Genomic DNA, 57,671 nt, shown 5'->3' with positions numbered 1-57,671 from the left:
TTTCCTTAGCTCGAGCCTCTAGCCAACGATTGAAGATTGCAAGGACACAACCAACAATGATAGGAGCAAGGATTGTTATGATGATAAACATAATGACACCCCCCCTCCCCAGAAGTAATACTCGTCTCTGGAGGTAGACGGCATATTAAGCATAGCACAAATCGATCCCTGTTTTTCCTACGTTGAACACAAATTAAAAATCCCGGAAAAACAAAATTGTGTGCACCCAATCGAAGTTAAATTTTGAGAATACGAGCAATCATGGTAATATAAGTCATGTATTGGTTTATCAAAAATAATACTTAAATAAAGAGGGGAAACACGTCGATGAAAAATAAAATAGCGTTATTTCTAATGGCAGTCTTGGTTGTCCTATCACCAGTTTCAGCGGGAGTTACAGGCGTTTCGAGCATCCAAGCAGAAGCGGCAGTTAAAAACCCAGTCAAAGTATCACTAAGCACAACGACACCAAAACAACGCACCAATGTTACGCTGAATGTAGCAGGTGTACCTAAAAATACAGCGTACACAGGAACTATCTTCTACAAATCTAAAAAAACATACATCTCTGGAAAAGTTGGCACACCTAAGAAATTCAACATTAGCACAGCAACAAAAGGCTACAAAGTAAAAATCGAAATCGTCGTGAAATACAACAAACAAACATACAAATCATACGCATACTTCACTCCGAAATGATTGGATCGATAAACCAATATGGCAAAGCATCACTTGTTGCATTCATCTAGCATGAAGCCACAGGAGGTGCTTTTTGCATAGATAAAAACAGCATAGAAAAATGTTAGAATAGATTATTGATGCAAATAAAATGAAAAGGAATTGGATAGTGTGGGGGTTATCAACTCAAATGTAGGTTCAGTTATAGATATGATATTTTTCTTTGGTTGCTTTTTGTATGTAGCATTCACGACTGGATACCCATTCCCGATGCTAATGTCGTTGATGACAACAGCTGTATTTGCGCTCTTGACTCTGATTTAATACTATCGTTACCAGAAGCTGAGACAAAAGTTCCTCAGAAGTAAAAAATACGTATCAAAAATCTGATATTAGATTTTTGATACGTATTTTTCGATGTAAGCACGCGTGTAGTAACAGCTTTCTCATATTTTTAACTGTGAAGAGAGACGTAATAGAAGCTTTTTTGTTTACTCAGATAAACTAGCGCGTACGTATAAAGATCCTGCTATCATTTACTGGACGCATTCTTTTGGAAAATAACTTTCACGGATTTTAGAAGCTTATTTAGCAAATGATCAGATACTGTTTCTACATAATTATATTTGCGAGCATTATAATCAATGGTGACCAGCTGATCTAGCAATACTTTTCCTGTTGTCTCCGTATCAATTAAGGGTACATAAAGAGGATATGATCGTGGGGTATTACTTATGGGAGCAAAGATGGCGATATTTGCATGTTCGCTTACTAGGCGATGACTAAGACAAATGTAGGGGCGATAACCTTGCTGTTCATGCCCTTGCTTAGGGTTTAGGTTGATCTTGATGATATCGCCTTGCCTCACCATTTTTCGTCACCGATTGGTTCAAAGTCTTGTAGTTCAGATTGAAAAGGCTCACCTTGGTAATTGGCGAATAAATCTTCGATAGTCAAATCAGCAACTGTTTTGGTAAGGATTATTTTATTGTCAACAACTTCAACAGAAAGGTCATCATTCTCGTGAATATTTAGCGCGTTTAAAATATTATTTGGAAGGCGAACAGCTTTACTGTTTCCCCACTTTTTAATACTAACTGTGGTCATAGCAATTACCTCCTTCATTGATAATCTCATTATAACACAGAGTATATACATTGTATATACTCTGTCTACGGAAGTTTTTTTGTTCCAAAGCCTTTAAATTGAAACATAGGTCATTTCAACAAACTCAGCAACACAACCCCAACCATAATCAACCCAATCCCCGAAAGTATAAACGTCCACTCGAGTGGGCTCTTTTTTTGCTTGAAAATCAGAATTCCGCCAATCGTCGCCACAATCACACACGCTTGTGAAATCGAGAAACTCGTTGCTACGCCAAGCACAGCGGTTGCGAGGAACATGCCAAGGTTCGCGATCGACCACGATAGTCCCGTCAGCAAGTTGAATGTCACATTTTTGCGGGAAATGGCAGATTTTTTCGCTAAATTAATGCCAATGGCGCATGTCAGCATCCCGACGGCTTGTGGTAAGATGATAGCGAAACCAGTCACGTGAAATAGCTGGTTTGTCACGACGTAAAGCGTTAAAAAGAAGGAAGATAGAATAACGATAGCGTAGACATGAATGGAAACCGACTCCTTGATTTGATTCCCCTGTTTTTGAAAACCGGTCATGACCACTCCAACCAAAATGACAAGCACTGCAAAAATACCAATTACAACCGCGCTCGCCGTCTGCCATTCCTGAAAAATGAGGACGGCAAATAGTGTAGCGCCAACGAGTTGTGTCCCATTGGAAATCGGCATCGCCTTGGCGACACTAGACGTGGCGATTCCTTTAAATTGCAGTAGTTGGCCAAAACTCCAAAAAATACCCGACACGAAACTGACGATAAATGAACTAATCGTGATTTCGGGCGATACAATCCAAAATAGAATACATGCGAACAGAAGCGCGCTAATCGACGTCCCGAGTAATTGTTCCTCCGGGGTGCTTTTTCGTAAGTTCGCAATGATGGGCATAAAACCCCAACCAAGAACCGGTAATAAGGCAACGAAATAAATCAACATAATAAGCTTCCTCTCATCTTTAATAATGCCACTTAAACTTATCACGCGCACGATGACTCGGCAATATCCCAAAATTACGGTATTCAATGCGGTAATTTTCGTAGTTTTCGGTAAGGAAGCTTTGTAATAGAATAAGGTCAGGGAAAGGAAATATGAAATGAAAGCGGTAACTAAAATGATTGCAAATCGCGAAAAGAATATCATTCAGTTTTTAATGAAAGCAGGCCAGACACGTGTGGGAGACATTGCGGATCACTTAAGTCTCTCCGAAAAAACAGTATCCAATTCCTTGAAAGAAATCGATCAGTTCCTAAAAGAATTCGGCATGACGGTCGTTCGTAAACCGAAAGTCGGCGTCTATATTGACGGGAATAGCGAGGACTTGGCGCAAGTCACCCGTTTCCTAGGCAACCAAGTGAGCCTCGTTCCTTCCACAAAAGAAGAGCGCGTGATTTACATTTTCAGTACGTTACTAAAAGCAAGCGATTACGTGACGATTCAGGAGCTTTCCGAAGCGCTCTACATCAGCCGCGGAACGATTGAAAAAGACATGATCGAAGTGACGAAAATACTTGCAAAAGAAGGCGTGACGCTCTATAAAAAGCCGAGTAAGGGTATGAAACTCCGCATCAACGAACAAGAAAAGCGCGCCTTGACGTCGAAGTTTATCCACAATTTTTGGGGCAACAACTGGTATTTGAAACAAGAAGGCGAGAAGGTGCTCCAAGCTTTCGATACGATTCAAGCGGATGTGACCGGAATTTTTCCAGAAGAGGGTTTAAAAGAGATTATCTCGATTGTGCGCGAGTTCAGTGAGACGTATGATTTCGCGTTTACCGACTATGCTTTCCAATCGATTGTGATTCACCTAGCCATTGCGGTAGAACGGATTCGCAAAAAAGAGTACGTTGGAAATCAGGTGAACAGTCTGATGAAAGATGCGCTGGATTCCCAACAACAAAACACGGAAACGCTTGTCGAGATGCTTGAAACGCGACTGGATATCACGATTCCTGATTTTGAAATTGGCTATATTCAGATTCACCTCGCAGCGGCTTACAATCAACGAAATAACAGGTTTCTCAGCAACCAAGTGCAAGATGATGTATCGGAATTTGTGACGGCATGTTTGGCGGAAACGGAATATGATCAAGAGTTGCTAGAAGGCTTGGCGACACACGTGAAGTCGGCGATTAATCGATTGAAGCTCGGCATGAATTTTAAAAATCCGTACCTCAGTAAAATTAAGCAAAACTTCCCGCGAGCGTTTGAGGAAGCGCTGTATTTGAAAACGGAGGTGGAGGCGAAATACGAGGTGCAAGTGAATGAAGATGAAACGGCTTATATCGCGCTTCATTTCGAGGCGTATCACGAGCGAATGCGTTCCTTCCCTGATCTAATTCGGGTGGTGCTTGTGTGCAGTACTGGCCTGGGTTCATCGAGATTGCTTGCCGCCAGAATTAAGAAATATTTCCCGATGATTCAGATTGAAAAAATCCTATCCGTGCAAGCGATGATGGAGTCGGACGTTGATGTGGATCTCGTTATTAGCACGATTTATCTCGAACTGGAAACGGTGCCAAGTATTGTCGTGAGCCCGATGATGAACAAGGAGGACTTGCAACAAGTGGAGCGGCATATGGACAAGGTGAAGCGCCGAAAGAAGAATGTGAGTCAGCCGTTTTTAGATTTAATCCAGCCCGAACATATTTTAGCGGGGTTGGAGGTTACGACGATGGAAGCGGCGATTACCGAGATTGGCGAGATGCTGATTGCGCGTGATATCGCGAAGCCGGGCATTGTGAAGAGCGCCCTTTTGCGGGAGGAATTGTCGTTCACATCGTTTGATGACATGGCGACGCCGCACGCGGATCCAGCGCTGATTAAGAAGTCGGCGATCGTCATTGCGACACTCAAGAAACCAGTGAAATGGGGACTGGTGGACGTTGATAAAATATTTTTCATCGCGCTGACCGAGAATAATGGTTTAAATTTAGACGCGGTATACGAGCAATTTTACAATTATATTGATAATAAAAAGTGGCTGGAAAAGCTGATGACGCTTGAGACGGCTGAGGAAATATATGAGCATTTAATAAAGGATGGGATGTAATGGAAGTAAAGGATATCTTGACAAAAGAACTCGTCGTTTTTGATTTAGAAGCGACAACGAAGGAAGCGGCGATTCGGGAAATGGCGGTGATTCTGGATTCGAAGGACATTTTGGCGGACAAAGAGGTCTACATCCAAGCTGTTTTGGATCGGGAAACGCATGCGACGACAGGGATTGGGAATAATATCGCGATTCCGCACGGTAAAAGTGGTAGCGTGAAACATTCGGCGATTGCTTTTGCCCGCACGAAGCACCTGATTGAGTGGGAATCGCTTGATGACGAGCCGGTAAACATGATTTTCCTACTTGCCATCAGCGACTCCGACAAAACCGACGCCCATTTAAAAATTCTAGCTGAAATCGCGACCAAGCTCATGGATGACGATATCGTCGCAGGCTTGAAAGAAACGCGAGACAAAGAGGAAGTTATCCGTATTTTAAACGAAGGAGTGGTAGAAGTATGAAACGAAAAATAATCGCAGTAACCGCATGTGCAACGGGAGTGGCCCACACATATATGGCAGCGCAAGCACTGAAAAAAGGCGCGAAAAAGATGGGCGACTTGATTAAGGTGGAAACCCAAGGCGCGACTGGAATCGAGAATGAATTGACGGAAAAAGACGTGAACATTGGTGAAGTTGTGATTTTTGCAGTGGATACGAAAGTGCGAAATAGTGAGCGCTTTGCTGGGAAAACGATTCTTGAGGTTCCTGTCAGCGCGCCGATTAAAGATGCCGAAAAGGTGATTAACGAAGCACTGAAACTAATCGATGAGAAATAGGGGGAAACGAATATGTTTAGAAAAATTGGGAGCGAGCTTAAAAAACATGTTTTAACAGGTATTTCATATATGATTCCACTCGTTATTGCGGGTGCGGTGATCATGGCGATTGCGCGTGTTGGTGGTTCTTTTTACGGGATTACGAATATTTGGGACGCGAAATATGCGGATAGTGCGAACGGTATTATTTCGCTACTGCATAGTTTAGATGGCTTCGGTGGCTTGGCGCTCGGCATGATGTTCCCTGTCATTGCAGCGTTTATCGCCTATTCGATTTCGGATAAACTGGGAATTGCACCAGGACTTGTCGGCGGTTTGCTGGCTCGCGATATTGGTGCTGGGTTCCTCGGCGCGCTTGCGGCAGGTTTGATCGCAGGTTACGCATGTCTTTTGATTAAAAAATATGTCAAATTACCAAAATCGGCAGCATCGATTGTGCCCGTCTTTTTAGTGCCAGTATTCGGAACATTGATTACTGTACTCATTATAAATTATGTTGTCGGAATTCCGTTTGCTGACTTGAATAAAGCGCTTGAATCTTGGTTGAACGGCATGTCAGGAACGAACCAAATTTTGATGGCGGCAATTATTGGGGCGATGGTTGGATTTGACTTAGGTGGACCGGTAAATAAGGCCGCAGTTACGACCGCGATGGCCCTGTTGACGAGTGGCATTTACGCTCCGAACACAGCCGCGCAAGTCGCGATCATCATTCCACCACTAGGCTTAGGACTTGCAACATTGATCGCAAAACGAAAATACAACACCGAAATGCGTGAAGCTGGGAAATCCTCGCTGATTATGGGACTCGTTGGTATCAGCGAAGGCGCGATTCCGTTCGCCGTAGAATCTCCGCTAAAAGTCATTCCGGCAACTGTGCTTGGTTCGGCAATTGGAGGCGCGCTCGCAGTAGGACTTGGCGCGATTAACCAAGCACCAATCAGCGGTTTTTATGGCTGGTTCACCGTGCAAAATTGGTGGTTTTACATTTTAGCCATCGCAGTTGGAACGCTTGTCGTAGCAGGGATGTCGGTCGCTTTGCGGAAAGATAGCGCAGGTCAGGAAGAATCGTATACCGTCGAAGAAGATGATTTTGATGAAGCAGAATGGGAAGCTTAAAAAACGGAGGTAATTATGGTTAAAGCACACATTGTGAATCACACGCATTGGGATCGGGAATGGTATTTCACGTCCGCCGATGCGTTAGTGTTAAGCGAACAACTTTTTACAGAGGTTATCGAGGAACTACAGGCGCATCCAGAGGCAAATTTCGTGTTGGACGGACAATTATCGATTTTGGACGATTATGTCGCGTTATATCCTGAAAAAATGGACGACATAAAAAAATTGATCGCGGATAAACAGTTATTTATTGGACCGTGGTTCACACAAACAGACGCGTTTTTCGCGCACGGCGAATCGATTTTGAGGAACGCGATGATTGGAATTTTTGATAGTAAAAAGTACGGCGATTACATGGAAATTGGGTATTTGCCGGATACATTTGGCTTTAACGCGCAGATGCCGACGCTACTTAGTCAGGCTGGATTTGATAATATCATTTTTTGGCGCGGGATTCATCTCGGCGAACACGTTCAGTCCACCTATTTTAAATGGAGCGGATTGGGCGATGCGGCGCAGATTTACGCGATTAATATGCCGCAAGGATATGGAACTGGGATGTTGCTCGAGCCGACGACGGCGTATGTGGATGGGCGTCTCGATCCGGCGATTGATTTTATCGCGAAATACAGCGCCACGCAAGAAGTTCTGATTCCATCGGGAAATGACCAGCTGAACATCATTACAAATTTTGCGGAGAAACTGGCGGAGATAAACAAGATGGGGCGCCATTCCTACGAGTTGAGCACGTATCAAGATTTCATCGCGTACGCCAAAACGTTGCCAGATTTGGAGGAATATCGTGGCGAATTCAGAAGCCCGGTTTTGGCTCGCGTGCACAAAACAATCGGTTCCAGTCGCATGAACATCAAGTTGAAAAGCGCCGAATTGGAGCAAAAATTACTGACACGCATCGAACCGCTACTCGTCATCGCGAAAGCATCGGGAATCCCAATCAGTGAACGCTTGCTGATGCACACGTGGAAAAAACTACTCGAAGGTCAGGCGCACGATAGCTTGGCGGGATGCGTTTCCGATCCGGTTGCGGAAGATATCATGCATCGAATGAAGGAAGCCGACGAATTGTGCGACAGTATCGAAAACACGATTGTGAAAAAAATCGCCGACGACCTACAGCTTGAGGCCAATGAAATCCTCGTTTTCAATACGGAACTCGCGGCTTTTGATGGATACAAGGAAATTCAAGTTGTCACGAAAAACAAGCAAATCCATTTCCCGGACTATCCAGATGCGACAATCATCAAGGAACGCTATATCGAACCACGGGAAAATGTGTTGGAAGAAACGCCAGCTGGGAACCGCTTTATCGAGGAACCGGGGTATTATGTGTTGCAAGTCAGAGTGAGAATCCAGTTGCCGGGACTTGGATACCGCGTGATTGCTTTTGAATCGTGTGATGTGGAATTGGAAAGTACTGTTGCTGCGGATGAAACGGTGATTCAGAACGAGTCTTATACAATTTGTTTTGAAAATGGACAAATCCGGTTAGAAACAACGAAAGGCGCTAGAAAAACTGCTTTTATCGAGCTAGAGGATACCGCGAATGCTGGCGATACGTATGATTATTCACCGCTGGATGGCGATGTGACGCGTTATTTCCAATTTGAAAAAGCCACGACGGAGAAATCGAGTCAGGTGGAACGGCTCATTTTGACGGGGACTAATAGGTTTCCGCTTGATTTGGAAGACCGTTTGACGAACGCGAAACAAGGTGAAATTTTTGCGAAGATGGTGTTGGAACTTCGAAATAGGAGTGAATTAGTGACATGTGATCTCGAAGTGGATAATCAGATTAGGAGTCACCGCCTGCGTTTGAAAGTAAACACTGACGTGGAAACAACATCGAACATCGCCTCGCTCCCGTTCGGATTTATCGAAAGAAAGCCAGGCGTGCCAGCAAATTGGCAAGAAATATACAGCGAGATGCCAATCGATGTGGAGCCGTTCGAGCAAAGCGTCACGCTGACAAATGACACGGAGAGCTGCACTGTTTTCACGTGCGGAATCAAGGAATACCAACAGTTCGGGAGCAACATCGCGTTAACGCTACTCGCGACGACCGACCAATTAGGCAAGCCAGATTTAGCGTACCGACCAGGCCGCGCGTCCGGAGATACGACGAAAAAAGGCCACGTACTCATACCAACAGAAGGCGCACAGCTCATTGGGACGCACCACTTCTTCCTCGCCATCCACCTTGGCGACTCCTTCGACGAACGCGAAACCGCATCACGAAGCCGAGAATGGAGCCAAGCAAACGTATCCTATCAACGCCAGCCGTACAACCATTTCCTACACCGCTTAGATAATAAAATCCAGAAAACGGAACGGAATCGCGGTTTGCAACGGACACTAGAACTAATCAACTTACCAAAAGAATACCTCGTATCGGCGTGTTATCCATCATACTATGACGCGACAAAATACATGATTCGACTCGAAAATCCAACGAATACCCCGCAAAAACTAGATTTGTCACGTATTGCGGAGAATGGTAGACTAGAAATCGTTAACGCGCTGGAAGAAGTCATCCAGAATTCTGACGCCATTATTTCAGCATACGATGCGGTGACGCTACGACTCGACATGTAGATACGAGAAAACCCAATTTTGCCTCCAAGCGAAATTGGGTTTTTACATACTTATACGGTTACACTTATTTTTTAGGGGAATACAAATAAAAAAGCGACAAAAGGAGCTAAACGACTATGTATAAGAAAAATTTTATCGAGGATTTCACCAATTTCGATTACGTCATGAAACTATTAAAAAGCAATCCCCAATTCAACAATAAATGCCATCAAGTCGCGCTACGACAAGGCCAGTCCATTCAAACCAAGTCCATCGGTAACTTTGCATATCTCGTTCAAGAAGGATATACCGAACTCACCAAAGAATTTAAAGGAGAACAAGTTTTCCTAGTTTTAGCCAAGCGCGGCGAATTTCCAATTTTGATAGGGCGCACAGACTGGCAAACGGACAGCTTCCACATCATCGCGCTAACTGATTGCATACTTTGGGAAATCGAATTTGACTATTTAAAACAAATCCTACTCGACGAAGACCCGCGCAATTTCATTCTATTAAACTATGTAATGAAAGTCGGAATCAACTCCTATTTTCAACTTTCCATGAGTAAGCTATCCTCTCAAGAACGCGTCTACTACATGCTTCGCTTCATCGGAGACAAACTCGGCGTTAAAAATAGAGACAACGAAATCGAGATGCCCCCGTTCCTAACCTATGAAAAGCTAGGAGAATTCGCCTCCGTATCGCTATCCCATGTATCCAACCTAATGAAGGAGCTGCAACAAAAAAATATTATAGTCATCCGAAAACGAAATTGGGTTTTGAAAGACCCGGAAGCGATCCCAATCCCAGTCGAGTTCCAATTTAACTTATGGGTTTAAGTGAGAAACGAATGCTAACAGATTATTTTCTGTACACAGCATTCGTTTTTTCTTCGCCATAAACCTCTGAAATCATAATTCACAGTCACTCAAGTCTCGAAACATAACTCAAGTGTGACACTCGCCTCATTTACTATTGTTAAAAAATAGACACAAACTCACCAATTCACCCACAAAACAGCCAAAACAAGTATGCATTAATAACCAACACTCCCCAAAATATGAACCCATAAAATAGCGAAATGTGACGACAAAATCTCTTGGTATATAATAAATTTACAAATTCGAAAGCAACAAAATAGTCACAGAAGTTTCATTAATTTCATTCAAAATCAGAAACTGTGATAATATTTCGTATTTCAAAGTAGTATAAAATAATATTTGTAAGAAAAACAAGAAGAGCAGAAAGGAGCTGTAGAATGCAGTCAATTATCGATTTGTACGACAAGAAAGAAATAGCTGAACTTTACAATGAACAAAGCCTGCTCAATCAGTTACTGCAAAATCCAGATATTCAAAAAAAGAAAATCCTAATAAAAAATAAAAAAATCATGATTTCCGAAGAAAAGAAAAATAAAGTCTATTTTATTTTAGACGGTATGATCCAAGCCAATGATAAAGAGAAAATTCTATATTTTAGAGGCAAAAATCATTTTATCGGTTTAGAAACAATGCTATTTAATGGGAAAACACCTCTAACAATGTACAGCCTTGGCGATGGCGAAGTAATGGAATTTGAAAAATTAGAAATTATCCAATATATTATGAGTCAACAAGAAGGTTGGTTTTATCTTTACATGATTAATCAAGACCTTATCGAACTACTAATGCGCAATTACAAAGCCTTTTTACTCAGACCCTACCAGCGATGTAAACTGGTATTACTCGATTTGGCGCATGAGTATGATGACAAAAAACAAGATTACCTTGTTCTACCCAAACAGTTCACATTTTTACATTTAGCCGAATATTTGGGTATCAGTGTCGTAACCATCCGACGAATTTTCGAAAAACTTATGGATGAGCAATTCATTATCAAAACAGTAAACGAAAAGCATATATGTATTCAGGCACCAGCTTCCCAGATTCAAAATGAATGAATTTGAATCTTAAAATTCGAAATAAAACACAAAGGATGTGATGCCCTTGAGATCCAATACAAGTTGAGATCAAATGAAATGAAGGAGGAAGCACCAAGCGGCTGCAAGAAATGAAGTAAATAAGTTAAGCCACAAGAAATAAATCCGATAAACGAAGGAGAAATTTAATTGAAAAACAATAAAACACTGAAAAAATTCGCCACAGGTTTCGTAGCATTTAACGTTATCGCATCATCATTATTAACAACATTACCAATAGTAAGTTCTGCTATGGAGCTACCAGAGGAAAGTGTATCAAGTAGTATATACAATGCTGGCACATTAAATAATGCTCAATTTGATACTTTGCAGGGCTGGACTGCTTATGCGACAAATGGTTCGGGGATTCAAGAATATCGAGTGTTTTCTGCTGGAGATGTTGTATCCAACATTGGATCTACTAGCGTGTTAGCAAATGGTTTGGGGTTAACGATTACTACAGACCAAAATCAAAAAATTCAAGAGGTATTTCAAGTTGTAAACACTACACCTGGTCACACATATACGTTGAAAGTAACTCTAAAAGGAACTGCCCCTAAGCAACTTAATCCACAGCAATATTCTGCACAAGCGGCAGGTCCTGTCATATATAATGGAAGCTCTCCTGGCAGTGCTTCAAACATTATTTCTGCTTCAACATATTCCATGGAGATGGGCTCAGGAATCATTACGTATACATTCATAGCATCTAGTGATAAAACTACGATATCACTAAAAGGCGGCGCTCCTGCTCAGGCATCGACTAGAGATGCAATATATAGTGGTTTAAGTTTAGTTGATAGTGTTCCTTTTAATCCATCGCAAGCTTTTGCAAGCACGAGTATTAACAAAGTATCTGATATGGATTCAATAGTTAATGGGAGTGGAGAACCTGGGGCAACAATAACTATAAAAAAAGGTAGTATAATTCTGGGGACAGGAATTATTGATAATACAGGAAACTATTCTGTAGAGATTCCTCCGCAACTTGCAGGGACAACACTTTTAGGAACAGCGATTAAAAATGGTGTAGGATCTGATGCGAGCACTGTTGTTATAGAGAGCAGAATACCTAGTGCTCCGACAATTCAGCCAGTTTCAGACTTAACTACTCTGGTCAAAGGATCTGGTGTTGCTGGAGATAAAATTACATTGACAAATGGCGCTGATACTTGGATAGGAACTGTAGATGCAACTGGAAACTACGCTATCAGCATTCCTAGACAATTGGCTGGGACTAAATTAGAAGCGACAGCAACTAATCCTGCAAATGGTAAAGTAAGTCCGAAAGCAAGCGTAACCGTTGCAGACACAACTTTGTCTAAACCAACCATTTCTCCAGTAACAGCGGGTAATACAACAGTAACAGTAACAGGTCAAGCGGGTGCAACAATCAACTTCACAGACGCAAGCGGCACAGTATCTAAAGTTGCAGATGCAAACGGAAAAGCAACATTCAATATCCCAGCTGCAAAAATCAACGACGAATACAAAGCAACCCAAACAGGTGCAAACGGAAAAGCCAGTGCAGCGGACACATACAAAGTCAAAGATTCCTCTACACCAGCAGCCCCAACTGTGAACCCAATCAAAGACACAGACACAAAAGCAACAGGTAAAGGCGAACCAAACTCCGATGTAGAAGTCAAAATCGGCGACAAAACTTACAATGGGACAACAGACGGAAACGGTGATTTCTCCATTGAAATTCCAAAACAAAACGGCGGAACAAAAGTCGATGTCATCATCATTAATCCGAACAACGGAAATGAAAGCACACCAAAAGAAATCACTGTAACAGATACAACGCTAGCAAAACCAACAATCAGCCCAGTTGCGATTGGTGATAACAAAGTAACCGTAACAGGTACAGCTGGTGCATCTATTACACTAACAACTCCAGACGGCGATACTATCACAAAAACAGCTGACGCAACAGGAAAAGCAATTTTTACAGTAGACCCAGCTAAAATAAATAATGAGTTTAAAGCAACACAAACAGGTGCTAACGGCAAAGCAAGTCCAGCAGCGACATACACTGTTAAAGATTCCTCTACACCAGCAGCCCCAACTGTGAACCCAATCAAAGACACAGACACAAAAGCAACAGGTAAAGGCGAACCTAATTCTGATGTCGGAGTGAAAATTGGTGACAACACCTACACTGGTAAAACCGATGCTAATGGGGACTTCTCTATTGAAATACCAAAACAAAATGGTGGCACAGAAGTAGAAGTCACACAAACCAACCCAAATAACGGCAATGTAAGCCCAGCGAAAGATGTAATCGTTACAGATACAACATTAGAAGTGCCGGCCATTACTCCAGTAAAAGCTGGCGATTCTAAAGTAGTGGTAACAGGTGACCCAGGCGCTACCATCACATTAACAACACCAGATGGCGACAAAACATCAAAAGTGGCCGATGCAACTGGTAAAGCAACCTTTACAGTAGATCCTGCAAAAGCTGGTGACACATACATCGCTACGCAAACAGGAGCGAACGGTAAAGCAAGTGCTCCTGCGACAGCGAATGCAACAGCCGTTACAACAGCAGGAACAATTACAGCTACAGACTTCATTTTAGGAACAGATAAAAGTATTACTGGTACATTTACTGGTGATGTGAAATCTTTCCGTGTAACAATCGGCACGAAAGTATATACAGGTGGTACGATTAATGCCGCAACTGGAACGTATTCTTTCTATGCACTAGACAAAGCGACAGCAGTAGGACAGTTTAAAGTAGAAGGTCTCGATGCAAGCGGTAAAGTACTAGATACAAAAACAGCCAACATCAAAACAAGCAATACACCAAACCCACCAGGAACAGGTACGATTACAGCAGCTACATTCACAATCCACAAAGATAAGAGCGTGACAGGTACGTTCACAGGCGATGTGAAAACATTAAGCCTAACGTATGATGGCAAAGAATATAAAGGCGGTACAGTGAACGCCGATGGTACGTATTCTTTCTACGCATTAAGTGTCATTACAGATAAAACAAAAGCAGCAAACATCAATGGGTTTGACCAATATGGCAACAAAATCGCGACATCTGCTATTACTTTATTGGATGCAAACGACAGCCAAATAGGTACAGGTACAGTAACAGCGAACGATTTCAACCTAGGCTTAGACAAAAACATTACGGGAACATTCACAGGTGATGTGAAGTCACTGAAAGTAACGGTTGGCGATACAGTCTACAGCGGCGGAACATTAAACGCAGATGGCACTTACTCGTTCTATGGTTGGGACAAAATCATAAATACAACAGCGGCAGTGAAAGTAGACGGCTATGATAAAAATGGTAACAAAATTGCCACAACATCTGTCACTGTGAAAAAACCATCTACTACAGGAACCATCACACCAGCAACATACAACTTACCAGCAGATAAAACACTCACAGCGACGTACACCGGCGATGTAAAAACTGTCAAAGTAGTGATTAACGGAACAACATATACAGGTGGTACCGTAGCAAACGGGACAGTCAGCTTCTATATCTCTAAAGATGACGTTGTAAAAATCTATGCGTACGATGCTTACGGAACAGAATTAAGCAACAAAACCGTAACAATCAACAGCACAACATCGATAACAAGCGGAACCATTACACCAGCAGAATATACAGTAGGAACAACTAATTTAACAGCTGATTATACAGGTGATGTGAAATCCGTCAAAGTAAATATCAATGGTACAGATTACACTGGTGGAACATTCACAGATGGCAAACTAACTTTCTACATTGGTGGTAAAATCAAATCTTCTACAGACGCAGTAACCGTTACAGCGTTTGACGCAGCAGGTAAACAACTAGACCAAGAGACAGTGACAGTGAAAGCTGCAGCGACATCAACAACAAGTGGCACCATTACGCCAGCGGTCTATTTAGCACCAGGAACGACGTATTTAACAGCGGACTACACAGGTGATGTGAAATCCGTCAAAGTAAATATCAATGGTACAGATTACACAGGTGGAACATTCACAGATGGCAAGCTGAATTTCTATATTGGCGATAAAATCAAGTCTTCCGCAGATGTTGTGACCGTTACAGCATTCGACGCAGTAGGCAAACAGTTAGCTAAGAAAACACTCACTATAAACGATCGTACAGCAGAAAGCGGAACAATTACACCAGCAGCATTCTCCCTTAAAACGAGCATATTGAGCGGAACATATACAGGAACAGCGAAATCACTTCGCATCACTGTAAATGGTACAGCTCTAGCAGCCGGTGGGACAGTAGCAAGCGGTAACTTTAGCTACTATGTTGGCTTGAAAAACAAGATTACGTCGAAAGATGACGTTGTAAAAGTTGCATTACTAGATGCATACGGTCTAGTAATGGATGAAAAAACAGTTACGATTAATGACTAATTTAATGACTAATTTTTAATCGAAAAGGCCCGCCCTTTCGTGGGCCTTTTCCTTTGATTTTAAAATTGGAAAGGATGTAAGAAGCAATGAAAAAAGTAACCCTTATTTTTACTTCTTTAATGATAGCTTTCTCCTTGGTTGGATGCGCGGCAAATAGCAACGATCAGAAAGAGGAAACAGCTATTAAAAATGAAATTGGAAAAACAGTAGATACATCGAATAATTTACAGATTAAAGTAACAAAGGTCGCAACAGGATTTGGTGAATCTTCCGATAAAAAGGATATGCTTCAAGTAACATTTTCCGTAAAAAACACAGATAAAGTAACAAGCGGTGCCGGAGCTGCAGATTTTAAAGTCAAGGCAGATAATGATAAAACATATGACGTGTACGGGCTAGAGGCTAAGAACTTCGGAACAGAGATTAAAGCAGGACAAACAATAACGGGCACAGGCTACTACGAAATACCAGCGAAAACAAAAACAGTAACGGTGTATTACGCACCACTTGGTAAGAAAAAAGCACAATGGCAATTAAAAGTTCCCGCTAAATAAAAATACTCACGTAAGGAAAGGTGATTTTTAAAGATGAAAGTCAACGTTATTGGTTTAGGATATATAGGTCTTCCCACTTCTATTATTTTTGCTAGTCATGGAATGGAAGTACTTGGTGTCGATTTAAACGAGGATGTCGTTCGTCAATTAAATAATGGTCTGATTCATATCGAAGAAAACGGTCTCCAAACGCTTTTTCATGACGTTGTTCAGAGTGGTCATTTTGAGGCGGCAACGAAACCGGTAGCAGCAGATGCCTTCATTATCGCAGTTCCAACGCCAAACCGTGAAGATGAATTTAAAAGTTGTGACAATCGATATGTGATTTCAGCAGTGCATGCGATTCTTCCATTTTTGCGTAAAGGAAATGTGGTGGTCGTGGAATCGACTATTGCTCCCCGTACGATGGAAGATGTGGTACAGCCGATGATTGAAGCGGCAGGTTTTGTAATTGGTGAGGATATTTACTTGTCACATTGCCCAGAACGCGTTTTGCCAGGGAATATTATTCATGAAATGATCTACAACCCGCGCATTATCGGCGGTATGACAGAGGCTTGTACAAAAGAAACGATGAAGTTATATAAGAAATTCGTACAAGGCGAGCTGATTCAAGCAAAAGCTGGTGAGGCCGAACTTAGTAAATTGATGGAAAATACTTTCCGTGATGTCAATATCGCACTAGCTAACGAACTTGCAAAAATTTCCGAAAAACTGGATATCGATGCATTAAAAGTGATTGAAATGGCTAACTTACATCCACGTGTTAATCTTCATTCTCCAGGCCCAGGCGTTGGCGGACATTGCCTAGCTGTTGATCCTTATTTTGTAGTAGCAGCTGCACCTGAAGTTTCTCCACTTATTCAAACAGCGCGAGCGATTAATGTATCCATGCCGAAGTTTGTAGAAGCGAAAGTAGATCAGATTATGATGGACGCGCCAACAAACAAAGTGACTGTTCTAGGACTAACGTATAAAGGAAACATTGATGATATCAGAGAAAGTCCAGCGATGGAGATTATGGAAGCACTACGGTTGAAATATGAAGTTGGTATTTTTGATCCACATGTTGCAAGCTATTCTGATTCTATCGAAGAAGCGACAGCAAATAGCTCCCTATTACTAGTATTAACAGATCACAAGGAATTCAAGGAATTAGATTTAAATTTCACGCAGAATATGGCACAACAAGTGATTTTAGACACGAAAAATGTAGTGAAATCTTATTCACCAAATACCGAATATTTGAATCTAGGTAACTTATCGAAAATAAAACAAGCGAAGGATGAATCCTATGTATATTGATACGGAAAAAGAAATCACTTCTTTTCCATATACACTGCGAAAAAATACAATGAACGACATGCTAATACGAGCTGTTGATATCATTGCTGCTTTGTTTGCTCTCCTTATATCTTCCCCCGTAATGATTGTTGTCGCTATACTCATCAAGTTAGAAGATGGAGCCGGCCCGATTATTTTCAAGCAAACAAGGGTTGGGCACGGCGGTAAATTATTCGACATGTACAAATTCAGAAGCATGTACACCGATGCGGAAATGCGTTTAGACGAGTTGATGGCACAAAATGAAGTCGAAGGAAACATGTTTAAAATGAAGAATGATCCGCGAATCACGAAAGTAGGCAAAATTATTCGTAAACTGAGCTTAGATGAATTTCCTCAATTTATCAACGTTTTAAAAGGCGATATGAGTATGGTTGGTCCTCGTCCACCACTGGAACGCGAATATGAAAATTACTCTGATCGTGATAAAAAACGACTTTTAGTGAAGCCAGGTTGTACAGGATTATGGCAAGTAAGTGGTCGAAATGAATTAAGTTTTGATCAGATGATTAATCTAGACTTAGAATACATTGAGAAACGAAATATCTTTTTCAATCTCAAAATTATGCTTTTGACATTTAAGGAAATTACTGTTTTTGGAAAGGGTATGTGAGATTTGCGCATTCAATTGTTAGGTAGTTACGTCGATAGTTTAACAATGCAAGAAACGGTTGCCAAAGTGGATACGATTATTCAAGAGAAGGTACCCGTGCAACACGTGGTCATCAACGCGAACAAGATTAACCTCATGCAAAAAGATGAGAAATTACGTGACATCGTGAATAGCTCGCCGTTGATTAATGCGGATGGCGCGTCGATTCTACTCGCTGCGAAAATGTTGGGTAAACAATTGCCAGAGCGTGTCACAGGTATTGATTTAATGGATGAAGTGCTCCAATTAGCAAATCGAAAAGCATATCGTGTTTTCTTTTTCGGTGCGACAGAAGAAGTAGTACGCAAAGTGGTAATGCGTTCAAGCAAAAAGTATCCCAATGTTCGCATTGTAGGACATGAGAATGGTTATTTTGAAGCTAGTCAGTCAGACGAAATTGCAGATGATATCCGAGCAAGTCAGGCAGACATCGTTTTCGTAGCTTTCTCTAGTCCGATGAAAGAATATTGGATTCATGAACAGTTAGAAAGAATGGGCGCGCCGTTTGTGATGGGCGTCGGTGGGAGCTTTGATGTGATTGCTGGTAAGACGAAACGAGCGCCACGATGGATGCAAAAGAGCGGTTTAGAGTGGTTTTATCGTTTTATCCAAGAGCCTATTCGGATGTTCGAACGGTACATCGGTGGAAATCTTGTATTTCTAGGGCATATTTTGAAAGCTAAGAAGAAAGCAGGAATATAACATGCGTATTTTGATGATTGGTCCGGATTCAGAAGCTAAAGGCGGAATCGCTACGGTGATTAAGAATTTTAAAACGTATTTTCAAGCGGAACAACAAGAGATTCAATACCTCACGACATGGAAGGAAGGTTCGTTTTTCACACGGATGAAGGCGACGATTCAATCCATTCTCCAAATTAAAAAAACAATACGGCGAGATAAGATCGATGTCGTACACGTGCATATGGCGCAACAAGGTAGTTTTTTCAGGAAATCACTTCTTATCTGGCGCGCTAGAAAAGAGTGCCGGATCGTCCTTCATATGCATGCCTCTCAATTTGATATCTTCTATAACAACAGCAAACCCCTCTTACAAAAATATATTCGTTGGATTTTGAGTCAGCCGGATAAAGTAGTCGTCCTCAGTGACGAGTGGGCAGACTTTTATAATAAATTGACTGCAGTTCCCGTAACGGTCATCGAAAACGCGGTACCGATGCCACTGGAAAATACGTACGATAGTGACTCAAAGCATATCATTATGTTTGGTCGTATTGGTAAACGTAAAGGAAGTTATGATGTCCTTGCGGTGGCGAAGAAAATGCAAGACGCCTATCCTGATGTACAGATTTACTTATACGGGGATGGCGAAACAGAAGAAGTAAGGCAAGAAATAGTTGCCAAACAGTTAGATAATGTGATTTTAGGTGGCTGGATTGACTCCGCGGCTAAAGAACAAATTTTGCGAGATGCCGTTTTGCACATTTTACCTTCGTATCATGAAGGGCTACCAATGGCGATTCTTGAGACAATGGCACACGGAATTCCAAACTTGAGCACGTATGTTGGTGGGATTCCACAAGCGATTCAAGATGGTGTCAATGGAACGTTGATTGAGGCTGGAGATACAGCGCAACTTGAAGTAAGAATGATTCAATTTTTAAGTGATAGAGAGATGAGAATGCGCTATTCACAGGCTGCATTTGTGACAATTCAAGAACGTTTTGCGATGAAGCCGTATCAGCAAAAATGGGAAGAAACGTATCAGAATATGATGCAGTAATGCGGGCGTATCAACGTGTATATTATTTAGTAAGGAGAGAAAAGATGGATACCTTATTCAGTATGAAAGATGTCATAGCTATATTGAAAAAAAGCATATTATGGATTGCGTCGTTTGCAGTTGGAGGGCTAGCTGTTGCAGCGCTTACTGTCTATTTATTAATCACACCGATGTTTGCGACGAGCACACAGATTCTAGTATCTCAAACGAGTGAAGATGAAAATGCTGTGTCTCAAAATGCAGAGGTACAAGCCAATTTACAATTAGTCAATACGTATCGTGTATTGATAACTAGTCCACGTGTGTTAAAAGAAGTAGAAAAACAGACGGGCGGGATATATTCTGTACCGGAATTAACTGAGAAATTTGCAGTCACAACAGAACAGGATTCGCAGGTAATGAACATTACGGTGACGGATTCGAACCCAGAAGTCGCGGCAAAAATTGCGAACGAGACGGCTACTGCTTTTAAAAAAATAACTCCGAAAGTAATGAAAGTAGATAATATTAATATTTTATCAGAAGCTGATGGATCAAAAGGTGCCGACGCTGTTAGTCCAAAACCGTGGCTTATGATGTTGATTGGATTTATCGGTGGAGGTTTACTTGGTGTTTGTATCGCTTTTATGCGGAATTTATTACACAGTACATTCAAAGAGGAAGAGGATTTAGAAGACCTAGGTGTTCCATTATTAGGATCGATTGGTAAGTTACCGACGTATAATTCAAATGATTGTAAGGAGAAAGGTGAATCCCATGAGAAGTAAACAATTTCGAGATAAATCATCAGGTAAGAACAAACTGGTAGCCAAATACGAGCCACAATCGGCCTATGCAGAATCATTTCGTTATATTCGAGCAAATATTGATTTTGCAGGCATTGATGAAGAGTATAAGTCGATTATGATTACATCACCAGATCCTGATTCTGGGAAATCATTAATCTCAGCGAATTTAGCGATTTCTTACGCGGCATTGAATATGAAAACATTACTGATTGACCTTGATTTACGCAAACCAACAGCGCATAAAATTTTTCCGGAGTGTTATTCTTCTTACGGTCTTACAGGGCATTTAAAAGATATAGTAACGTTAGAAGAAGCGATTGTATCATCTGATGTACCTAATTTATCTATCTTACCAGTTGGTATTTCTCCAGCAGACCCAGCGGCGATTCTGAACTCCGCAAAAATGCAACAAGTATACCAAACTTTATACGCGCAGTATGACCGAATTATTATTGATTCACCGCCAGTGATGGCTGTTGCTGACGCACAAACGATTGCTTCTTGGGTAGATGGCACGATCATGATTGTTCGTAATAACTACACGAAACAGGACAATGCTAAAAAAACATTACAGAAATTAAACATAGCGGGCAGCACGATCATCGGAACGATTTTTAATAATACGAACATGAAAATGAATGATTACTATTATGGCAATAATTAAAAGGGGGCTTTTAAAACTAACAGTGAGGAAGGCATGGCATTTATGAATCGATACAAGAAATTAGGATGGAATACATTTATTATCGCACTTGGCAGTATGGGAAGTAAGTTCATGATCTTTTTATTAGTGCCATTTTATACTTTTTATTTATCCCCAGCTGAATATGGGAAAGCGGATATTTTGATGATGACAGTCTCTATATTGATTCCCATTGTTACATTGAGCATTGCAGATGGCGTATTTCGCTACACGATGGAGAAAGTCAGCAAAAAGCAGGTTTTTAGTTCCGCGTGTGCGATCCTCCTCTTAGCTGGCGTTATACTACTAGCGTTAACTCCAATCCTTCAAGCAATTCCAATGGTTCAGGATTATTACTGGATATTCTTTATGCTATTACTCGTACAATTATGGAATACACTTTTTCAACAACAAGTTCGAGCAAATGGAAAACTCATTCTTTATTCTGTGTCTGGTTTACTCATGTCTGGTATTTTACTAATTGCTAATATTATCTTTTTGAAATATTTTCATATGGGTGTGGCGGGTTACTTGTATGCCAATCTACTTGCATTTACATTCAATACGGTATGTCTGTTCTTCGGTGCCAAATTGTATAAGCTTTTCTCGTTTCGAGCTATTAATAAGCCTTTACTGAAAAAAATGTTGTTCTATTCTTTACCACTGATTCCTAATGCGATTCTTTGGTGGATTATGCAAGTCTCAGATCGCTACATCTTAACGTTTTTCTTAGGTGTTGCTGCCAATGGTCTTTACACCGTAGCCGCTAAAATTCCAAGTTTATTGTCGATGATTAGTTCGATATTCTTTCAAGCATGGAGTATTTCGGCGATTGGTGACAAGGTGAAGCAAAATGATGCGTTTTTCGCAAGAGTTTTCACACTATTTTCTTGTTTATTCTTTGTAGCGACAGAAAGTATTATGATGATTGTTCAGCCGTTTTCACGTGTTTTATTCTCGTCAGCATATCAGGATGTATGGTCGTATGTGCCGTTCTTACTAATTGCTGTGCTACTATCCAGTTTTTCTAGTTTTCTAGAAGTCTCGTATATGGTTGAGAAAAAGACGAAGCAATTACTTTTCACCTCACTAAAAGGTGGCGTAGTGAATGTTGCTTTGGCACTTGTTTTGATTCCGTTTATTGGGATTCTAGGAGCATCAATTGCTACCTTATTAGGCTTTTTAGTTACATGGTTGTTGCGGATGAAACAAACGAAATTTTTTGGTCAATTAGAGTATAAAAAGACGTTTTGGATGAGTATGGGACTACTTTTGGCACAGAGTATATACATGTCAGTGGTAGCGAGTCCGAATTGGTGGATTCAAGGAATGTTTGCGTTAGGGTTATTTATTAGTCAAGGTGCGGTTGTGAAGCAATTATTTGCAACTATTCGTCTTAAAAAATCGGTTGGGGGAGAAAGGAAAGCATGGTGAATCATTCATGGTATTTATGATACTTTTTCTAGTAGCTTTATGTTCCAACTTATTGGAGACAATCAACCCTATATTCGGGTATGTAGATGAAATAATTGTATTCTTGTTTATGGGTGCAGCCTTCATTAAAACGTTTTTCCTTGAGAAACAACAAAGGAAAATGCTAGATGGTTGGAGTATTTTAGCTTTTATTTTGTGCAGTTGTTTTCTCCTTATTGCTATGATACCTAACTTGTTTGATACAGCGCATAGCACGATTTGGATGCAGTTATACACTTTTTTTGGAATGGTAAAATTCCTGATTCTCTTTTACTGCGGGCATATACTATTACAAGGTACTCATCTGCTGTCAACGATTCCGTGGATGAAGAAAGTGGCTTGGTTGTTACAGGGTTATGTATGGCGGCCTATGCTTTAAACCTAGTTACTCCAATCATGGTAGCTTTTGATACGCGGTTTGGTATGGCGACCTATTCTTATGGCTTTGGCCACCCAGCTCCGTTTAGTATGGTTGTTATTTTATTCACGGTCATGATGGTTTTCTTCGCTTTTTTACAGAAAACACGTGTGCCATATATGTATGTACTACTCAATTTTTTGTTGATTATGACGGCTGGAAGAAGCACCGCAATCGGCATTTATCTCTGTTTTTTCTTACTGCTATTGATTTTACCGCATATGAAACGACTTCCTGTATCTATTGTTCTTTTATTGGGCGGATTTCTCGTATGGTTTAGTTGGGATCGAATTGCCGACCAATTTGGTGCTGCAAATACAGAAGCACGAGGTGTATTATTACGAACATCGGTTGAGATTGCAAAGAATCATGCACCATTTGGAGCGGGATTAGGCATGTTTGGTTCGAATGCCTCGCGTCTAGATTATTCACCACTCTACAATGAATACCATTTGACACACGTTTGGGGCTTATCCCAATTTAATCCAACGTTTATCACAGATTCTTATTGGGCAATGATTATTGGAGAAACGGGTTTTTTGGGAGCGATTGTATTAGTATGTCTATTTATTGTCACGTTAATCGCTATTATTCGCTCTACAAAAGGAAACTTCAAACTCAAAATACTTGTTGTTTTTCCATTCGTTTATGCTCTTTGCACAAGTCCTGTCGATACGTTATTGGCATCGGGAAGCATTGTGAGCGTGATGTTAATGGTATTGTATATGATCACTTTGACGAAGGAAATAAAAGAATAAGCTGGAAGGAGAAAAGTATGTACCAAACAGATGAAATCGTTCAACTAAAAAAGAATGAAACAATCACAAATATAGGAGATTATATTATCAGTAAAGGTTATGTGGCTTGCAAAGCGGGGAAACAACTCATTTATTTCGCTAAACAAGGCGATATAATTCTAGTCAAAACACATGTCAGTAAGCATTCCCTTCAATTTGAGGCAAAATCAGATGTCACGTTGATTCGAATGCCAGTGGAACGCACACTCGAGTTGTTAAACCGACGAAACGAATGGAATGAAAAATTAATTGCAGGATTATCAACACGCATCCAATTCTATAATTTACCAACAAAAGAACGACTGTATACCCTATTATTTCAGATGGGAAAAGAAATCGGTATCTCATCCGGAGCGGATTGTTTTATCCCATCAGTAGTCACACAAAAAGAGATGGCTATCTATATGAATTGTACGAGAGAATACCTCCTAAGCCAAAAGCGCCTGTTACAGGAAGAAGGTGTTCTTTCGAAGGGAGAACATTGGATATTGCTTCGATGGGATCAATGGCTAGAACGTTAAGTAATTGAATGACTATTTATTTGCAAAACAATCCAGAAGTTTTATCTTTAGCGGGTAAATCCGCGTTTTACTGGCGCCCCCTATTTTAAATTCAAAGCAATCCAAATGAAGCTAAAACAAACGGCCTAGATTTAACACCTAATCCATTGCGCTTAGTAGGAGATACAGAAGATAGAACACTAGATACCACAACAACTTTTCTATGGAGATTCCCACCAACATCTAGCGAATGGATAGCGCTTGATGACCAATTACGGCAGATTCGAAAAGATAAGATGGATCATATCCTAAAAAAAGACTCCTAGTTTTATTCACGAAACCCATGTTTCCACTTGCCTTTTCCATGAAAGAAAGGTATATTTATAAGTGAGCCGTTTTTAAAAATGGCAGCTAATTTGTCATGCTAGATGGGGACGTAGCGGAGCCCTGTAACCCACAATCCGCTCTAGTGGGGTTGAATTCCTTATCGAGGCTTTGTACCTGTTTGGTCAGCCCTTTGTAAGTGGTGTTGACGTTTGGGTCTTGCGCAATGGGAACCTGTGAACCATGTCAGGTCCGGAAGGAAGCAGCATTAATCAGTGCTTTCCATGTGCCGTGAGGTCGCCTGGGCTGAGCTAACTGCAAAGGTAACGCAGATGGATACATCGCCAGAATAAGGTGCATGGCATTATAATTTAAAACGATACAAGCCTTCTTTCTTCATTTAGAGGAGGCTTTTTTGTTGGAGTTGTTCAAACGAAGTGAGTTACAACTCCAATATGCATGAGAGCGAAGCGAGCAGGTAATCCCCCAGTGCCTGTTCGAACACCTCCAAATAACGAATAGTAACCGCCCCCAACACCCAACCTATCTAATTCCCCCAACATACGCTATACTAGATAAAAGAGGTGAATGAAATGCCAGTAGAAAATCAAGGTGTGAATTTACTAGAACTGCGGAAAGCTCCAAAGTTGAACCCCGAGATACAAGGGGAAATAGAGGATTACGTGACGTGGGAACGCGAAGATAAACTATACTTCGGCCGAATCGAAAAAATGCTGATCAACTCAGCGATCGTAGCGATTGACGAAGATTTGCAAAAAGAGCACAATGCACCAGTGCGTACGGTGGTTAATTTTAAGAAATATCGAGTAGTCGAGTTAGAGAAATAAATAACGAAAAAGAAGCACCGACCCCTGATGGTTTGGCGCTTCTTTCGTTATTCTGATAGGAATCTTCTTGTTCAAAAGCAGTCACAAAAGTCTGCACATCATGGAAGTAAAAGGCGTTTTCATAGTTTTTATTTTGAATTGCGAAGTGGTATAGGCCATCCAAGTTATGCGGAATATCTGAATTAGCGTCCCACACAATAGATTGCTCTATCTCTAAAAAAGTATAGCGCTCACCGGCAAAAGAAAAACTATTCACGTTGATTCCATTTTTTTTGATAGCAACGTCGTCCAATACCATAACACGAGCAGCAGGAACAGGTTTGACACGTGCTGCCATGTTCTCTGGTAATAGGAATGTATAATAATAGGGATCAGTAACGGTTTCCAATGTATCATACGTCGTGCTTTTGATGCCTAGTATCAATGTTAAATGCCCGATATTTCCGGTCATCTTCTTTGTGAATTTTGCTAGAGTCATGTCATTAACATCAATCTTCCTCTGCATATTGTCGATGGTTACAGCTTTTTCTACGGCAGGAGCTTTACTAGGAGCGCTATCGTCATTCGAACAGGATACATTGAAAATAAGGCTACCAAGCAATAGGACAAAAATTGGATATTTTAAAACGGACATCGTTATTTAACCACTTTTTTATTCACAACAGGACTCACATTATTCGCGGCATCAAATTGCTTAATAGAAAGACCAGTTCCGACTTTCTGCTTCGGTATTTTGACGCTGTATTTGCCTTTCGCATCGACTTTTGCTGAGCCGAGTAATTTCGTCTGGAAGTAAACGCATACTGTCGCGCCTTTTTCACCTGTGCCAGTAACGGTTGTTGCAGTGCTCTTAATCGTGTTGACTGTTGGTGCTTTTGGCGGAGTCACGTCTTTTACTGTGATGACTGTAGCCTTACTCACACGTTTCGCGATATCTGTGACTTGGACACTTAACTTAGTGTTTGCGGGTTGTTTGGCGATTCGTAGGTTGAATGCGCCAGTTGTCGTTGCATTTCCAGTCGCAACCACTTGATTTTTGCTGTTTTTCACGACAACTTTGGCGGATTCTACCGTCTGTCCTTTGATTTGCGTGTCTTTATCTGTGAATGTCGTTACTTTCGGAGCTGCTGGTGCAACGCCTTTTGCGACAATGATGCGTGCTTTTGTTTCGTTGGTACCGTTTTTGAAAGTCAGCGTTAGCTTGTTGCCAGCTTTTTGCAATGGAATCCAGACTTTATATTGGCCATTCGCCGCGGCTTTCCCTTCACCGATTTTCTTCGTGCCTTGGAAAACTTTCACTTCGGTGTTTGCCGGGACTTTTCCTGTGGCATAGTTAGTGTTGTCATAAAGTGTTACTGGTTTCGCCTTAATCACGTTTTTCGATAGGGCATGCCAAACGTTGATTTTACCGTATCCAGATTCGATATCGAAAAATGCTGGTAATGGTAGCGCTGGGATTACTTCGCCGTATTCGTCATACATAACCTCGTCTTCTTCGGCATATTTATTCTCTTCACCTGAAAACGCAAGCGGATTCGTTGTTGTACGCAAAATTTGGCGTATTTCAGCAGGTTTCAAGGCTTTATTTTGACCTTTTAGAAGACTGACAAGGGCTGCAACGTGAGGTGTGGCCATACTTGTACCGTCCATGTAAGCGATATTTCCATCAGGAATCGTGCTGGCAATTTTACTTCCTGGTGCTACGACATCTAGCTCGCGTCCGTAGTTGGAATAATCAGCTACAATGCCAAATGGATTCGTTGCGCCGACTGCAATCGTGTATTTAGAATAAGCAGGATAGGAAATCTCCTCCATACCGTCATTACCGCTCGCTGCCACCACTGTGATTCCTTTTGCATCTGCATTTTTCAGTACATATTCAATCGTGCGGCTATACGATCCACCAAGGCTCAGATTGATGACATCTACTTTTTGATCAATCGCATATTGAATCCCGCGAGCAATCGCATCCGTATCGCCATCACCATCGGCATTCAGGACTTTTACTGGCAGAATGGTTGCGTTTTTTGCCATACCTTTCATGCCTAAATTATTGTCGGCGTTCGCTGCGATAACTCCTGCAACATGCGTACCATGATTGTTATCGTCCATCGCGGAACCTTCACCATTTGGATCAACAAAATTCTTAGCATTATTGTTATCAACTCTGCCTTGAAGCTCTTTCAAACGGCTATTAACACCAGTATCTACGACGGCAACTTTAACTGCCGCTAATTTCTGACTCGCCGTTGCTTTCCAAAAATCATCTTGCTGAATATCGACATTGGTGGCATCTTTCAAGACAGAATTTTTGTTAATCGCCCATTGGTAAGCATCGTACGTACCATTTGTTTTCGTATAAGTCGTGACTTCTTCCACATATTCTACATCAGGAAGGCTATCAATCGCTTGTTTGCGCGTATTTGCCTCACTTTTGCTGAAACTTTTCAGAGAATTATCAGACGTCGGTTGGTACACAGTGTAGAAATCGTCCATCGCTGTAGACGCTGAATCATCAAGTTCTGTCGTCTCCATACTGTAAGCACTCGCTTTTTTCACAAGGCTTTTGGCGGAAGCATTCGGTTTCAGCTTAACGATAAACTTACTTGTACCTGATTTCGCAAACGTTGTCGAGATATCCAAGCTACCAAAAATACTGCTCAAACTGCTACCAGACATGTTTTGGCTATCAATCTTATTTTCTAATGCCGTGATTTGATTGGCAAGAGAAGTAGGAACTGCGTCTTTGATGAGGCTTGAAATCGTATTGAACGCTTTCGCTTCTTCTTTTGAAATCGTATACTCACGTTTTTCTGCAGCGGCTTTAATAACTGGGCGTAAAACTTTTAAATTATTGTAGACAGTTGTTCGTGCACTGCTATTTAGCAAGAATTCTTTCACTAAAAATGGAGAAGCTTTGTAGTAGAGTTTAGAAATGTCTTTACCAGCATCAGAACTTGCCAGCAAAACATCGCGAATCGACCGTGCATCTTTTAGAATATCTGCCGCACCATCTTTGCCAGTTAGGGCTGTTTCCACAGCACAATTCGCGTCTTGTTCAGCAGGATAATTCGGTGGTAAGAACACTTCTTCATATTTAAGCGAATACGGCGCAACCACTGTCGAAGGATCCTCTTCTGGTATGTAGGAAACTTTCAACCAGTATTCGCCATTCCATGCATCTGGGAAGTTAACGCTTACCGTGTTTTTTTCGCCAGTACCCACGCGATAATTAAAGAATGTTTCGTCATCTAAGGCTTGATCCTTACTTGGATATATCGCCATCGATAGTATTTGTTTACTAGTTAACGTTACCTTAAAATGTGTGTGACCAGAATCTTTGGTTGCAGGTGCAACAATTTTGTACCATGCTTCACTTTCTTTAGCCGGGAATGTATCATTGTGAACCTCTTGCGCCTTCAGTAATGTGGGTGAAGGAATAGATGTCTCTGTTACCGCTTTCACTTGAGACAGTGGTAAGCAGACAAGTAGGAACACAGTGAGCATAATGAGTAGTTTTTTAAGCATTTTATAACCCCTTTTCATATGATGTCGTTCTAGGTTATTGTATCTAAATAAGCGGGCAAATACAAGATTTATTTGGTATGACTTTGAGGCGTAGTGATACGCAGTAATTCTTTAGTTGGATAGACTAGAAATACCTTGAAGTGTATTTTTATCATTAATAATTAAACTTTTTGTAAGCTTAAATAAACAGTCAATTTGGGTATGATTGATTATTTAACACAAAATGTGGTGGTTAATCATTGATAATATCTTCAAATAAAGATATTATATATATATAAATATCAGAAAACTAAAAATATAAAAATGGAGGAATAAAAATGCAACAGAGAAAAGGGTACTTTTTTAAGGATATACAAAAAATGAGTATATTGGCTTTAGTAACCATCTTAGCTTTTGGTATTGCAGTGCCTGTGCAAGCAACAGGGAATATGAAAGCCACATATATAGCGTTTGATGGTAAGCAGTATGAATATTATTCTAAAACGATTAGTAAGCAACCAACGTGGCAACATACTGCATATAATAAAGCATCATCCACAACGCAAACGGTAAAATACAATGTATCACGGGAGAAGTATGTGAAAGGTAGTGTATCTACTGCGGCAGAGTTCGGCTTAATGAAGACGGGTGTTAAAGTTTCCGCTGAGGTCGGTGTAGGGAAAACGGTAAAAGAGAGTACTACAGTTACTTTTGCTATCCCGCCAAAGAAAAATGCTAATCTAGCATATGGTTCACAGAAAGTTTCAACAGCAGGATACATTGTTACCTATTCTAGAGGAAACGTCCAGTCTAAAAAAGCAATCAACGGTAATTGGACATATTCAGCATACTCATCCATGACGGAGTTTTAACAATGAAATACAGAAAAATACTAGTCACAATACTAATCCTCACTCTCACCATCATCACAGGATGCTCTGAAACCAGCGAAGAACAGCGATCAAAACCACCAGAAAAAGCAATAACTATCGATGACATGCAAGACAAGATAGACATCGATAATATCATCCTAACGAAGTTTACAAAAACAATGACAGCTACCAAGGGGGATTTTAGCGTTATCCTAGCAATGAAGGACACCGTTTACGATGAATTCCAAACCATCACAACCCCTTACTACTACACTATTCTATTACCAATCTCTATTGAAAACATGGTCGTGGAAGGTGTGAAATCGATACCTGCTCAGAAGTTGAAAAAGCTAACAACAGACGAAGCCGCTAAAGCAGGCATCAAGGTAAACAGCCAAGCATTTGCGGGCGAGCCTTACACATTCTTTTCCATAGAACAGAGCGTGGAATGGAATCCGCATTCCAATGCCAGTCCCAATCTAGAAGGCAAATACGATTTCGCCATTCAGAACGAGGATTTTGTGAATGCCTTCTATTTCTCTGATATTCAGCTTTTTGTAAACGGTTTTAATGAAAAAGGAACCTACTAATAAAGAGAAAAGCGTCCTAATTTGGGCGCTTTTTTGATACGTTCTTGTGTTATAATGAATCATAGCGTTAATCACGAATTTACCACACGAGGAGTCGAAACGATGAAATTCACAAAAAAATCATGGGGAATCGCAATTCTGGTAGTCATTTGCATCATCGCCATCCCAGCCGTTATTTTCACGACCAACAAAGCGAAGGCAAGCACGGCAATCAATGAAAAAATCGTGGCATATGGCATTCCAACCGACGACATTATTGATATAAGCGAGCTTAGCTACGATTTCAAAAGTGGTGGGTACGGCCGAATTATAACAACGAAAAAAGACATGGCGAAGTGGAAAGCATACTTGGAAAACCCGAAGCACGAGGAAGATAATTACTACATCACATACGACAAGAACGACAAACAAGTCCGCCAAAAGAAAAATACGAATGATCCGCAGAGTACGGACTGGTATTATATTTTTCACTACGATCGCGGGGAAGTAACCGTAAATGTCAGCGTTTTTGGGAACTGGCTTGATCCTGAGGACAGCAATATGAAGGATTTCCTTGCACTACCAGCCTATTCAAAAAAAATCAAATAAGAACCTAGCGTCAAGATTCAGCGCTAGGTTTTTGCGTTATTCGGTGTCTTTTGGTTCGGGATTCTCATCATCAGCCTTCTTTTTCGTCGGCAAAATAATTTCTTTGTCACCGGGAAGTACGATGGTGTAATCGTTCTTCTTCACCAGTTTGCCGTTGTCGAAGTCTGGGAAATCTGCTTTTTGTGCCATGCTATGACCTCCATTTCTCTCCCATTATACTACAAATCTCATTTTCTTTCCTTATATGCTTGTAAAAGGAGCGCGTAAATGGGATAATTTTAAAGAAGAAGTTGCCACGGAATAAAGTGAAGAAGGAGCGTTAAACCATTGAAAATTACGAAAAAACTCGCGATCTCGCAAAAAGAGTGTTTTGATACGATTATGAATTCGGTTGTCCATGATGTCAAGGCGGCAACAGGAAAGAAACCGCTTGTGCAGAAGTTGGAAGGTCTGAAATTCAAGCGCAAAATGGCGAACGGTTCGGAGGCAATCATGATTATTACGAAATGCACGCCACCTTCCGTATACGAATTCCAGACAAAAACGCACGTGAATACGCATACGACTAGCTACACGATTGAGGCTATCACTGAGCATACGTGTGAAGTGATTTACGACGAAACGGTGGAAGCAAAAACATCGATGGCGCGCTGGAACAATATCCTTGTTGGCGGAATGCTAGGATTCACGCGTAAGAAACGAATTACCCGGATGCTAGACGGAATCGAAGCCTTAGTAATCCAGCAACACAAAGATTTAGTCTCGAAAATTGAAGGCTAACTCGAACTTATCAAACAGGTTTTTATAAGCTATAATGGAAATACAGAATACGCAGAATGCAGACAAGCAAAATTGGAATGAAGAGAAGCTGGGAGATGGACTACAGACTCACTTTGTTCCTCTGCATATTGGTACTGTAACTCATTTTATTCGAACAGTACCAACAAAGATGAGTACTTGTCGCTTCGCTGAAAGGAGTAAGAATGGCATATCAAGCACTATACCGTGTTTTCCGACCGCAAAGTTTTCAAGATGTAGTCGGGCAAGAACATGTAACGCGAACACTCAAAAATGCTATCGTCCAAAATAAGACGTCTCATGCGTACTTGTTTTCTGGTCCACGTGGAACGGGTAAAACGAGTGCGGCGAAAATTTTTGCGAAAGCGATTAACTGTCCGAATAGTGTGGACGGCGAGCCTTGCAATGATTGTGAAATTTGTACGGGTACGACGGATGGCTCGATTCCTGATGTTCTGGAGATTGATGCGGCGTCCAATAACGGTGTCGAGGAAATTCGTGATATCCGGGAAAAAGTGAAGTATGCACCAACCATCGCGAAGTATAAAGTGTACATTATCGATGAGGTACACATGCTTTCGACTGGCGCTTTCAATGCGCTTTTAAAAACGCTCGAGGAACCGCCGAAACATGTCATCTTTATTTTGGCGACGACGGAACCGCATAAGTTACCGCTGACCATTATTTCGCGGGTGCAGCGTTTCGATTTCAAACGAATTACGACGCAAGACATTATTGGGCGCTTGGCGTTCATTTTAGAAGAGGAAAAAATTGCGTATGATGCGAAGGCGCTTGACATTGTGGCCCGCGCGGCAGAAGGCGGGATGCGTGACGCGCTAAGTTTGCTCGATCAAGTTATTTCGTACGGCACGCAAGAAGTTACGGTTTCTGACGCACTCGAAATCACCGGTTCCGTAGCGCAAGGCATGCTCACCGAACTCGTGCAAGCAGTAATCAACTCCGACGCAAAAATGGCATTGGAAAAGCTGTCCGGACTACTTGCAGAAGGAAAAGACCCAGTTCGTCTAGTGGAAGACCTGCTCGTCTTTTTCCGCGATGTGTTGCTATTCCAAAAGGCACCGGATTTAACGGATGCCATGGAGCGCGCGCTGATCGATGAAGCGTTCCAAACATTGGCGACGTCTGCCGATGCGAACAAAATATACAAATACGTGACGATTTTAAACGATGCTGGACAACAAATGCGATTTTCCAATCATCCGGGAATCTACATCGAAGTCGCGCTCGTGCAGTTGATACAAGTTGGCGGAGGAGCTCCAGTTGCTGTTGCCACACCGAATGCAGCGGTCGCACCGAGTCAAGATATCGCCGAACTCGTGAACAAAGTCGACCGTTTAGAGCAAGAATTAAACGACCTAAAACGTCAAATCGCGAATGGTGCAACGGCTGGAAACGGAGCGAACGCCCAATCGGCTGCACCGCGCAAGAAGCAAGCCATCTCAGGGAACAAGCAATTCAAAGCACCAGTAGGCCGGATCAATTCCGTACTAAGCGCTGCGAAAAAGCAAGATTTGCAGTTAATTCGCAGCTGTTGGAGCGACCTGATTTCGATGCTAATGGCCTCACAAGCCGCACTTTTAAATGAAGCAGAGCCTGTAGCTGCCTCTAGCGACACTTTTGTGTTAAAATTTAAGCATGAGATTCATTGTCAAATGGCGATGGATAATCCCAATTTTGTAGAAACAGTAACGAACGGCATTTCGCGGCTGACGAAGAATAACTACAGCTTCATCGGTATTCCCGAAGATCAATGGGGCGAAATCCGCGAAAACTTCCTGAAAAATGCGGACAACACCGAATCCGAAGACGGCGGCGAAAAACCGTCAGAACCGGCGGAAGATCCAATTATCAGTGAAGCTGCGAAACTAGTTGGAGAAGGCTTACTTGAAATTAAAGAATAAAAAACTAAGATAAGAAAGAGGAGATTTAACAATGCGTGGAATGGGAAATATGCAAGGTATGATGAAACAAATGCAAAAAATGCAAAAAGAAATGGCAAAAGCACAAGCAGAACTAGAAGAAAGAAGCTTCACAGGAACAGCAGGCGGCGGCATGGTAACCGTTGAAATGACCGGAAAACGCCTAGTAACAGACGTCATCGTAAAAGAAGAAGTAGTAGACCCAGAAGACATCGAAATGCTACAAGACCTAATCTTAGCAGCAACAAACGATGCACTAAAACAAGTAGAAGACACAACAGCAGCCACAATGGGCAAATTCACGCAGGGTATGAACCTACCAGGAATGTAATTTAAATAGTCCCTATACAATGTAAATCGGCGACAAGCGCTCGCATTCAGCAGATTCGGCGGACTTCCGGTTCTCACGTACACCAGTACGCTCCGCTTCCGGCTTCCACCGAATCTGCTGAATACAAGCGCTTTCGCTCGATTTGTTGGTAGCAGAATTTAGACGCCTACCCAATAAATTGAAAGAAAGGCAAGGAGGAAACCCCAGATGCATTATCCGGAGCCGATAACTAAACTGATGGACAGCTTTATGAAATTGCCAGGGATCGGACCGAAAACGGCTGCGCGGCTGGCTTTTTTTACGTTGGACATGAAAGAAGAAGATGTGCTTGATTTTGCGAAGGCGCTTGTGGACGCGAAACGTAATTTGAGTTTTTGCTCCGTTTGTGGACATATTACGGACAAGGACCCGTGTTATATTTGTGCGGATATGTCGCGTGATCGCAGTATTATTTGTGTCGTTCAGGAAGCGAAAGACGTGATTGCGATGGAAAAAATGCGTGATTTCCACGGTTTGTATCATGTGCTTCACGGTACGATTTCGCCGATGGATGGGATTGGTCCAGAAGATATTAATATTCCTGATTTGCTGAAACGCCTGCAGGATGATACGATTCAAGAAGTAGTTTTGGCGACGAATCCGAATGTGGAGGGCGAAGCGACGGCGATGTATATTTCAAGATTGCTGAAACCGTCGGGCATTAAAGTGACGCGAATTGCGCACGGTCTCCCAGTTGGCGGCGATTTAGAGTACGCTGACGAAGTGACGCTATCCAAAGCATTAGAAGGACGACGCGAAATTTAAAAACGAGGTGAGCGAAATGGAAACAAGAAGCGACAAAAATGCGAAATCTCCACGTAAAAAGAAGCAAAAGATTGGAAAAATGCATAAATCATATGACGCGTATTTAGTAGAATTGATTGAGGTTACCCAAGAAAAATGGAATCAACATCGAGACATTGCGCGTAAAAGTTTTGGTTATAATTCGGAAACGGAATATGAATTAAAGAAAGCAGAAGCCAAATATTTTTATCTTTTTCGTGAAGCTAGACATCGTAACTTAAGAAACTCGCCGAAATAAAATAGGACTAGAGATCATGGTTGTGGTCTCTAGTTTTCTAGTTAATGGAGTGTGAACATGAAGAAAAAACGGGGTATGATGATTGGAGCAATAGTACTTGTCGTGGTGCTTTTGTTTATGAGTTTTCGAACGACGCTGTTTGATCCGCTAGGTTTCCGCGTGAAGCAAGCTTTGAATATTTCTAGTTCTGCGAGTTCGGATGATGAGCCAATTGTGTTTATTCATGGCTTTGACGGCTCTAATTGGACGTTTTTCACAACGACGGTTCGCTATAGCGCGACTAATTTTGCGACGCGCTCGTTGACATTGCTCGTTCGTGAAAATGGAGATATCGAGGCTTCGGGCGTCTACGATAAAGGCATGAAGCGGCCGATGATTCGTGTGAATTTTGAAAATCCGCGATCAATTATACCGAATAATGCTACGTGGTTTTCCAAGGCAATGGACACGCTAAAAACCGATTATGGCATTGAAAAAGTGGATATTGTCGCGCATTCCTACGGCGGTTTGACGTTCGTTAACTTCCTGCAAAAGTACAATTATCAGTCGGACAGCTATCCAAAAGTGGACAAATTCACCGCGATTGGGACACCATTCAACGGTTCCGCAGTATCTAGCGATGGGGAAACACCGTATGATCTAACCGCTACTGGACCGAAAAAAGAATCGGCTTACTTTCAAGAAATGATGAAGCGCAAAGCTAAGATTCCAGCTAATTTGCAAGTGCTGAATATCGTTGGGGACTTGGATGATGGCAGCCGGAGCGATGGACCAGTTGCCGTGGATAGTGCGAAAAGTGCGGCTTTCCTATTTAGTAAAAACGATTACCGAGAAGTGCTGTTCACCGGCCGATTTGCACAGCATAGTTGGCTTCATGCCAATATCGGTGTCGACCGGGAAATTAAAGCTTTCCTAGAAAATAATAATTAAATAAAGCCGTTCAGACTATAATAATAGTTAATTTGAATAAAAAAGTATTTTCTGACAAAATTTTGACGGAATCGAAAACATGAGGTAAAATAGAGTAGGCTTTATAAATAAGTCTTTTTGTGTGCAACTTATTTGTAGAGTCTCATCCCAAGTAGGCAGGGCTGTAAGTGCTAGTTACAGTCCTGCCTATTTTTACATACTAAGATTGAGTGGTTGGCCATATGGTAAATTCATTGATATTGACATCGTCAGGTTGTTCTATTGCAAAAGCAACGACGCTTGCAACTCGATCTGGCGTAATACCAAATTTTTTATATTCTTGTGTCATGGTTGTTAAAGTCCGTGTATCTGATATAGTCTCTAATAATTCGGTATTGATTGCGGCTGGATATAGCGTTGCTGTACGAATATTTGTGCCTTCCTGAGCAGATTCCATTCGCAAAACTTCCATCAAATTACGAACTGCCCATTTTGTTGCTCCATAGACAGCGCCACCTGGATAGCTTTTTAGACCGGCAACAGATGAAGTCGTGATAATGTGTCCGGATTTTTGTGAAATGAAGGTTGGAAGTACTGCTGCGATACCGTTTAGCACACCGTTGATATTCACTTCAACTAACTGCCTCCATTCCGTTACTTGCATTGCTGAAAGAGGTGAATTTGGCATAATTCCTGCATTTAAGAAGATAGCATCTATTTTACCGAAATGTTTTTTCGCAAGTTGAACGAGTCTTTCATTATCTTCTTGTTTTACAACATCGGTCACCAGATACATCGCTTCACCACCAGCGTTTACTATGGATTCGACAATCTTCTGTAGCTTATCCTCTCGACGCGCGCCCAACACCACTTTGGCACCTTTTTTAGCTAACAAGCGTGCTGTTGCTTCCCCAATACCGCTAGAAGCTCCTGTAATTACTACAACTTTCCCTATGATACTCATAAAACTCCTCCTTGCGTCTATTTGTAAAATCAGTGAATCTTTTTTGTGATTTTTGCAGGTGCTCCAACGACAATGACATTATCTGGGACGTCTTTGGTAACGATAGATCCTGCTGCAATAATGGAATTCTCACCAATTGTGACCCCTGGCAATACAGTGGCCGCTGCTCCAATCCAAGCATTTTTTTTTATATGAATAGGCTTCGTAGAGAGTCCTCTGCGATTTGAGGGTTCTATTAAATGATTTACTGTAATAAGATTTACTCGAGGCCCAATTAAAACATAATCATCTAAAGTAATTCCACCTAAGTCAACAAACATCGCATTCCGATTAATGAAAACGTGTTTTCCGAGCGTTATATGCTTTCCAAAATCTGTATGAAAAGGCAACATTACATTGACTGTATTGTCTATATTTTCCCCTATAATTGCTGATAAAATCTGATTTGTCTCTTGTTTGGAGTGGAATTTAGTGTTTAAGTCAACTAATCTCTCGTCATTTTCTGCTTGTAAGCGGTGAATCTCGTCAAAAACTGGATCTGATATTTTGATTTCTTTACCATTGATTTGCTCTCTTAGTGTAACCGCCAAATTTATCCCTCCTAGATACTTGTTATTCTTAGTTTAGGATAGTATTATATATATGTCTAATACTTATAAAATATAACCAAGTATAATTAATTATTATAGGAGGAATTATGGAATTTCGAGTACTGAAATATTTTTTAGCAGTAGCCAGAGAAAAAAACATCAGCAAAGCAGCTGTGAGCCTACATCTTTCTCAACCAACTTTGTCCAAGCAGTTAAAGGAATTGGAAGAAGAATTAGGAGTGACGCTTTTTGAGCGAGGAAACCGTGAAATTCGACTAACGGAAGAAGGTCTATTTTTGCTAGACAAGGGAAATGAGATATTGAGCTTAGTAGAGAAGACGACAATGAATTTAAGGAAAGACAAATTGGTCACTGGAGAAATCTATATCGGGGGTGGAGAGACAAGAGCCATGTCACTAATCGCTAAATGGACTAAAAGAATATTAAATAACTCCCCAGAGATAAAAATTTATTTATACAGTGGAAATGCAGATGATATAATGGCGAAATTAGATAGTGGTTTACTGGATTTTGGCATAGTTGTAAATCCAACAAATAAGCAAAAATATAAATCTATTAGTCTGCCACAAAAAGATAAATGGGGGCTGTTAGTCAGAAGTGATCATTTATTAGCGCAAAATGAGGCTATTACACCAAATGATTTAAGAGTTGTGCCATTGCTAATATCTCAACAAAGTTTGGTAAGTGATCAGATTTCTGAATGGTTTGGAAATAATCTAGACCAACTGCATATTGTGGGTAGCTATAATTTGTTATACAATGCTTCACTAATGGTTGAGGAGGGAGTGGGATGTGCTCTATGCATTGATGGTATAATCAATCCAGCAAATTCGAAGCTAGTTTTTGTTCCCCTTAAGCCAGAATTGAGCGCCTCATTAAGTGTTATTTGGAAAAAGAATCAGACGATGTCCATTGCAGCGACTAAGTTTTTAGAACAATTAGAAACGGAGTAGTTAAGATTTTGTATTACTAAAAACTTGCTTTATTGAGAGAGTGAGAGTATACTTTATAAATCGTAATGATTACTATTTAAAAGGAAGGAGGAAAGAAAATGGCTAAGAAATCAAAAATTGCAAAAGCCGCAAAGCAGCGTCAATTAATCGCACAATATGCAGTGTTAAGGCATGAATTGAAAGCGAGTGGCGACATGGAAGCATTGAGGAAACTGCCGAAAGATTCCAATCCGATTCGCTATAAAAATCGTGATTTAGTGGATGGTAGACCACGAGCATATATGCGCAAATTCGCGATGTCTCGCATTACCTTTCGTGAACTCGCGCATAAAGGACAAATTCCTGGCGTGAAAAAAGCCAGTTGGTGAACGAAAAGAGCCTCGCGTGATTATTACGCGAGGCATTTTTTCATTTCACAATAATCGTCTCTAAGTTTTTATTAATCACATCGATATTTTCGTCCATTTGAAGCTGGGCAGCAGTGACATAAGCGCCTTCTAAAATCGGAACATCGAACAAGAGAATGTCTTTATCCGAGATCTCCATAATCGTTTCGATGTTCATTTTTGCGCTGCCAAGATCATAGAAAGCGTAGAGATAATCGGCTTCATTGGTCTCAAAAGCTGTACTTACTTTCTCAAAACTCGTGCCGATTTCGCCGTCATCCGTTCCGCCAGCGTGTGTAATCGCAACGTCACGCGCGACTTCCTGAATGATTTGATGAATGCCATACGCGACATCTGGGGAATGGGAGATAATCACAATACCGTATTTTTTTGTCATCTATTTCAGCTCCTCTTGTGCGAGTAAGGCCTGGAAAAGTAGGGCAGAAGAGTAGGCGCCTGGGTCGAGATGGCCGATGGAACGATCGCCGAGATAAGCGGCACGGCCTTTCGTAGCTTTTAAATCTTTCGTTTTTTGGAGGGCGGCCTCGATGACATCGCCAGTCAATTCGTCTTGGCGCAAGGCGTGGATAACCGGTTCCCACACATCGATCATCGTTTTTTCGCCAGCATGCGACTTGCCGCGGTGTTCGATTCCGGCGAGCCCAGCTTCTAGTGCTTCAATGAATTCGGCCTCGGTCAACGTTTCAGATTCCGTCGCCTTACTCATCGCGAGAAAAGCACTGCCGTATAGCGGGCCAGACGCGCCACCAACCTTGCTAAGTATCGTCATGCCAGCCGTTTTGAACGCATCTTTCACGCTCGTTGGCTCTTTCTCCGCCAGCGTTTTTTGCAGTTCTGTGAGGCCACGCGCCATGTTAATCCCGTGGTCACCATCGCCAATCGCTTGGTCCAAATCGCTAAGCAACTGCTTGTTTTGAATGACACGATCGCTAAAATCCGTCAGCCATCCAATCGCCCATTTTACATTATAAGTCATCGCAATCCCTCCTATTTCCACGCACTAGTCACGACAGGGTAGTTCACCAAATCGAGCCATTTTTCATCCGTTAATTTCAAAATTGTCAAGGAGACGCCGTTCATATCAAGCGATGTCATAAAGTCACCAACGAGCGTTTTTGCAACAGGAATCCCGTGTGCCTCGATGATTTTATGCACATCGTTGGCGAAAATATACTGCTCCATGAGTGGCGTCGCGCCCATGCCGTTTACGAGAACAACGATTTTGTCATCTGCGCCGAGAATCAGTTCCGCGTTAATCCGAGCAAAAAGCAAATTCGCGAGCTCATGCGACGTCATCACTTTTTCGCGACTAGATCCGGGCTCACCATGAATCCCAACGCCGACTTCAATCTCGTCTTCTGGAAGCTCGAAACCACGATGTCCCACCTCAGGCACCGTCCCCGCTGACAAGGCTGCGCCAATCGATTTGACGGAAGCCACGACTTTTTCACCGAGGGCTTGGAGTTCTTCGAGTGAAGCACCAGCCTCCGCGGCCGCGCCCACAATTTTATGGACAAATACCGTCCCTGCAACGCCGCGCCGACCAGTCGTAAACGAGCTATCTTCCACCGCGATATCATCATTGACAAGGACAGACGCCACGCTAATCCCTTCTGCCTCAGCGAGTTCCGCCGCCATTTCAAAATTCATCACGTCACCCGTATAATTTTTCACGATGAGAAGCACGCCTTTTCCTTGATCCGCGACTTTGATTCCTTCCAAAATTTGATCCGGCGTAGGCGATGTGAAAACGTCTCCACAAACCGCCGCGCTAAGCATCCCTTTACCAACATAACCAGCATGCGCAGGCTCGTGACCAGAACCGCCACCGCTGACCAGCCCAACTTTTAAAGGACGTTTGTCGTTACGAGCAATGACACGCGTTCCTTCCACACGATACACGAGATCACCATGCGTTTTGACGAGGCCTTCCACCATCTGTTCCACGGCTTGATCCACTTCATTTAGAATCTTTTTCATGTTTATTGTCTCCTCCTAGCTTTTAGTTCCTACTATGTAAATTTCCCTGATGGTAGGAGATTAAACGTTTATGATACAATAGATGAGATAAGATTGGAGGGTTTTAGATGCAAAACAAGATGCCGATTGTGGAGGCTTTAAAAAATCACGAGGGGGCAACATCCCTACACGTACCAGGACATAAAAATGGGCTATTATTTCCCGGGAAATATCGCGAAGTTTTGCATCATGATCTCACAGAACTTTCAGGACTAGACGATTTGCATCACCCAGAAGGTGCGATACTTGAGGCGCAGCAACTGCTTGCCGAATGCTACAATACAGATCGCAGTTACATGCTGGTGAACGGCTCAACCGTCGGGAATTTGGCGATGATTCTGGGGACTTGCAAGCGTGGAGATACGGTCATAGTGTCGCGTGATTGCCATAAATCAGTGATGCATGCATTAGATTTGGCGGGTGTCCACGCGATTTATTTGGCGACGCGAAAAGAACCGCAGACAGGGACGGCGAACGGTGTCGAAGCCTCACTATTACGCGAAGCCTTACAGATGGAGCCGATTCGCGCCGTCATATTCACCTATCCAAGCTACTACGGTTTCGGCTTTGACCTAGCATCTTGCATCACGACCTGCCGAGAATTTGGCGCACTCGTACTTGTCGATGAGGCGCACGGTGCTCATTTTCAGGCAGATGCGTCGATTTTTCCAGTCTCAGCCATCGAGCTCGGCGCTGATGTTGTCGTCCAGTCTGCGCATAAAACCCTACCAGCGCTGACGATGGGATCCTATTTACATATACCAAAATGGTGCGACGAATTAGTCGAGATTCCACGCTATCTGCAGATGTTGCAATCAAGCAGCCCGTCCTATTTAATCATGGCATCTCTAGATTACGCGCGGCATTACGTGGCAACTTACAACAAACAAGACACGGAAGCATTCCAAAAAATGCGCGAAGATTGGCTAATTTGGCTGCACCAAAATAAGCTCACCGTCACCATGCCCGACGACCCACTAAAACTTATCGTTCGCAAAGACGGGTTATCAGGTTTCGACCTTCAAGCAATATTCGAGCAAGCAGGCTACTATCCAGAACTCGCGGATACTACTAATGTTTTACTTACACTGCCCTTAATTAAAGACAGTATGGAATTCCCACCACCAATAACGTGGCTAAAGTGGGAAGGTGTTGAATTTGGAATGTCAAACCCGCAAAATCCAATTACAATCCCAACAACTATTCGAATCCAGGCTTCCGATACATCTCGCCCAACCTATTTTGAAAAATTGGAGCATACAATCGGCAAAACAGCAGCAGAAATGGTTATCCCATACCCACCTGGAATCCCACTCGTTTTAATCGGCGAGACTATAACAGCGGCGCATATTGATTTGCTGATAAACCTAAAACAGTATCATTACCAAGGTGGCGAAAAACTCCACGAAGATAGACTTAAAATTTTTATATAGACAAAGGAGTTCTCATTTGATTAAGTTACATAATCAAAGAGAACTTTTTTTGAAGTTCACAAAATGTTCACATGAAACCCCTCCAAAACCCAAAACCAAGCCCTTCACGCAACCTCTTTTATCCCTTATAGTGAATTCAAGGATCCTATTTCCAGAGTGAAATAGCCTAAAGAATTCAAAGAAAAGAGGAAACAATAACATGAATAAAGTCGCAGTCCCGGTCATCATTTTTTGCCTTGGGATGAGCTCATTAGTACCGTCCAACCAAGCCTTAGCAATCGAAAATACGAGTACCACTATTGGAACTACAGCAGTTACTAGTGGCAAACTTATCGATAGCCCTTACTCCATCAAAGTACCAACACAAAAAGATCCACTACTCTACATTCCAAATCAATATTCTTTTTTTCCGAGATTTACATCGGATACAAAGATATCCTACGTAGTTAGTGGTACAGCAAGAACACTACCAGCAAGCGATGTTGTTTTTCAACCGAACACAATCACGCCAGGAGCAGAAGACACTTATTTGGAAGCCTCAAAAGTTGGTATTTACAACTCGAGATGGGTCGATCTTCGTCTTATCCCATTGGAACTAACATCACCAATCACAGTAGGTCATGCAGCGAGCACTTTCCTAAGATTCACGAATACAGGCACAACCTCAGATCCTATCGTAAAAATTCAATACCTAGACCACGAAACGAAACAGCCTGTTGATGTATCTGGTTTTTTCACTTATACGGATATTGATAACGCAGAGAGCCTGAAAATTTTTAAAGAAAGCAATATGCAAAATATTTACGTTATGGAAAAAAGTACTTTGTTATACAGCGATGACGGAACATCTACTTCTATAACGTCTGGTGGTGTTGCAAGCGATGAATTTGTCAAAGAAAGTTGGGGTTCCTTTATATATGGACCAACTGACCATCTTATTATGGCACCGCGAGCAGCTGGAACGTCTGTCATTGGTTACATCGGTAAATCTCTCGTACCCATCGATTTTCCAAAACCGCAGTTCATAGCAGATGAAGCTACATCAAATGTGGAAGATAATCAAGTAGAATACACGACAATCCAAGAAGTACCATATCGCGACACAGATGATATTGAGAGTAAGCTAGTTATGAAAACATCACTCGAAGACATTCTGGACATTCAAGATGTTAAAATCACAGATATCTCAGGCAAGGACGCATCATCGTTATTCACCATGGCTATCGATAAAAACACGAATACGGTGACAGCAACAGCTACTTCGACGGCGCTGAAAAACGCAAATCTATACTCTAATAGCTACATGTTAAAAGTAACCGCTAATCTAAAAGCAGGCGCCGACTACGATTCCTATTTAAAAAATAAACACTTAGAAATCCCAGCAGTATCAGCAACCGAGTTAGCAGCAAAAACACTAACAAGCGATAGTGCGATTGCCAAAATTCGAATTTTCGATGCACCCGTTTTAACCGCAAGTAACCTTCACGCAACAGCGGGTTCTATATCGGCAGACATCGATTGGATGAGCACTGTGTCCGCGATAGATGAAGTCGATGGTGATGTTTCAGACAAGGTTACCGTCGACTACAGCGCAGTAAATTTCAAAAAAGAAGGCGACTATCCGGTCACATACACAATCACAAACAGTAAAAACAAAACCGCAACGAAAACCGTTACAATGACTATCACAGCTGACGATCCAGTCATCGAGGCAACAGACCTTGATATCATCGCAGGCACAGACGAAAACGCAGTCTCATGGTACACAGGCGCTAGCGCAACAGACAAGGTAGATGGCGATTTAAGTAGCCAACTTGTCGCGGATTATAGCCAAGTTAATTTTAACAAAGAAGGCAACTATCCGGTTATTTACAGCGTCAAAAATAGTAATAATAAAGCCTTGACGAAAACCGTGACAGCGCGCGTAACAGCGAATCTGCCAGTCATCACAGCACAAGACATCAACATCATCGCAGGAACCGCAGCGACAGACGTTCCGTGGTACCAAAACACATCCGCGACAGACAAAGTAGACGGAGATATCAGCGCGAATTTGACAGTTGATTACAGCAAGGTGAACTTCAAAAAAGAAGGTCAATACCCAGTCACCTATACAGTGGAAAACAGCAATAACAAGACAACAACGAAAACAATTCAAGTAACCGTAAGCGCTGATTTACCAGTACTTCAAGCCACAGGCCTACAACTCCTAGCTGGAACAAAAGCAGAAGACGTAGCGTGGTATCAAGACGTGACGGCAACGGACAAAGCGGACGGCGATCTAAGCACCGAAGTAACCGCCGATTACAGCGCCGTTAATTTCAAAAAAGAGGGCACATACCCAGTCGTGTACACCGTGACCAACAGCAATAACAAAACAACGGCAGTCACAGTTACCGTCACAATCACCGCAGATGCTCCGGCCTTGGGCGCCGCCAATCTAGACACATTAGCAGGCACAAAATCAAGCGATATCCTATGGTTCCAAGGCGTTTTTGCAACCGATAAAGCAGACGGCGATATTAGCAAAGACGTAAAAGTGGATTACAGCCAAGTCAATTTTAACAAAGAAGGCAGTTATCCAGTCGTGTACAGCGTAACAAACAGCAACAACAAAACAACAAGCAAAACAGTCAACATGAACGTTACCGCTGAGAATCCAGTCCTCCAAGCAACAAATCTAGCGACAATCGCCGGAACGAACCCCAATGAAATCTCGTGGTTCCAAAATGTTTCCGCAACCGATCGCGCGGATGGTGATATTAGCACGGACATCAAGGTAGATTACAGCGCAGTAAATTTCAAAAAAGAAGGCAGCTACCCAGTCGTTTACACAATCACAAACAGCAATAACAAAACGACAACAAAAACAATCAACATCACGGTTACCGCTGAAAAACCCGCTCTGCAAGCTAGCAACATAGACATTCTCGCAGGAACAAAAGCCGCAGACATCCCGTGGTTCCAAAGTGTAACAGCTCTCGATCGCGCAGACGGCGATATCAGCAAAGACGTAACGGTCGACTTTTCAAAAGTTCAATTTAAAAAAGAGGGTAATTACCCAGTTATTTACACCGTTACGAACAGCAATGAAAAAACCTCGACTAGCACTGTAAACCTGCAAGTCACAGCTAAAGAGCCCGTTTTAACAGCAACGGATCTCGACATTATCGCAGGAACTGATGCGCAAGATATCGCGTGGTATCAAGGCGTTTCCGCAGAAGATTTGGCAGACGGAGACATTAGCACCGATATTACCGTGAATTACGACGAAGTGAATTTCAAAAAAGAAGGCAATTATCCAGCGGCGTACAGCGTGACCAACAGCAATGGCAAAACAACAACCACGACAATCAACGTGCACGTAACCGCTGAGAATCCAGTCCTTCACGCCAGCGACCTAGCAATCATCGCCGGCACAAAAGAACAAGACATTACCTGGTTCCATAACGTTACCGCTGAAGACAAAGCAGACGGAAACATCAACGACCAAATCCAAATCGACTACAGTAGCGTGGATTTGAACAAAGAAGGCAATTACCCAGTCACATACACGGTCACAAACAGCAACAATAAAATAACAACGCAAACCGTGAACATCCAAGTAACCGCCGAAAATCCAGTCATCGAAGCGAGTAACATCAGTGTTTTAGCAGGGTCAACGAGTGAAGAATACCCATGGTTCCAAAATGTTACAGCAACTGATAAAGTAGACGGTGATATTTCGCAACACGTATCCGTCGATTACAGCCAAGTAGATTTCAACAAAGAAGGCAACTATCCAGTCAGTTATACTGTGACAAACAGCAACGACAAAGAAACAACCATCACAATCAACCTACAAGTCACTGCTGAAAATCCAGTCATCACGGCCGTAAACAAATCTATTTTAGCTGGTACAAAATCAGAAGAAATCAGCTGGTTCGATGACGTTTTTGCAACCGATAAAGTAGATGGCGATTTGAGTTCAGATGTGACGGTTGATTATGCGAACGTAGACTTCAACAAAGAAGGCACCTATCCAGTCCACTACACCGTGACCAATAGCAACGGCAAAACAACTGTAGAAACCGTCCAAATCGAAGTCACAGCCGAAATGGCAATTTTAAAAGCATCGAATCTAACCGTGATGCAAGGTGCGAGCGAAGATAGCGTTGCATGGCTAGAAAACGTAACCGCAGAAGATACCGTTGACGGTGATATCATCGATCAAGTCACCTACGACGCTAGCCAAGCAGACCTAACAAAAGCAGGCAATTACCCAGTCGTCTACAGCGTAACAAATAGCAATAACAAAACAACAAACACGACGGTAAACCTACAAGTCATCGCACCACAATTAGCACCAGCAAAGCCAACACAAACACAACCCGAAGTAAAGCAACCAGAACCAAAACAACCAATCATCAAAAAAGTACTACCAAAAACAGGCGACACATCTGCGCTTCTGTATGTACTTCTTGGTTCAGCTTTCATTCTATTCGGCACATTACTACAAAGACGACGCAAACAAGACTAGGCGCTAAATAAATAGAGGTAAGGAATCAGCAATTTCGATTTCTTACCTCTATTTTCATATAAATATAAGCGTTTTGCGCCAGTTCATGGTATGCTTAGAACTAATAAAACGAATAAGGATGGTAACAAAAAATGAACGGTATTTTTATCACGTTAGAAGGTCCAGATGGATCAGGAAAAACAACGGTCGGCGCGCGTTTAGCAGAGCGTTTAGAAGCAGCAGGAATCCAATTTATCAAAACGCGAGAACCCGGAGGTAGCAAGATTTCCGATGTCGTACGGGAAATTTTCCTGAACGATCTCGACAGCAGAATGGACGCCAAAACCGAAGCTTTGTTGATTGCCGGTGCGAGACGCCAACACGTCGTGGAACTTATCCGCCCAGCCCTCGCTGAAGGAAAATTAGTCCTGTGCGACCGCTTCATCGATAGTTCGCTTGCCTATCAAGGCGTTGGACGCGATATTGGGATCGACGAAGTTTTGAAAATCAATCAATTCGCCGTGGAGACGACCATGCCAGATGTGACATATTATTTAGACGTTCCTGCAGACGTTGGGTTGGCGCGAATCGCTGCAAACAAAGGCCGTGAAGTCAACCGCCTCGACATGGAAGATGTGACATTCCACAACAAAGTACAAACAGGCTATGAAACCGTGCGCGACATGTTCCCAGAACGGATTGAGATCATTGATGCCACAAGAACCATCGACGAAATCGTCACAGATATTTTTGAGAGAATCCGAGCAAGACTAGGCTAACATCACTTGTTACATAGCGAGATGAGCTCCGCCCGCCACGAGGTTTTATTAGTAAAGCTTTCGCCAAATTTCTGATATAATAAAGAAAAACATTGTAAGGGGATGGAAAATGATGAAACTTATTTTTGCGATTGTTCAAGATCAGGACAGCAACCGCCTATCCGACGCGTTAACGGATGCCAATTTCCGTGCCACTAAATTAGCATCAACAGGTGGCTTTCTAAAAGCAGGAAACACGACTTTTATTATTGGTGTGGAAGACAAGCAAGTCGATACCGCGCTTGAAATTATTAAAAATAACTGTAAAGCTCGCGAACAAATCATGAGCCCGGCAGCATCACTCGGCGTAACGGTAGACACCTATGTACCATACCCGATTGAAGTCCAAGTTGGTGGCGCGACAGTGTTTGTAATGCCAGTTGATCAGTTTCAGCAGTTTTAAGCTTAAAAAGCCCTAGATATGAGCCGTTAAAAGGTTCCTATCTAGGGCTTTTTTCTATGTCTCAAGTAGATTGCATCGCCAAAATCAGATGATAAATATTATCCCAATCTTTTGTTGTAGGATGCCGAGACGTGTTGTATGTTTGGCAATCGAAATCTTCCGATGTTTCTTTATAATTCTTCACAATTAAATCCACACCAAGACTGTTAGCAAATTCATTCGTAATATGTTTATTATAGCTAAATGTCACCTCTGTATTCCCACCCATAAAATTCTCCACAAACATGTGTAAGTAGTTCAAGTAAGCCGTTTTCCCATCAAATGAGAACAAGATATGCGGCATACTATTAACATCTTTATTCTTAGCATACAAAGTAAACATAGTTAAATTTACACACACATCTTCGGCATACTTAATTTTTTTGAAATCAGTTATTTCACTAGCAGAGATCGCATCCATCCATTTTTTAAACATCGGATAATGCATCGTCTTCACAAACTGATTCACCTCAAAAAAATTCTTTTGAAATAGAGGCGTCAGCTGCGTTAACAATAAGATATTCCTAATATAAAAAATAAAAATATAAAGCGTCGCATCACTTGGCCTTGGAAGATTTTCTTTGGTAAAAAAATCATTTACAAAAAGATTTAAATCTTGTGTTAAAAATGGATATAAACGCTCTTCAATTGGTCCTGCAACACCTTCTCTATACATATAATTATCTAAAATTAACATATCTAAAAAAATAATTTCATCAACTGGGATAGCCGATGTAGATGCAGCAGTCAATATTTCGTGAGCAAGTTTATCGATATATACATAGGTTAAGGAATGTTTTTGCTTTACTTTGACTTCATCAGGAATTTTAATATAATGCCCTTGCTCTATGCGCTTGTTTACAATCATAGTCCAGTAAAGAATGCTTCGATGTTGAAGAGATACACTAATATCCGTATTTTGTATAAAAAAATCATAATTAGCTTGGAAAATATCAAACAACTCTTGTCCGGGGCGATACTTTGGCGAAATATCGTTCGTACTATAGAAGAAATAGAAGTAAAAATAACGAATGTCTACTTCCTCACCTTCAATTTTAACTGGAGTAAGAGAAAGTTTCAGATTAAAGTCTTTTAGAATATTTTTAAGACTAGATAGGTATCGATATAAAGCAGATGAAGACAAAAATAAATCATCAGCCCACTCATCTATTGTTAGATAAATTTCTTCATATATACTTTGAACAATAACGAATAGTGGCGACTGTTCAGATATATCGAGTAGAAGATCATCAATTAATGCTGTATTCTCGATCTCGTAACCAACCGCTTTATGCTGAACAACAAATTCTTTATCGATATTTCCTATTTCAGCTATATCTCGTTCTAGTGTACGAACAGACACATCAAATTCTGTGGCTATTTCTTCCAATGAGATAGGGTACGGTGCTTCCAGGATTCTTTCAAGCAAATGGATTTGACGGCGTATTTTCTTATCGGCGATAATGCTCAGGCTGAAATTATTCATCAATAGCTCACTCCAATTATCATATTGTGGTGTCGGAAAAATCGACAAAATAAAATAGCGATCCAATAAATATTTCTATATAATTTAAGTATACCTAAAAGGATAGGTGGCGAACAAATAAAAAGTAAGATATTTAATAAAAGTCGAAGAAAAGTCATAATATGTACCTATAGGTGTTCAAATAGAGAATTATGAGCTTGTTAAAAGATGCGATAATAAACTTAGGAGGTTAAGCACTGAGTTTTGAAGGACTTATATCCACAGTGTTTTTATATTTGGTCGAAGATACCGTCAAAGTAAAATAGCGAACCATAAAATAAATATGTAATATATAAGTATAGCCAAATGGAAAAAGTGAAGCATTTAATGAAATTCGGAAAAAAGTCATAATATACACGCATAGATGTTCAAATAGAGAATTATGAGCTTGTTAAAAGATGCGATAATGATTCAGGGAGGTGAAGCACTTGAGTTTGAAGGATCTGTATTCACAGGATACCATAAAACGAGAATTTAATTCTAAGCGATTATATTCTCTATTAACAAATGATGATTTTTTTGAAATAAAGCAACAGACGCTGATGTTTAGTAAAAATGACAAAATACAGTTGCGTGATTATGGGAAATACTATGTATATTATATTTTGGAAGGGATAACTTGCATCAGCATAGAAGAACAAATTATTGACTTTAGAGGAACTGGTGAATTTGTGGGATTAGTGGATAGTACTTCTACCTATGGGAATGAATTTTATTTAAAGCCATTGATGGATGTAACGATTCAACGCTTCGAAAAAAGTGAAGTAATGGCTAAAATTATGAGTATACAAGATGGTTATTTGTACCATTATAACTGCATGCTAGACTGCTATGATAACTATACAAATAGAATTATGCTAAATGAAGAGACAGACGAGCGGCGTACGCTAACAACATTGACATACATTGGAGAAAATTTTGGTGTAAACAACGAAAATGTGCTTGTTATCCCTAGGGTTTTTACTAGAAAATTAATGGCTACGTATCTAGGTATTAGTAGAACTAAGCTGAGTGATATATTAGCAAAACTGAGGCGTGCAGGAGTAATATCAGTTGATAGAAGCAGGCAAATATTCGTCTATCAGCAATGAATTTATTGTTAACAGACGGATAATTAAAATCGGAATATTTTGTTTAATATACAATTTGAGGGGGCGATGAAAATGTAGTCTCAACTAGAACTTACTAATAAGCCAAGGATTTAAAAAATAGGAGGAAATAATAAAAATGAAAAATGTATTAAGAAAACCAATTGCAATAGCATTAACGACACTTGTATTAACAGGACAAACAGGAATTTCATCTATTGCCACATTCGCAGCGGAGGAAGCTAATACTAATGGAACTCAAGAAATTCAGGGGCGTGCAGGAGTAACGGTCAACGTTGGAACTGCAACAGAGCTTAGGAATGCAATGCTGAATGCTGATGTTACCGATATTTATATAACAGCGGATATTACGTTACCTGTAGCAAGTATTCAAGGGAAAGGTAGTAAATATATTTATGGACAAGGTCACACAGTAGATTTTGCAAATGGAAATATTTATGGGGATTATAACAGTGTCAATACAGCACAAGACTTAACAATCCGCAACGCAGGAACGTATGGTGGCTTCTTTGGTGGAACAGGCTACAGCGAAAACACATATAAAGATGTTCATTTCACAGGTGCCACACAAATCATGTTCAATGCAGGATATGCCAAATTAACGTTGGAAGGCGATATTACTGTAGATAGCACTGTATCTGAGGCGATTTATGCTTCTAATGTAACGGTTAAATCAGGAGCAGATGTTAAAATTTCTAGTACCAAATCTGCTATTTATATCGAGCAGAATAAGATTGGTAATCCTGCGTCAGCCTTTACAACAGAGGCAGGTTCAAACTTACTAGTTCAAAGTAAGACAGGACATGCATTCTTTAGTACAAGATACGCCGTTGCAGCAGTCACACTTGGAGGTGTAGCAAACTTTATCTCAGATGCAGCATATGCTTACTATGATGAAGCTGCTTACTACAGTCAAGCAACGAGTAAAGCATTAGATTTACTTCCAGAAAGCGAGACTTTAATCTTAGCTAAACCAGGTAATAGCAATACGGCATTTTATGGTGACTTAAACATTCGTGATAATGCAGATATAACAATTCAAGCACACTCAATAACACAAGCGGCGGCTATTTTTTCCAATAAAGGATTAGTTGCAGCACCAGGCGCTAATTTCCGAATTGTCTCTGCTTCTGGAAATGCTATAGGCGGAAAAGTTGCAAGTAAAGTTGTATTGCAACCAACAATTGGATTATCAACTTGGAATTTAACAACACAATCTGGTTCAAAGCCAACAAACGAATACCAATTCTCTAAAGCAGAGTTTTCACTAGCGGGTTTTGCACCAGCAGCGATTAGTGTAACGAATTTAACTTCTGACAGTGCAGCGTTTAATAATAGCTTTAACCCTAATACAGTAAGAGAAATTGCTTATGGCTCATATTCTACTCTAGCTGATAAGGAAAAAGAACTTCTAGCCGCAGCAGAAGCAAGCGTGAAAGATCTATTCAACAATGGTGATGTAGAAGGAACAATCAAAGATACAACAGATCAAGCAACAATCGACAAGGCCCAAGAATCGATTAACAAAGTAACAGACCCAGCGAAAAAAGCAGACTTACAAAAAAATCTAGATGAAGCACAAAAACAACTAAATGATCGCAATAATGCAGCAGCAGAAAAAGTACGCCAAGAAGCAGCAGAAGCAAACGTGAAAGATCTATTCAACGATGGTAACGTAGACGGAACAATCAAAGACACAACAAACCAAGAAGCGATCGACAAAGCACAAGAAGCAGTCAACAAAGTAACAGACCCAACGAAAAAAGCAGAACTACAAAAAGACCTAGATGAAGCGAAAAAACAACTAGAAGCTAAAAACGAAGCGTCAGCGGCAGAAAAAGCACGCCAAGAAGCAGCAGAAGCAAGTGTGAAAGATCTATTCAACAATGGTAACGTAGACGGAACAATCAAAGACACAACAAACCAAGAAGCAATCGACAAAGCACAAGAAGCAATCAACAAAGTAACAGACCCAATGAAAAAAGCAGAACTACAAAAAGATCTAGATGAAGCGAAAAAACAACTAGAAGCGAAAAATGCTGTTATAGTACGACCTACAGTAAATTCTGTTACCAATAAAGACACAGCAGTTACTGGTAATGGTACGCCAGGATATACAGTAGTAGTTAAAATTGGAACAGAAACGTATACAGGTGTAGTTGGCACAGATGGCAAATACTCTGTCAACATTCCAGCACAAAAAGCAGATACAACCATCATAGTTGAACAAAAGAACGCTGGAAAAACGGGACCATCTGTTACCGTGAAAGTAGGAAACTACATTCCTGCAACAGCCCCGATTGTAGATGGAGTAGCACCATTCCAACAAGCGATTACAGGTAAAGCGCCAGCGGGTACAGTATCTGTACGTCTAATAGTAAATGGTGTACCACAACGTTTAGTAGCACCAGATGCTGATGGTAACTTCTCATTCTATAGTCGATTTGTTACTGATGGTAACGTATCGAATTTACGCCTGAAACAAGGTGATATTGTAACAGTCGATTACGGGATTAGAACACCAGCTAATTTAGCTACATCTGTAACTGTTAGTCAAGCCGCTAAACCAATTATTGACACAATCAAAGCAGAGTCCGATTATGTCACTGGCTTAGTACCAACAGGAACGCAAGTATTACGCTTATCCATCAATGGCGTACCACAACGTACTGTAACACCACAAGCAAATATTGATACAGTTACAGCTGGTGGTATCGGTTCTAATGGTAGATTCAAAATTTACAGCCGTTTCTTCACAGATGAAAAAGGCCAATCTCGTAAATTGAAAGCTGGCGATACAGTCACAGTCGATCTTGGGGCGCAAATTCCAGGAGACACCGGAACAACAGTAACAGTTGTCGCTAAATAATTAGATTTTTGAACTCTTAACTGGCAGACGCCAGTTAAGGGTTTCCCTTTCATAAATACTGACATGGAGGTTACAAACAGAATGAGAAAAGCAACGATTATTGCCATTTTTACCGTTATAACTTTCACACTGAGTGCTTGCATAAATACGGTAACCGACTCAAAAGATAACACACCGAAGTCTGAAAAAACAGTTGGAAAACGAAGTATGACACAAAAAGTGGATGGCGTCACAATTGCAATCATAGAAACCGCCAAACTGGAGAAAGCAAAGAAAACAGATGATACCATTATTAAAATACACTTTAAAGGAAAAAATAACAGCGCTGACCCACAACCTTTAGATTCTATGTTACTAACCATCAAAAATAGCGATGGAAAGGTACTTGAAATGTATCCATCAACAAGTTTAGGCAAAACATTGGCACCAGGTGAAGAAGCAGAAGGCGATGCATTCTTTGTCCTAAAAGGCGTCGCACCACTAACGGTTATTTACCAAAACCCCGATACAAAATCAAAAGCAACATGGGCGATAAAAAAGATTAAGGATGCGAGTTAAATGGAAAGAACTCTGGATATCCATCATATCGGCCACTTCTTAAGGAAATATTGGTACATCGTTGCCGTTACTTGCTTGGCAGGTATGATAGCGATGACCCTTTATACCTCTTACTTTATTACACCGACGTACCAAGTGTCTACAGATGTTCTCGTAAATCAACAAAAAGAAGAACAAGTGACAGCCTCCGATGTACAATCAAATCAGCAGTTTGTTAATACGTATTCTGTTGTCCTAACCAGCAATCGTATTTTGGATCAAGTGAAATATAACTTAGAATTACCACAATCAGTCAAGCAACTAAAACAACAAATTACCGTTGAAAATGTAAACAATTCACAAGTCATTACGATTAAAGTAACCGATGATGATCCCGAAGAGGCAGCACTCATCGCTAATGAAGTGACGACTGTATTTCAAAAAGATATTAAGAATATCGTAGATCAACAAAACGTGACCATCCTATCAGATGCGAAAGCCGAGGACAACAAGACACCGGTCGCTCCAAACAAAAAGTCAGCCCTAGCAATAGGTGCATTCGCAGGTTTAGTGATGGGAATCTTATTATCCTTCTTACTCCAACTTCTCAATACAACCATCAAATCTGAAAAGGACATCGAAGCAATAACAGATATTCCAATTATGGGTTCGATTCAAAATGAACGGAAGAAGAAGGTGAAGCAACGTGCAAAAAGAGCGCTCAAAGCTACTGATTAAGCATCAAAGAGGTTCCAAAATCGCCGAACAATTTCGGATGATTCGAACGAACATTGAATTCATTAGTAAAAAAAGGTCATTAAAAACAATCATGGTGACATCTACAAAACCCCAAGAAGGCAAGTCCACCATCATTGCGAATCTAGCAGATGTCATGGGTCGACAAGATTTAAAAGTATTGATTATTGATGCAGATTTACGATTACCATCCCAACACTATATTTTAGGTGCGGACAATTCGGTAGGGTTAACCGACGTGTTAGAAGAAAGGGTCTCCCTCGAAGCTGTTATTCAAAACACGAGACTAGTAAATGTTGATATCATTCCGGCAGGTCAAAGTCCACATAACCCATCTGAACTCCTTTCTAAACCAGCGTTAGCAAAAGTATTCGAGACTGTCAAAAAACAGTATGACTATATTTTAGTAGACGCACCACCAGTCATCGTTGCCGATACAACGATTGTAGCACAAGAAATCGATGGCATCATTATGATTGCCGAAGAGAATAAAACACCAAAACAAAAATTTCATAAAGCATTAACTATATTAAAAAGTACACATACACCAATTTTAGGAATCATTTTGAATAAAACAAAGCAAGATAGGAGTAACAAGTATTACTATTATAATAAATAAGTTGGAAAAGGAGACTTTTTACTTGAAGAAACAAACGAGCGTACCACAGAGTGATGTTTTTGCCGAGGCACTTTTACAACGCAGGATAAGAACTACATTTTCCGAAGATATTCATACACAAATACATCTGAAAAAAGTGCTTATCACAGGTGCTGGTGGGTCCATTGGATCAGAAATTTGTCGGCAAGTTTATGCGTTACATCCAGCTGAAATAATTTTAGTTGGTCATGGTGAAAACAGCATTTACATGATTCAACATGAGCTGATGAACCTGACTAATCAAGCAATCAAAATTACAGCTGAAATCCAAGAAATTCAAGACAAAAAAGGAATTCGTCGATTGATGGAAAAAATCCAACCAGATTTCGTATTCCATGCAGCGGCGCACAAACACGTTCCGCTTATGCAAAACAATCCACATTCCGCAGTTGCAAACAATATTATCGGTACTAAAAATGTTGCCGAAGTTGCCGGTGAAGTTGGCGTCGAAACCTTCGTCCTTGTTTCTACGGATAAAGCTGTTGAACCACAAAATGTCATGGGGGCAAGCAAGCGGATTGCAGAAATGATTGTCGCCCATTTAAACCATAAATATGAAACTAATTATACGACTGTCCGATTCGGTAATGTACTTGCAAGTCGTGGCAGTGTTGTCCCGCTGTTCTTGAAACAAATTGACCAAGGTGGGCCGCTCACATTAACCGATTCTGAGATGACACGTTACTTCATGACGATTGAAGAGGCAGCAAGTCTGGTTGTAAAAGCAGGAACGATGACAACCGGTGGCGATATTTTTGTTCTCAACATGGGAGATGCCGTTAAAATCAAAGATATTGCCAAGCGACTAATCACGATGTCTGGAAAACAAAATATAGCGATTCAATATACAGGAATTCGCGACGGTGAAAAGCTTCATGAAGGCTTGCTTGAAGTCGATGAACGCATTCAGATGGAAGAAACGGAAGAAATGTTTATCGGTAAAGCCATTGTAGCCCCAGAATGCCAGATTGATTATCTACTCATAAATTATGAAATGCTGTCAAAAGAAGCATTGACAGTAGAACTTTTAAAAATAACCAATCGAAATGAAGTTCAGATTCCAATGGAGGTCTAATTATGTATTATGAAACAATGCAAGAAAAAATAAATACGAAAAATGGTACGGTCGGGGTCATTGGACTTGGTTACGTCGGGTTACCCTTGGCAATTGAATTTGCTGAAGCGGGATATAATGTCATCGGTTTTGATATCCATGCGGGCAAGGTAAATCAGCTTATGCAAGGCGATTCCTATATTATCGACATCACAAATCAAAAACTGGCAACTGTTGTTCAAAGCGCTCATTTTACGCCAACGACTGATTTTTCAAAGTTAAGTGAGGTGGACGCGGTTTGTATCTGTGTTCCAACACCGCTTACGAAGTCGCAAGAACCGGACATGTCCTACATTATTGCAGCAGTTACTGAAATTAAACGATATATGAAACCAGGTATGCTGATTACGCTGGAAAGCACGACGTATCCAGGTACGACAGAGGAACTTATCCAAGCAGAAATTGAAGCACTGGGCTATCGCGTTGGGGAAGACTTTTTCCTTTGCTTCTCACCAGAACGCGTCGATCCAGGGAATAAAACATTCCAAACGAAAAACACGCCGAA

The 57,671-nt window shown here is 41.2% G+C and carries 55 protein-coding genes and 1 other RNA gene (1 of these 56 running past the window's edge); 43 read left to right on the top strand and 13 right to left on the bottom strand.

What is annotated here, in order from left to right; all coding sequences use genetic code 11:
* Positions 1 to 91: the 5' portion of a type I toxin-antitoxin system Fst family toxin gene (locus EP58_RS17325; RefSeq protein ID WP_112859886.1), read on the bottom strand. Its footprint begins 14 nt before the window's first position; 91 of the gene's 105 nt are visible here — the first part of the coding sequence; the start codon lies at positions 89 to 91; its stop codon lies off the left edge, out of view.
* 236 nt (positions 92 to 327) lie between these two features.
* Here EP58_RS17325 and EP58_RS03700 point away from each other — a divergent pair, with 236 nt between their 5' ends.
* Entirely contained in the window at positions 328 to 699 is a 372-nt protein-coding gene (locus EP58_RS03700) for a hypothetical protein (RefSeq protein WP_036090230.1), read from the top strand.
* Between the two features lie 511 nt (positions 700 to 1,210).
* Here the strand turns inward: EP58_RS03700 and EP58_RS03695 are convergent.
* From EP58_RS03695 to EP58_RS03685, 3 genes are all read right to left on the bottom strand, one after another.
* On the bottom strand, positions 1,211 to 1,549 hold the full coding sequence (locus tag EP58_RS03695) for a type II toxin-antitoxin system PemK/MazF family toxin (RefSeq protein WP_036090226.1): 339 nt from the start codon (positions 1,547 to 1,549) through the stop codon (positions 1,211 to 1,213).
* Entirely contained in the window at positions 1,543 to 1,785 is a 243-nt protein-coding gene (locus tag EP58_RS03690) for an AbrB/MazE/SpoVT family DNA-binding domain-containing protein (RefSeq protein WP_036090223.1), read from the bottom strand. The genes EP58_RS03695 and EP58_RS03690 overlap by 7 nt, the downstream gene beginning before the upstream one ends.
* A gap of 110 nt (positions 1,786 to 1,895) precedes the next feature.
* Positions 1,896 to 2,753 carry a GRP family sugar transporter gene (locus EP58_RS03685; RefSeq protein ID WP_036090220.1) on the bottom strand — a complete coding sequence of 286 codons (858 nt, stop codon included), beginning with the start codon at positions 2,751 to 2,753 and terminating at the stop codon, positions 1,896 to 1,898.
* Between the two features lie 157 nt (positions 2,754 to 2,910).
* Between EP58_RS03685 and EP58_RS03680 the strand changes: the two genes are divergently transcribed.
* From EP58_RS03680 to EP58_RS03585, 20 genes are all read left to right on the top strand, one after another.
* Positions 2,911 to 4,866 carry a BglG family transcription antiterminator gene (locus EP58_RS03680; protein WP_036090218.1) on the top strand — a complete coding sequence of 652 codons (1,956 nt, stop codon included), beginning with the start codon at positions 2,911 to 2,913 and terminating at the stop codon, positions 4,864 to 4,866.
* The gene (locus EP58_RS03675; protein WP_036090216.1) at positions 4,866 to 5,330 is read left to right on the top strand and encodes a PTS sugar transporter subunit IIA; all 465 of its coding nucleotides are present in this window, start codon (positions 4,866 to 4,868) and stop codon (positions 5,328 to 5,330) included. The genes EP58_RS03680 and EP58_RS03675 overlap by 1 nt, the downstream gene beginning before the upstream one ends.
* Positions 5,327 to 5,647 (top strand): PTS fructose transporter subunit IIB, encoded by a 321-nt coding sequence (locus EP58_RS03670; RefSeq protein WP_036060685.1) that lies wholly within the window; start codon positions 5,327 to 5,329, stop codon positions 5,645 to 5,647. Before EP58_RS03675 ends, EP58_RS03670 begins: the two co-directional genes overlap by 4 nt.
* 12 nt (positions 5,648 to 5,659) lie before the next feature.
* Positions 5,660 to 6,766, top strand: coding sequence for a PTS fructose transporter subunit IIC (locus EP58_RS03665; RefSeq protein WP_036090213.1), 1,107 nt, complete (start codon positions 5,660 to 5,662; stop codon positions 6,764 to 6,766).
* A 15-nt stretch (positions 6,767 to 6,781) separates the two neighbouring features.
* Positions 6,782 to 9,382: an alpha-mannosidase gene (locus EP58_RS03660; RefSeq protein ID WP_036090211.1), complete on the top strand. Its 2,601-nt coding sequence runs from the start codon at positions 6,782 to 6,784 to the stop codon at positions 9,380 to 9,382.
* 116 nt (positions 9,383 to 9,498) lie between these two features.
* A complete protein-coding gene (locus EP58_RS03655) occupies positions 9,499 to 10,200 on the top strand; it encodes a Crp/Fnr family transcriptional regulator (protein WP_036090209.1) in 702 nt (233 codons plus the stop codon).
* A 419-nt stretch (positions 10,201 to 10,619) separates the two neighbouring features.
* On the top strand, positions 10,620 to 11,300 hold the full coding sequence (locus EP58_RS03650; RefSeq protein WP_036090207.1) for a Crp/Fnr family transcriptional regulator: 681 nt from the start codon (positions 10,620 to 10,622) through the stop codon (positions 11,298 to 11,300).
* A gap of 168 nt (positions 11,301 to 11,468) precedes the next feature.
* Positions 11,469 to 15,713, top strand: coding sequence for an immunoglobulin-like domain-containing protein (locus EP58_RS03645; RefSeq protein ID WP_036090205.1), 4,245 nt, complete (start codon positions 11,469 to 11,471; stop codon positions 15,711 to 15,713).
* An 86-nt stretch (positions 15,714 to 15,799) separates the two neighbouring features.
* Positions 15,800 to 16,267: a DUF4352 domain-containing protein gene (locus tag EP58_RS03640; RefSeq protein WP_036090202.1), complete on the top strand. Its 468-nt coding sequence runs from the start codon at positions 15,800 to 15,802 to the stop codon at positions 16,265 to 16,267.
* Positions 16,268 to 16,300: 33 nt separating this feature from the next.
* Positions 16,301 to 17,572: a nucleotide sugar dehydrogenase gene (locus EP58_RS03635; RefSeq protein ID WP_036090198.1), complete on the top strand. Its 1,272-nt coding sequence runs from the start codon at positions 16,301 to 16,303 to the stop codon at positions 17,570 to 17,572.
* Positions 17,562 to 18,224: a sugar transferase gene (locus tag EP58_RS03630; protein WP_036090196.1), complete on the top strand. Its 663-nt coding sequence runs from the start codon at positions 17,562 to 17,564 to the stop codon at positions 18,222 to 18,224. Before EP58_RS03635 ends, EP58_RS03630 begins: the two co-directional genes overlap by 11 nt.
* 3 nt (positions 18,225 to 18,227) lie before the next feature.
* A complete protein-coding gene (locus tag EP58_RS03625) occupies positions 18,228 to 18,965 on the top strand; it encodes a WecB/TagA/CpsF family glycosyltransferase (protein WP_036090194.1) in 738 nt (245 codons plus the stop codon).
* Position 18,966: 1 nt separating this feature from the next.
* Positions 18,967 to 20,007, top strand: coding sequence for a glycosyltransferase family 4 protein (locus EP58_RS03620; RefSeq protein ID WP_036090192.1), 1,041 nt, complete (start codon positions 18,967 to 18,969; stop codon positions 20,005 to 20,007).
* Positions 20,008 to 20,051: 44 nt separating this feature from the next.
* Positions 20,052 to 20,774: a YveK family protein gene (locus EP58_RS03615; RefSeq protein ID WP_052171339.1), complete on the top strand. Its 723-nt coding sequence runs from the start codon at positions 20,052 to 20,054 to the stop codon at positions 20,772 to 20,774.
* Positions 20,764 to 21,459 (top strand): CpsD/CapB family tyrosine-protein kinase, encoded by a 696-nt coding sequence (locus tag EP58_RS03610; RefSeq protein ID WP_036090190.1) that lies wholly within the window; start codon positions 20,764 to 20,766, stop codon positions 21,457 to 21,459. The genes EP58_RS03615 and EP58_RS03610 overlap by 11 nt, the downstream gene beginning before the upstream one ends.
* 33 nt (positions 21,460 to 21,492) lie before the next feature.
* Entirely contained in the window at positions 21,493 to 22,911 is a 1,419-nt protein-coding gene (locus EP58_RS03605; protein ID WP_052171338.1) for an oligosaccharide flippase family protein, read from the top strand.
* A gap of 360 nt (positions 22,912 to 23,271) precedes the next feature.
* Complete coding sequence (locus EP58_RS03595; protein ID WP_141087964.1) at positions 23,272 to 24,126, top strand: hypothetical protein; 855 nt, start codon at positions 23,272 to 23,274, stop codon at positions 24,124 to 24,126.
* A gap of 17 nt (positions 24,127 to 24,143) precedes the next feature.
* Positions 24,144 to 24,686, top strand: a complete 543-nt coding sequence (locus EP58_RS03590) for a Crp/Fnr family transcriptional regulator (RefSeq protein WP_036090185.1) — start codon at positions 24,144 to 24,146, stop codon at positions 24,684 to 24,686.
* Positions 24,687 to 25,084: 398 nt separating this feature from the next.
* Positions 25,085 to 25,351, top strand: an RNA gene (ffs, locus tag EP58_RS17170) — signal recognition particle sRNA large type.
* Positions 25,352 to 25,582: 231 nt separating this feature from the next.
* Positions 25,583 to 25,837, top strand: coding sequence for a DUF2187 domain-containing protein (locus EP58_RS03585; RefSeq protein ID WP_036090183.1), 255 nt, complete (start codon positions 25,583 to 25,585; stop codon positions 25,835 to 25,837).
* Here EP58_RS03585 and EP58_RS03580 read toward each other — a convergent pair.
* Together EP58_RS03580 and EP58_RS03575 are read right to left on the bottom strand one after the other, a co-directional pair.
* The gene (locus EP58_RS03580) at positions 25,803 to 26,471 is read right to left on the bottom strand and encodes a hypothetical protein (protein ID WP_036090180.1); all 669 of its coding nucleotides are present in this window, start codon (positions 26,469 to 26,471) and stop codon (positions 25,803 to 25,805) included. The two genes, EP58_RS03585 and EP58_RS03580, sit on opposite strands and share 35 nt — an antisense overlap.
* A 2-nt stretch (positions 26,472 to 26,473) precedes the next feature.
* Complete coding sequence (locus EP58_RS03575; RefSeq protein ID WP_052171337.1) at positions 26,474 to 29,365, bottom strand: S8 family peptidase; 2,892 nt, start codon at positions 29,363 to 29,365, stop codon at positions 26,474 to 26,476.
* A gap of 317 nt (positions 29,366 to 29,682) precedes the next feature.
* Between EP58_RS03575 and EP58_RS03570 the strand changes: the two genes are divergently transcribed.
* From EP58_RS03570 to EP58_RS03560, 3 genes are all read left to right on the top strand, one after another.
* Complete coding sequence (locus EP58_RS03570) at positions 29,683 to 30,216, top strand: hypothetical protein (protein WP_052171336.1); 534 nt, start codon at positions 29,683 to 29,685, stop codon at positions 30,214 to 30,216.
* A 2-nt stretch (positions 30,217 to 30,218) separates the two neighbouring features.
* Positions 30,219 to 30,806, top strand: coding sequence for a hypothetical protein (locus EP58_RS03565; RefSeq protein ID WP_036090178.1), 588 nt, complete (start codon positions 30,219 to 30,221; stop codon positions 30,804 to 30,806).
* A gap of 102 nt (positions 30,807 to 30,908) precedes the next feature.
* Positions 30,909 to 31,394, top strand: coding sequence for a hypothetical protein (locus EP58_RS03560; RefSeq protein WP_036090176.1), 486 nt, complete (start codon positions 30,909 to 30,911; stop codon positions 31,392 to 31,394).
* A 36-nt stretch (positions 31,395 to 31,430) separates the two neighbouring features.
* Here the strand turns inward: EP58_RS03560 and EP58_RS17440 are convergent, their stop codons facing one another.
* Entirely contained in the window at positions 31,431 to 31,583 is a 153-nt protein-coding gene (locus EP58_RS17440; protein ID WP_156110597.1) for a hypothetical protein, read from the bottom strand.
* Between the two features lie 138 nt (positions 31,584 to 31,721).
* On the opposite strand from EP58_RS17440, the gene EP58_RS03555 reads away from it, so the two are divergent.
* The 6 genes from EP58_RS03555 (at position 31,722) to EP58_RS03530 (ending at position 36,474) form a co-directional block, all read left to right on the top strand.
* The gene (locus EP58_RS03555) at positions 31,722 to 32,174 is read left to right on the top strand and encodes a DUF3284 domain-containing protein (protein ID WP_036090175.1); all 453 of its coding nucleotides are present in this window, start codon (positions 31,722 to 31,724) and stop codon (positions 32,172 to 32,174) included.
* A gap of 203 nt (positions 32,175 to 32,377) precedes the next feature.
* Positions 32,378 to 34,114 (top strand): DNA polymerase III subunit gamma/tau, encoded by a 1,737-nt coding sequence (gene dnaX / locus EP58_RS03550; protein WP_036090173.1) that lies wholly within the window; start codon positions 32,378 to 32,380, stop codon positions 34,112 to 34,114.
* 31 nt (positions 34,115 to 34,145) lie between these two features.
* Complete coding sequence (locus tag EP58_RS03545; RefSeq protein ID WP_036072589.1) at positions 34,146 to 34,463, top strand: YbaB/EbfC family nucleoid-associated protein; 318 nt, start codon at positions 34,146 to 34,148, stop codon at positions 34,461 to 34,463.
* Positions 34,464 to 34,670: 207 nt separating this feature from the next.
* Positions 34,671 to 35,267, top strand: a complete 597-nt coding sequence (gene recR / locus EP58_RS03540) for a recombination mediator RecR (protein ID WP_036090170.1) — start codon at positions 34,671 to 34,673, stop codon at positions 35,265 to 35,267.
* A gap of 16 nt (positions 35,268 to 35,283) precedes the next feature.
* Complete coding sequence (locus EP58_RS03535; protein WP_036090167.1) at positions 35,284 to 35,544, top strand: YaaL family protein; 261 nt, start codon at positions 35,284 to 35,286, stop codon at positions 35,542 to 35,544.
* 57 nt (positions 35,545 to 35,601) lie between these two features.
* A complete protein-coding gene (locus tag EP58_RS03530; protein WP_052171335.1) occupies positions 35,602 to 36,474 on the top strand; it encodes an alpha/beta hydrolase in 873 nt (290 codons plus the stop codon).
* A gap of 199 nt (positions 36,475 to 36,673) precedes the next feature.
* Here the strand turns inward: EP58_RS03530 and EP58_RS03525 are convergent, their stop codons facing one another.
* Together EP58_RS03525 and EP58_RS03520 are read right to left on the bottom strand one after the other, a co-directional pair.
* Positions 36,674 to 37,417 carry an SDR family oxidoreductase gene (locus EP58_RS03525; protein ID WP_036090165.1) on the bottom strand — a complete coding sequence of 248 codons (744 nt, stop codon included), beginning with the start codon at positions 37,415 to 37,417 and terminating at the stop codon, positions 36,674 to 36,676.
* Positions 37,418 to 37,446: 29 nt separating this feature from the next.
* Positions 37,447 to 38,007, bottom strand: a complete 561-nt coding sequence (locus tag EP58_RS03520) for a DapH/DapD/GlmU-related protein (RefSeq protein WP_036090162.1) — start codon at positions 38,005 to 38,007, stop codon at positions 37,447 to 37,449.
* Between the two features lie 107 nt (positions 38,008 to 38,114).
* Here EP58_RS03520 and EP58_RS03515 point away from each other — a divergent pair, with 107 nt between their 5' ends.
* Complete coding sequence (locus tag EP58_RS03515) at positions 38,115 to 38,981, top strand: LysR family transcriptional regulator (protein ID WP_036090159.1); 867 nt, start codon at positions 38,115 to 38,117, stop codon at positions 38,979 to 38,981.
* Between the two features lie 98 nt (positions 38,982 to 39,079).
* A complete protein-coding gene (gene rpsN, locus EP58_RS03510; protein WP_036090156.1) occupies positions 39,080 to 39,349 on the top strand; it encodes a 30S ribosomal protein S14 in 270 nt (89 codons plus the stop codon).
* Positions 39,350 to 39,389: 40 nt separating this feature from the next.
* On the opposite strand, the gene dhaM is transcribed toward rpsN, so the two are convergent.
* Genes dhaM through dhaK form a run of 3 tightly spaced genes read right to left on the bottom strand, consistent with a single transcriptional unit; the run spans position 39,390 to position 41,368 of the window.
* On the bottom strand, positions 39,390 to 39,764 hold the full coding sequence (gene dhaM, locus EP58_RS03505) for a dihydroxyacetone kinase phosphoryl donor subunit DhaM (RefSeq protein ID WP_036090153.1): 375 nt from the start codon (positions 39,762 to 39,764) through the stop codon (positions 39,390 to 39,392).
* Positions 39,765 to 40,364, bottom strand: coding sequence for a dihydroxyacetone kinase subunit DhaL (gene dhaL, locus EP58_RS03500; RefSeq protein WP_036090150.1), 600 nt, complete (start codon positions 40,362 to 40,364; stop codon positions 39,765 to 39,767).
* A gap of 11 nt (positions 40,365 to 40,375) precedes the next feature.
* The gene (dhaK, locus tag EP58_RS03495) at positions 40,376 to 41,368 is read right to left on the bottom strand and encodes a dihydroxyacetone kinase subunit DhaK (protein WP_036090147.1); all 993 of its coding nucleotides are present in this window, start codon (positions 41,366 to 41,368) and stop codon (positions 40,376 to 40,378) included.
* Positions 41,369 to 41,475: 107 nt separating this feature from the next.
* On the opposite strand from dhaK, the gene EP58_RS03490 reads away from it, so the two are divergent.
* From EP58_RS03490 to EP58_RS03475, 4 genes are all read left to right on the top strand, one after another.
* Positions 41,476 to 42,840, top strand: a complete 1,365-nt coding sequence (locus tag EP58_RS03490) for an aminotransferase class I/II-fold pyridoxal phosphate-dependent enzyme (RefSeq protein WP_036090146.1) — start codon at positions 41,476 to 41,478, stop codon at positions 42,838 to 42,840.
* Between the two features lie 199 nt (positions 42,841 to 43,039).
* Positions 43,040 to 47,359 carry an LPXTG cell wall anchor domain-containing protein gene (locus EP58_RS03485; protein WP_036090143.1) on the top strand — a complete coding sequence of 1,440 codons (4,320 nt, stop codon included), beginning with the start codon at positions 43,040 to 43,042 and terminating at the stop codon, positions 47,357 to 47,359.
* 131 nt (positions 47,360 to 47,490) lie between these two features.
* Positions 47,491 to 48,117, top strand: a complete 627-nt coding sequence (gene tmk, locus EP58_RS03480; RefSeq protein WP_036090140.1) for a dTMP kinase — start codon at positions 47,491 to 47,493, stop codon at positions 48,115 to 48,117.
* A gap of 112 nt (positions 48,118 to 48,229) precedes the next feature.
* The gene (locus tag EP58_RS03475; protein ID WP_036074151.1) at positions 48,230 to 48,559 is read left to right on the top strand and encodes a cyclic-di-AMP receptor; all 330 of its coding nucleotides are present in this window, start codon (positions 48,230 to 48,232) and stop codon (positions 48,557 to 48,559) included.
* A gap of 61 nt (positions 48,560 to 48,620) precedes the next feature.
* On the opposite strand, the gene EP58_RS03470 is transcribed toward EP58_RS03475, so the two are convergent.
* On the bottom strand, positions 48,621 to 50,084 hold the full coding sequence (locus EP58_RS03470; RefSeq protein ID WP_036090136.1) for an AcpB/EbpR/MafR family transcriptional regulator: 1,464 nt from the start codon (positions 50,082 to 50,084) through the stop codon (positions 48,621 to 48,623).
* A 467-nt stretch (positions 50,085 to 50,551) separates the two neighbouring features.
* On the opposite strand from EP58_RS03470, the gene EP58_RS03465 reads away from it, so the two are divergent.
* The 7 genes from EP58_RS03465 to EP58_RS03435 all read left to right on the top strand — a co-directional run.
* Positions 50,552 to 51,214, top strand: a complete 663-nt coding sequence (locus tag EP58_RS03465; protein WP_036090133.1) for a Crp/Fnr family transcriptional regulator — start codon at positions 50,552 to 50,554, stop codon at positions 51,212 to 51,214.
* Between the two features lie 136 nt (positions 51,215 to 51,350).
* On the top strand, positions 51,351 to 54,101 hold the full coding sequence (locus EP58_RS03460; RefSeq protein WP_036090129.1) for a toxin Cry1Ac domain D-VI-related protein: 2,751 nt from the start codon (positions 51,351 to 51,353) through the stop codon (positions 54,099 to 54,101).
* Positions 54,102 to 54,182: 81 nt separating this feature from the next.
* Positions 54,183 to 54,659: a DUF4352 domain-containing protein gene (locus EP58_RS03455; RefSeq protein ID WP_036090127.1), complete on the top strand. Its 477-nt coding sequence runs from the start codon at positions 54,183 to 54,185 to the stop codon at positions 54,657 to 54,659.
* Positions 54,660 to 55,376 carry a YveK family protein gene (locus EP58_RS03450; protein WP_036090124.1) on the top strand — a complete coding sequence of 239 codons (717 nt, stop codon included), beginning with the start codon at positions 54,660 to 54,662 and terminating at the stop codon, positions 55,374 to 55,376. It begins immediately after the preceding gene.
* Positions 55,345 to 56,013, top strand: a complete 669-nt coding sequence (locus tag EP58_RS03445) for a CpsD/CapB family tyrosine-protein kinase (protein ID WP_036090121.1) — start codon at positions 55,345 to 55,347, stop codon at positions 56,011 to 56,013. Before EP58_RS03450 ends, EP58_RS03445 begins: the two co-directional genes overlap by 32 nt.
* Before the next feature lie 22 nt (positions 56,014 to 56,035).
* Positions 56,036 to 57,127: a UDP-N-acetylglucosamine 4,6-dehydratase family protein gene (locus EP58_RS03440; RefSeq protein WP_052164920.1), complete on the top strand. Its 1,092-nt coding sequence runs from the start codon at positions 56,036 to 56,038 to the stop codon at positions 57,125 to 57,127.
* A 2-nt stretch (positions 57,128 to 57,129) separates the two neighbouring features.
* Positions 57,130 to 57,671, top strand: a 542-nt coding sequence (locus EP58_RS03435) for a nucleotide sugar dehydrogenase (RefSeq protein ID WP_036090118.1), incomplete at its 3' end; no start/stop codon positions are given.

Source organism: Paenilisteria newyorkensis (genome assembly GCF_000766145.1).
Taxonomy (GTDB): domain Bacteria; phylum Bacillota; class Bacilli; order Lactobacillales; family Listeriaceae; genus Listeria_A; species Listeria_A newyorkensis.
Note: the sequence above shows the minus strand (reverse complement) of the source record. Positions and strands in the feature narration are given on the sequence as shown.

What these genes read in the sequence shown, in the direction of transcription:
- EP58_RS03700 (WP_036090230.1), top strand. Translation starts at nt 328, where the DNA reads ATGAAAAATAAAATAGCGTTATTTCTAATGGCAGTCTTGGTTGTCCTA.
- EP58_RS03695 (WP_036090226.1), bottom strand. Translation starts at nt 1,549, where the DNA reads ATGGTGAGGCAAGGCGATATCATCAAGATCAACCTAAACCCTAAGCAA.
- EP58_RS03690 (WP_036090223.1), bottom strand. Translation starts at nt 1,785, where the DNA reads ATGACCACAGTTAGTATTAAAAAGTGGGGAAACAGTAAAGCTGTTCGC.
- EP58_RS03685 (WP_036090220.1), bottom strand. Translation starts at nt 2,753, where the DNA reads ATGTTGATTTATTTCGTTGCCTTATTACCGGTTCTTGGTTGGGGTTTT.
- EP58_RS03680 (WP_036090218.1), top strand. Translation starts at nt 2,911, where the DNA reads ATGAAAGCGGTAACTAAAATGATTGCAAATCGCGAAAAGAATATCATT.
- EP58_RS03675 (WP_036090216.1), top strand. Translation starts at nt 4,866, where the DNA reads ATGGAAGTAAAGGATATCTTGACAAAAGAACTCGTCGTTTTTGATTTA.
- EP58_RS03670 (WP_036060685.1), top strand. Translation starts at nt 5,327, where the DNA reads ATGAAACGAAAAATAATCGCAGTAACCGCATGTGCAACGGGAGTGGCC.
- EP58_RS03665 (WP_036090213.1), top strand. Translation starts at nt 5,660, where the DNA reads ATGTTTAGAAAAATTGGGAGCGAGCTTAAAAAACATGTTTTAACAGGT.
- EP58_RS03660 (WP_036090211.1), top strand. Translation starts at nt 6,782, where the DNA reads ATGGTTAAAGCACACATTGTGAATCACACGCATTGGGATCGGGAATGG.
- EP58_RS03655 (WP_036090209.1), top strand. Translation starts at nt 9,499, where the DNA reads ATGTATAAGAAAAATTTTATCGAGGATTTCACCAATTTCGATTACGTC.
- EP58_RS03650 (WP_036090207.1), top strand. Translation starts at nt 10,620, where the DNA reads ATGCAGTCAATTATCGATTTGTACGACAAGAAAGAAATAGCTGAACTT.
- EP58_RS03640 (WP_036090202.1), top strand. Translation starts at nt 15,800, where the DNA reads ATGAAAAAAGTAACCCTTATTTTTACTTCTTTAATGATAGCTTTCTCC.
- EP58_RS03635 (WP_036090198.1), top strand. Translation starts at nt 16,301, where the DNA reads ATGAAAGTCAACGTTATTGGTTTAGGATATATAGGTCTTCCCACTTCT.
- EP58_RS03630 (WP_036090196.1), top strand. Translation starts at nt 17,562, where the DNA reads ATGTATATTGATACGGAAAAAGAAATCACTTCTTTTCCATATACACTG.
- EP58_RS03620 (WP_036090192.1), top strand. Translation starts at nt 18,967, where the DNA reads ATGCGTATTTTGATGATTGGTCCGGATTCAGAAGCTAAAGGCGGAATC.
- EP58_RS03615 (WP_052171339.1), top strand. Translation starts at nt 20,052, where the DNA reads ATGGATACCTTATTCAGTATGAAAGATGTCATAGCTATATTGAAAAAA.
- EP58_RS03610 (WP_036090190.1), top strand. Translation starts at nt 20,764, where the DNA reads ATGAGAAGTAAACAATTTCGAGATAAATCATCAGGTAAGAACAAACTG.
- EP58_RS03605 (WP_052171338.1), top strand. Translation starts at nt 21,493, where the DNA reads ATGGCATTTATGAATCGATACAAGAAATTAGGATGGAATACATTTATT.
- EP58_RS03590 (WP_036090185.1), top strand. Translation starts at nt 24,144, where the DNA reads ATGTACCAAACAGATGAAATCGTTCAACTAAAAAAGAATGAAACAATC.
- EP58_RS03585 (WP_036090183.1), top strand. Translation starts at nt 25,583, where the DNA reads ATGCCAGTAGAAAATCAAGGTGTGAATTTACTAGAACTGCGGAAAGCT.
- EP58_RS03580 (WP_036090180.1), bottom strand. Translation starts at nt 26,471, where the DNA reads ATGTCCGTTTTAAAATATCCAATTTTTGTCCTATTGCTTGGTAGCCTT.
- EP58_RS03575 (WP_052171337.1), bottom strand. Translation starts at nt 29,365, where the DNA reads ATGCTTAAAAAACTACTCATTATGCTCACTGTGTTCCTACTTGTCTGC.
- EP58_RS03570 (WP_052171336.1), top strand. Translation starts at nt 29,683, where the DNA reads ATGCAACAGAGAAAAGGGTACTTTTTTAAGGATATACAAAAAATGAGT.
- EP58_RS03565 (WP_036090178.1), top strand. Translation starts at nt 30,219, where the DNA reads ATGAAATACAGAAAAATACTAGTCACAATACTAATCCTCACTCTCACC.
- EP58_RS03560 (WP_036090176.1), top strand. Translation starts at nt 30,909, where the DNA reads ATGAAATTCACAAAAAAATCATGGGGAATCGCAATTCTGGTAGTCATT.
- EP58_RS17440 (WP_156110597.1), bottom strand. Translation starts at nt 31,583, where the DNA reads ATGGCACAAAAAGCAGATTTCCCAGACTTCGACAACGGCAAACTGGTG.
- dnaX (WP_036090173.1), top strand. Translation starts at nt 32,378, where the DNA reads ATGGCATATCAAGCACTATACCGTGTTTTCCGACCGCAAAGTTTTCAA.
- EP58_RS03545 (WP_036072589.1), top strand. Translation starts at nt 34,146, where the DNA reads ATGCGTGGAATGGGAAATATGCAAGGTATGATGAAACAAATGCAAAAA.
- recR (WP_036090170.1), top strand. Translation starts at nt 34,671, where the DNA reads ATGCATTATCCGGAGCCGATAACTAAACTGATGGACAGCTTTATGAAA.
- EP58_RS03535 (WP_036090167.1), top strand. Translation starts at nt 35,284, where the DNA reads ATGGAAACAAGAAGCGACAAAAATGCGAAATCTCCACGTAAAAAGAAG.
- EP58_RS03530 (WP_052171335.1), top strand. Translation starts at nt 35,602, where the DNA reads ATGAAGAAAAAACGGGGTATGATGATTGGAGCAATAGTACTTGTCGTG.
- EP58_RS03525 (WP_036090165.1), bottom strand. Translation starts at nt 37,417, where the DNA reads ATGAGTATCATAGGGAAAGTTGTAGTAATTACAGGAGCTTCTAGCGGT.
- EP58_RS03515 (WP_036090159.1), top strand. Translation starts at nt 38,115, where the DNA reads ATGGAATTTCGAGTACTGAAATATTTTTTAGCAGTAGCCAGAGAAAAA.
- rpsN (WP_036090156.1), top strand. Translation starts at nt 39,080, where the DNA reads ATGGCTAAGAAATCAAAAATTGCAAAAGCCGCAAAGCAGCGTCAATTA.
- dhaM (WP_036090153.1), bottom strand. Translation starts at nt 39,764, where the DNA reads ATGACAAAAAAATACGGTATTGTGATTATCTCCCATTCCCCAGATGTC.
- dhaL (WP_036090150.1), bottom strand. Translation starts at nt 40,364, where the DNA reads ATGACTTATAATGTAAAATGGGCGATTGGATGGCTGACGGATTTTAGC.
- dhaK (WP_036090147.1), bottom strand. Translation starts at nt 41,368, where the DNA reads ATGAAAAAGATTCTAAATGAAGTGGATCAAGCCGTGGAACAGATGGTG.
- EP58_RS03490 (WP_036090146.1), top strand. Translation starts at nt 41,476, where the DNA reads ATGCAAAACAAGATGCCGATTGTGGAGGCTTTAAAAAATCACGAGGGG.
- EP58_RS03485 (WP_036090143.1), top strand. Translation starts at nt 43,040, where the DNA reads ATGAATAAAGTCGCAGTCCCGGTCATCATTTTTTGCCTTGGGATGAGC.
- tmk (WP_036090140.1), top strand. Translation starts at nt 47,491, where the DNA reads ATGAACGGTATTTTTATCACGTTAGAAGGTCCAGATGGATCAGGAAAA.
- EP58_RS03475 (WP_036074151.1), top strand. Translation starts at nt 48,230, where the DNA reads ATGAAACTTATTTTTGCGATTGTTCAAGATCAGGACAGCAACCGCCTA.
- EP58_RS03470 (WP_036090136.1), bottom strand. Translation starts at nt 50,084, where the DNA reads ATGAATAATTTCAGCCTGAGCATTATCGCCGATAAGAAAATACGCCGT.
- EP58_RS03460 (WP_036090129.1), top strand. Translation starts at nt 51,351, where the DNA reads ATGAAAAATGTATTAAGAAAACCAATTGCAATAGCATTAACGACACTT.
- EP58_RS03455 (WP_036090127.1), top strand. Translation starts at nt 54,183, where the DNA reads ATGAGAAAAGCAACGATTATTGCCATTTTTACCGTTATAACTTTCACA.
- EP58_RS03450 (WP_036090124.1), top strand. Translation starts at nt 54,660, where the DNA reads ATGGAAAGAACTCTGGATATCCATCATATCGGCCACTTCTTAAGGAAA.